Genomic DNA, 55890 nt, shown 5'->3' with positions numbered 1-55890 from the left:
ACAACTTTGGGATGAGATGAGTATCCGATATGGGTTCCGTCAAAGTTCGCGAAGAGCTTTAAGGCTCGGTAGCTCAGTCGGTAGAGCAGAGGACTGAAAATCCTCGTGTCGGCGGTTCGATTCCGTCCCGAGCCACCATGTACGTTTATAACTTTATATGCCGGTGTAGCTCAATTGGTAGAGCAACTGACTTGTAATCAGTAGGTTGGGGGTTCAAGTCCTCTCGCCGGCACCATTCTGGAGGATTAGTGAAGTGGCTAAACACGGCAGACTGTAAATCTGCTCTCTTCGAGTTCGGTGGTTCGAATCCATCATCCTCCACCAGTTTTTAGGGGCATAGTTTAAAGGTAGAACAGCGGTCTCCAAAACCGTTAGTGTGGGTTCAATTCCTGCTGCCCCTGCCAATCGTATCACAGTGTTTCAATATGGCGGTCGTGGCGAAGTGGTTAACGCACCGGATTGTGGCTCCGGCACTCGGGGGTTCAATTCCCCTCGATCGCCCCATATTACAAAATCATATTGGGGATTAGCCAAGCGGTAAGGCAACGGACTTTGACTCCGTCATGCATAGGTTCGAATCCTATATCCCCAGCCATTGATTTTTATGTTTGCGGACGTGGCTCAGCGGTAGAGCATCGCCTTGCCAAGGCGAGGGTCGCGGGTTCGATTCCCGTCGTCCGCTCCATTTTTATTTCTGGCGCCATAGCCAAGTGGTAAGGCACAGCTCTGCAAAAGCTTTATCCCCAGTTCGAATCTGGGTGGCGCCTCCATAACAAAACTATGTGCCCTTAGCTCAGCTGGATAGAGCGTTTGACTACGAATCAAAAGGTCAGGAGTTCGAATCTCTTAGGGCACGCCATTAAGTAAGCCGGTGTGGCGGAATTGGCAGACGCGCGCGACTCAAAATCGTGAGGGAAACCGTGGGGGTTCGAGTCCCTTCACCGGCATCATCCAAAAGGAATGTAGACTATCAACGTCTGCATTCCTTTTTTTGTTGCATCTAGATCGATAGCTTAGTTCTGCGTGATTAATATTAGACTCCTTGCTTCATGCAACCTCTACTATAATTACCTTTTCACGGAGGCTATACAGCCTGGATACCGGAGGATTCATCCACACAGGTCAACCCATCGACTAATAGATCCAGTGCAGGGTTGGACGTAGGTCTGTAGGAGGCCCCGCCTTAGGTCTAGGTCTAAAAACCGTCCCCAGGCCGTTTTAGTGAAACTCGAAATTACCTAGAATAGAGTCATAAGGTTGAACAAATGAAACAACGATCAAACAACAGAAAGGCGGTGTATAAATGAGAAATTCAAAAGGAAATGGAATGAGTATCCTGTTGATTGGTTTAGGGATCTTGGTTCTCCTGGGAGTATTCGGTCCTCTGCTTGGATGGTTGTTCAGTCTTCTAATTCCAATACTGATGGTCGCGTTGGGATACTATGGGATCCGGAGAGGTAACACCTTGATGGGATGGGTTATTCTCGGTATCGGTGTGATCTGGTTGATGGGTAAACTGTCTTGGCTGATCGGTCCGATCCTTGGAGTTATCTTAATCATTTACGGGGTGTCCCGATTGAAGAATGGCAGACCCCGTTATTGATAAAAACCACTACATTAAATAACATGCATGAACAACAGATCATGATAGATGAGGAGGGCTAAGCCAATATGAGTGTTTTCCGGCGGATAAGAGACATAACCGTAGCAACATTGAATGAAAAGCTCGAGCAGAGCCAGGATCCGGTTCGATTGATCGACCAGTTCCTACATTCAACCAGACAGGACATTGCAGAGGCTGAGAAGCTGCAGCAGCAATGCCAAGTACATTCCAGACAGCTGAAGCAGCAGGTGGATCAAGCGGAAACCATGCGATATAAACGCGAAGAGCAGGCGCTGCTTGCATTGAAGGCCGGCGAAGAACATCTTGCCAAGCTGGCATTGCAGGAGAAGCTGATCTATGAGGAAAAGATCGAGCAGTATCAAGGCCTGTTATCCTCAAGCCTGGAGTCGCTAAAAGAAATCGAGGAGCAGCTCGGCGAGCTGCGGATGGAATATCAGACGGTATACAGCAAACGTCAATATTATGTTGCCCGAGTGGAAACCCTTCGTCTTCAGCAGAAAATGAATGAACGTACGGGCTCCTACGGCGGCGGCCATGACGTACCGAAGATGTTTAATCGCCTCGAAGACCGTATCAGCGACTGGGAACTCGAAGCCAGAAGTCTTCGCGATTTACGCCGCATGGGGCAGGAATACATGGAACAGGCTGGTGAATCGGTCTCCACTGTATTAGAAAAAGAACTTGCCCGCCTGAAGCAAAAGCTGAATAACAGCGGAAAGGAGTAACCATGACTAGATTGTACCGTTCCACCCGAGACAAGATGTTCACAGGGTTGATCGGCGGTATATCCGATCACTTCGGAGTCGAATCTACCCTACTTAGAGTCATATTTGTAGTCAGTATCTTTTTCACAGGCGGTACAACGCTGTTGATCTATCTGATTGCATCCCTTGTAGTACCTAAGGAGCCGTATTATCACGATCCGTACGGTCCACAGGGAAGACATGGTGGCGGATACCGTTACAACGATCATCCGGGCCCTGGACCAGGCTACAACAGCTATAACGATGCTTATGGACGTCAAGGCTATCCTAATGAGCATGGAAATTTTGGTCCCAAATATGACCGTCCCAATGGCACAAGAAACAACGCGCCAGCGGATTCCGACCTGGATGCGATGATGAAGGATATTGAGAGAAAAGCCATGCAAAAAGAAATCGAAGAATTAAAGAAAAAACTTTCGAACTATGAGAAGGGAGATAAATAACATGGGAGTATTTAAAAGAATTAAGGATATGACGAAAGCATCGGTGAATGAACTGCTGGATAAAGTAGAGGATCCGATCGTAATGTTGAACCAGTACCTGCGCGACATGGAGGCAGAAATTCATGAAGCAGAGGTAACGGTTGCGAAGCAAATGGCTAACGAGCGTCGTATGAAGCAGCGCGTTGATGAGGCTGTGAAGATGGCGGCACAGCGTGAAGCTCAAGCTGAATTGGCTCTGAAAAATGGTCAAGAAGAAGTGGCTCGCAAGCTGCTTGAAGAAAAAATCTATTTCGATCAAAAAGAAACCGAGTACGTGGAATTGCACCTGCAATCCGAGGCTCAAGCGAAAGAGCTTGTAGCTCAGCTGCATGAAATGAAAGACGAGTTCTACAAAATGCGCAACAAGCGTAATGAGCTCGTAGCCCGTGCTCAAATGGCTAAAGCGAAGAAACAAATGTCTCAAGTGAGCAGCCTGCACACGATCGAAAGCGGCAGTGCTTCGATGGGCTTCCACCGCATGGAGGAAAAAATCATGCAAATGGAAGCAGAAGCGGATGTGCTTCGCGCCCCATACCGTCCTAACAACGCAGTATACACAAGCCCAGTGGATGCTGAAAAGCAATTGAAGGTGGATGAGCAGCTGCAAGCTTTGAAAAACAAAATGGGGAATTCTTCGAAGTCCGAGTAATTCCTCTAGCAAGTCAGCAAAATAAGATTAAACCGTATTCGAACACCATGTTCATATGATATGCTATACGAATGAGATTGTCGTATAGTACAGGCAAAGCCATACAGTGGGGAACGTCTCACTGATATGGCTTTTCCGAGCTTATATCTTGGTCATCAAGGAGGTGCGACATGGACAGAAACCGCTGGATAGCAGTTGGTTTAATCAGCTTGGGTATTATTATGCTTTTCGGCCGATGGCTTGGTTTCTTCACCATTGTCGCCCTGATACTCATGTTCGCCGGTGTCCTTCAGGTCAGACAAGGCCATTTGAAGAAGGGATACATTCTGCTCGGAGTAGGTGCCGTACTGCTGCTGCTGGAGCATCTCATGTTGATTATCGGCGTCAGCTTGATATCACTGGGTATTTTTTATGGCAAGTCGAAGCGAGCCCATACGACGACAAAGTACATTCAGAAGCAGAACTTTATGTCCAACTTTGATTGGGACCGGGCTCCGTGGGTGATGCGCAGTCTGAGTGTGTGGCATGTGCTTGGAGAGGCGGATGTGGATCTGTCCCTTGCGCTTCCGGAGGAACGCCAAACGGTTCTTATGTTCCACGGAATTCTGGGGGATATTGATCTGATGATCCCGGACTATTATGGGGTGGAGATCGAAGCATCGATCCTGTTTGGCTCGATTCATATGGATGACCGGAAGGAAACCGGCATATTAAACCGCGTGCGGTATCAATCACCCAATTATGAGACCAGTGAATATAAAGTGAAATTTATTGTTTCTTATTTAGGCGGAGATTTGAATATAAGAATGACATAATCAACGTATGTTTTGTGTAAACCATTCAGGAGGGTTGCCCCGTGGAAACGGATAAGAAAGCAAATATGATTACCCGAAGTATGCGTGAGGGGACCCTTCTGGGATTGGTTGTCATGCTCGTTGTCCTATATTTATTATATACATATGGTTATCTTCAACCGTTTGAGACGTGGAAGAACCGGATCGAAGCCGGCATTACCATCGTATTGCTGCCGATTGGGCTGGGAGCGATCTATGGCTTCTTCCAGGGATACCGGGTAAAACGACGGGTCGATCTTGTGAGGGAAACGCTGGTGAACTGGGAAAAAGGCAGCCTTACGGACGTCATGCCAGACATCGGCGAAGACGAAGTGGGCCGGCTTGGAGAACAGCTGGTGAAGATCAGCAAACGCTGGGAGGATCAGGTGTCTTCCTTGCAGCGGTTATCTACAAACAATGCCCAGCTTGCCGAGCAGGCCAGGGTAACAGCAATTGTGGAAGAGAGGCAGCGTCTGGCGCGCGAGCTCCATGATGCGGTTTCTCAGCAGCTGTTTGCCATCTCGATGACGGCAACCGCCGTGGGCAGGACGCTGGATAAGGATTTTGACAAAGCGCAGCGCCAGGTGGCTCTGATCGAGGAAATGTCGGCTGTGGCCCAGTCCGAGATGAGGGCGCTTCTTCTTCATCTGCGGCCGGTTTATCTCGAAGGAAAGGCACTTGAGCAGGGGCTGCGTGAACTGATTAAGGAATTGCGAATCAAAGTACCTATGGAAATTACGTTTGAAATGGACGATGACATACATTTGCTTAAAGGGATCGAAAATCATCTGTTCCGGATTATCCAGGAGGCCATGTCGAACACCCTCAGACATTCGAAAGCGGAGAAAATGGATATCCGTATTCACCGCAGGCAGAACACCGTTCGGGTGATGCTGCGGGACGATGGGATCGGATTTGAATTGGATGACAAGAAACAGACTTCCTACGGTCTATCGACAATGCAGGAACGGGTGACGGAGATCGGGGGCTCGGTACAATTCATAACAGCACCGGGTAAAGGGACTCGAATTGAGATCGTTGTGCCACTCATAAATGATGAACGCAAACGGGGGGATGTAGATGGAAACGCCGATTAAAGTGCTGCTGGTGGATGATCATGAGATGGTCCGGATCGGTTTAGCGGCTGTGCTTGGTACAGAGGACGGCATCGAGGTGGTTGGTGAAGCGGGCAGCGGCGAGGAAGGGATTCGCTTAGCGCAGGAATATCATCCTGATGTGGTGCTGATGGACTTGGTGATGGACGGGATGGATGGAATCGAGACGACGCGCCAATTGATGAATCAGTTTCCGAATCTTAAGGTCATTGTACTGACCAGCTATCTGGACGATGAGAAGATGTATCCGGTTATTGAAGCAGGTGCGTTCAGTTATTTATTGAAGACATCCCGTGCTTCTGAAGTAGCTGATGCTATACGTGCAGCCGCACGCGGGCAGTCGGTGCTGGAGTCGCAGGTTGCCTCCAAGATGATGAATCGATTCCGGCATCCGCAAAATGAAGCTCCGGCGCATAACGACCTTACGGACCGGGAAATGGAAGTGCTGCGACTGGTGGCGCAGGGCAAGTCGAATCAGGATATTGCCGATGATTTGATTATAGGCATCAAAACCGTGAAGTTTCATGTAACGAATATTTTGGGCAAGCTGGGGGTAGAGGATCGAACCCAGGCTGCCATCTACGCTTATAAAAATGGGCTGGCTGAGTAAGGAATGCCGGCTCTTTTTTATGCGATGATCGTGACATAAACAGATCCAAGATGCTGAGATGTTGAGCGTGGTGCAAAAGCAGATCCATGATGCGATGTGTGAGTTATAAATATATCCATGTTACAATGAGAGGCAGGCTTAAAGACTCCCGGATCGGGAGCTTTTTTTATTTATGGACGGGGAAGCAAGAATGTTTATATACAGCCCGATGAAGGCTCTTTTTAACAAGCGAGGTATAAATCCGCGGTAACGAGGCCATCCTTTTTACTAGATTGATAGATTCGAACGGGGAGGCGTGACTGACCATGCGGAAGATGCGTTTACAGATCGTTGTGATGATATTGTTGCTGTGCGGGGCAGCAGGCATGATGGCGGGTTTTGCGGGAACAACGGAAAGCAAACGAAACGAATCGGTTCCGCACGCGATAGAAGCGTCAACATCAGTCTCAAATGGAACGGGAGAAAAAGGTGTCGATGAAACAGCTGGAGCCGGGGTAGCTGCAGATAGCGATCTAACGCTTCTGGCAGCGCTTGGGCAAGAGCATATGGAAGCTTCGGCCATTCTCACGGTAAAAATTCAAGGTGAAATGATAAATTCCATACCAAAGGATCAAGCTAAGACAGCAGCTGAGCAGTTGGCTCGTACCATGGGGCTCTCCGGGATTACGACGTCCCCGCTTCAGGGAAATGAAGTGTTCCAAGCAGAAGGCGTGCTCTCCGGTGTATCCGTCCATCTGGATTGGGCCCTCACGAAGGCGGGCCATAGTTATGTCAGAGCTATGCTTGTCGGAGAAGCGGCTGGGGAGACCCGGGAAATGATCGCCCTACAGCAGCAGATTCAAGAGATGATGAAGCAAGCAGGCATACCGAACACATGGAATGCGTCCATTCAAGGGTATGCATCGGAAACCGCAAGCGTTGATGGGACGATGGCTCAGGTAGAAGAGACTGTAGCCCAAAAATTCTCGCTTCGCTCCGTTGAGGATTATGCTGATGACAAAACACGAAGCCGTTCATATGAGGCTCCTTCACTGCATGCTTCTGTGATGAGTGGGGACACGCCGATTCATATGCAGATCGCAGTGCATGAAGATTCGATGAAGAAAAGTAGTAGAATAACGATCGGATTTCCCGTCATTACAATAGAATATTGAAAATGATTTCTGAAACTCCGATGAAAAAATGCGGAATGAGATAGCATACTTGAAATGAATATGCTAAAATGTCATCACATCGAGTTAAGTGCCGATGCATAAAAATACACTATAATTCATAGAAAGAATGAGGAGCCATGGCTGAAAATCAAAATCTAGATACAATGAAGACACCGGGAGCTGTATTTTTCATCTTTGGAGCGACTGGTGATTTGGCAAGACGTAAGTTGTTTCCGGCGATCTATAGTCTTTATCGTGAAGGAAAACTGGATGAGGATTTTGCGGTAATCGGCGTGGCGCGGCGTCCGCGCACCCAGGAAGAGTTTCGGGAGGACGTGTATCGTTCAATTCAGGAGTTCTGCCGATATAGTTCGGAACAGGATAGTGAATGGAATGCATTTGCACAGCATTTTGAATATAAATCTTTAGATATTAACAATATTGACGGTTTCCGTGAGCTTCGTGAACAAACGGAGCAATTGGAAACGAAATTTAATATACCGGGTAACCGCTTATTTTATCTGGCGCTTGCACCGGAATTGTTCGGCAGCGTATCGTTTAACCTGATGAAGGGCGGTATGCTCGACGGAGAAGGCTGGAACCGTCTTGTGATCGAGAAGCCGTTCGGTTACGATCTGGAGTCGGCTGCCAAGCTGAACGAAGAGATCCGTAAAGTGTTCAAGGAAGAAGAGATCTACCGGATTGACCATTATCTTGGTAAAGAAATGGTACAGAATATCGAGGTTATGCGTTTTGCGAATGCTTTTTTTGAGCCGCTTTGGAACAACAAGCATATCGCCAACATCCAAATTACGCTTGGTGAAACGGTTGGTGTCGAGGAGCGCGGCGGATACTATGATCATGCCGGGGCTCTAAGGGATATGGGTCAAAACCATATGCTGCAGCTGCTGACCATGATTGCGATGGAGCCGCCTAGCCGATTGCTCGCAGAGGATATCCGCGACGAGAAGGTGAAGGTGCTTCGTTCCTTGCGTCCGTATGCCACACATGAAGAAGTGAAGAACAACGTGGTTCGCGGTCAGTATACGAACGGTTCGGCGGGCGGTAAAGATCTGCCGGCATACCGTAAAGAGGACAAAGTGAATCCGGAATCCAATACGGAAACCTATTTTGCGGCCAGAGTATTCGTGGATAACTTCCGCTGGGCGGGCGTACCGTTCTATATCCGCACGGGCAAACGCCTGCCGGTTAAGACAACCGAGGTGGTTGTCGAATTCAAACGGATGCCAACCAACGTATACTTGGGCCAAAAGCATTCCCTGGAGCCTAACCTGCTCGTCATTCGCGTCAATCCGATGGAAGGCATTTACGTGAAGATAAATGCGAAAAAGCCGGGATCCGAATCCGAGATCGCTCCTGTAGCGATGGACTTCTGCCAAAGCTGCATCGTGGGCATTAACTCTCCTGAAGCGTATGAGCGTCTATTGCATGACGCGGCTCGTGGAGACTCCACTTACTTTACGCGCTGGGACGAAGTGGCTTCGGCATGGTCCTTCGTGGATCGTATCGCCAGCGCATGGAGAGAGAACCAGGGCGAGCTGGAATCGTATCCTGCGGGCTCGTGGGGACCTGTCAGGGCAGATGAGCTGCTGAAGGAAGACGGATTCCACTGGTGGCCGGTTAACGGTCAGCTCGAGGATAATGTGGTGTGGTTGAAAAACTAAGATCATTTTCTAAAATTTACGTGTTAAAAATCATCCTCATGCGCAGGGCGCATGGGGATGATTTGCGTATGAATTGTGGTACAATGATATACATGACTTTAGTTACGAAGGGATAAGTGAAATGGCAAAGCTAATAGATGAACTGCAGCAGGAAGTGGATAAGCGCCGCACGTTTGCGATTATTTCCCACCCTGACGCCGGTAAAACAACACTGACCGAGAAGCTGCTCTTGTTCGGGGGCGCCATTCGTCTGGCTGGATCGGTTAAAGCTCGTAAAGCGAGCAAGCATGCAACGAGTGACTGGATGGAGATCGAGAAGCAGCGGGGGATCTCGGTTACCTCGTCTGTTATGCAATTTGATTATTTAGGGCATCGGATTAATATATTGGATACGCCGGGTCACCAAGACTTCAGTGAGGATACCTATCGTACGCTGACGGCCGCTGACAGCGCCGTCATGTTGATTGACGTAGCCAAAGGGGTCGAGGCTCAGACGATTAAATTATTCCAGGTGTGTGCGAAGCGGGGTATTCCGATCTTTACCTTTATCAACAAACTCGACCGCGAAGGGCGCAGCCCGTTTGATCTGATGGAGGAGCTTGAGCAGGTTCTCGGCATCCGCTCCGTACCGATGAATTGGCCGATCGGCTCCGGGCGTGACCTGTGCGGCGTGTACGACCGGGTTAAGAATCAGGTGGAATTGTTCCAAGGCGACGACCATTCCACGATTCAGGTTCAGAAGGTCGAAGGCTATGAGGATCCGATCATTCGCGAGATGGCAGGTGATTACCTGCATGATCAGTTATGTCAAGACCTCGAGCTGCTGGATGTTGCCGGAGACCCATTCGATCTGGAGAAAGTCATGCAGGGTCAGTTAACACCTGTATTCTTCGGAAGTGCGATTAACAATTTCGGCGTCCAGACTTTCCTGGAAAACTTTCTTCAGCTTGCGCCGAAGCCCGAGCCGCGACGCAGCACGGACGGTGTGGTGGAGCCAACCGATGAGAAGTTCTCCGGATACGTATTTAAGATTCAAGCCAATATGAATCCGGCTCACCGGGATCGTATTGCTTTCCTGCGGATCGTATCGGGCAAGTTCGAACGCGGTATGAGCGTGAAGCATGTTCGGGTAGGCAAGGAAATCAAGCTGGCGCAGCCGCAGCAGTTTTTGGCGCAGGATCGAGATATTGTACAGGAGGCATACCCTGGTGATATTATCGGTCTGTTTGACCCGGGCATTTTCCGGATCGGGGACTCGCTTAGTCAGGGACGTGAAGTTGTATTCGATGAGCTTCCAACGTTCTCACCGGAAATCTTCGCCAAAGTAACGGTGAAGAATGCGCTGAAGCATAAGCAATATCAGAAAGGGATTGATCAGCTGACGGAAGAGGGTACCATTCAGGTATTCCGCACCGTGAGTTTCGACGAGACCATTCTCGGGGTTGTCGGACAGCTCCAGTTCGAGGTCTTCGAGTACCGGATGAAGGGGGAATACGGCGTTGATGTCCAGCTTCAACGGATGCCGTATCAGTTCGCTCGCTGGATCGTGGATGACAATATTGATCCGTCCAAGTTCCGGATTAACTCAACGCTGGTCAAAGACAAGAAGGATAACTATGTTGTCTTGTTCGAAAATGAGTATGCAATGAGGACCGCTATCGACAAGAATCCAACCGCCCAGTTTCTTGAGACCGCTCCGTAAGTGATGATATAAATATGCAGCAAAAAGGAACAATCCCCCAGCTTTCACTGCTTAGGGGATTGTTTCTTTTTGTTGACCATGGGATTATCCTTGAAGGTTGCCGGGCGTAACGGTTTTCAGATGATCATGGAGGGAAGAGACAAGGCTGTTCTGCTGGGTAGCATCCATGTCTTTCCACATCATTTCAAACATTACACCGAGTCCCGGCAGGGCAGCTTCAGGCCCGTCAACGGAACCCTCGATCATGGAGCGCAGCTCTTCTTCGTCCTGATTGTGGACTTTATGAATGACGGCCTGCCTTAGATCTAACAATATGGACATGGACATGTTCCTCCTTGTTATGAAAGGGTCATTGTGTAATGTGCCCGTTCCGGGGCAGTTACATTCAAGTATTCGGGACAGTATGATATACTATTATCATTATAATTATGGATGACCTAGGCTCGTGGGGGGATATATAAATGGCTAAGAAGCAGTACGCAGTAATCGGTATGGGGCGTTTTGGCACGAGTGTTGCTAAGGAATTGAGCAGCATGGGATTTGATGTATTAGCCGTAGACGCGAGCGAACAGCGCATTCAGGAAATCGCGAGTATGGTCACGCATGCGGTATCGGCGGATTCGACCGATGAAGATGCGCTTCGGGCGCTGGGCATACGGAATTTTGATGTGGTTGTCGTGGCGATTGGGGAGGATATTCAATCCAGCATTTTGACTACGCTGATCTTGAAGGATCTTGGCGTACCGGCCATTATCGTGAAAGCGAAGAATGAGCTGCACGGAAAAGTGCTGAACAAAATCGGTGCGGACAAGGTGATTTTCCCTGAACGGGATATGGGGCTGCGGGTTGCCCATCATCTGGTGTCACCGAATATTTTAGATTATATCGATTTGTCGGACGACTACAGCATTATGGAGATGCTTGCTACAGGAGATCTGGTCGGTCACAATCTGATAGAGCTGGATATTCGGGCACGATTCGGCTGCAATGTCATGGCGATTCGAAGAGATGCGGATATGAACATTTCTCCAAGTCCGGATGACCGGATTGAGGAAGGCGATATTCTCATTATTGTGGGGCACAAGAATAACTTAACGAAGATGGAGCTTGCTTATCCGAAGTAAGCTGTCCGCAAGTGGGTATGCTGGGTTGAGTGGGACTCGGTTTTATATATAAGTAAAGAACGGATGGATTAACCATGGAGATACTATCGCCGCAGAATGCCAGAGTGAAGGGCTGGGCACAGCTTCAGGAGAAAAAACATCGAGACAAGCAGAACAAGTATGTGGTGGAAGGTATTCATCTCGTGCAGGAAGCACTGTCATCCGGGGCGGACATCGAGTGCGTCGCTTATGATGTCGAGAAGGGCATTCCCCAAGAACTTCGCCATATATCGGATACAGGACAAGGTGCCGAATGGATCGGTGTATCCCATGCCGTCATCTCGAAGGTCAGCGATACGCTGTCACCGCAGCAGGTGTTTGCCGTGGTCCGCAAAGAAGCGCGTCAATGGCAGGACCTGATCCTGCGCGAGAACGGTTTGGTTGTTGTTCTGGACGGTCTTCAGGACCCGGGGAATGTGGGAACCATCATACGAAGCGCAGATGCCGTAGGAGCTGCTGGCGTGGTTCTGGGACGCGGCTGCGCGGATTTGTACAACCCCAAGACGCTGCGCTCTACCATGGGATCCCTGTTTCATCTACCGGTGCTGGAGGGCGATCTGCTGAGCATTTTGCCGGAAGCCAGGGAACGTGGAGCCAGATTGGTGACAACCATGCTGGAAGGGAAACGTTCCTGCTTCGAGTATGATTTCAAAGGGACAAGCTGGATCGTGATTGGTAGCGAAGGGCGGGGGGTCTCACCTGAGGTCGCGGAACTCGTGGACGATGCGATCCGTATTCCCATGCCGGGGAAAGCCGAATCGTTGAACGCGGCCATGGCAGCGTCGGTATTGATGTACGAGGCTTTACGGCAAAGAGAGTACGCCGGCCAATAAAGACAGGACGGCTCGACAAGGCCGGAAGTGATTAGAAAGCAATGGCTAATCATATCCGGCTTTTTTTATTTTTGATAAGGTTGGTAACAATAATAGGTATGTTCGAAAGGAGTAAATCCCAATGTACGAGCAAAAAACCAAAGAAACCGATCACAGCGTGGTGGAGTTTATAGAGCAAGTGGATTCGCCGAAAAAACGGGAGGATGCTTATCGTTTGTTGGAGGTTTTTGAGGAGACGAGCGGTTTTCCGGCTAAGATGTGGGGACCCAGCATCATCGGCTTCGGCTCCTACCATTACCGCTACGCTACCGGGCACGAAGGAGATGCGCCGTTTGTGGGTTTCTCGCCGCGCAAAGCGAAAATCAGCCTGTATTTTGCGCCGGGCGATGAGAAGCGGGAGGAGCTATTGACGAGTTTCGGTAAACATACGGCCGGGAAGGGCTGCGTGTACATTAATAAAGTGGCGGACATTGATGTGGAAGTCCTTAAGCAGCTGATTCGAGAATCGATCGCCTTCTTGAACAAGACCTACCCGGCTCAGCCCTAGCGAGTTTAAGTCATGAGATGCTGACAAGATGCATGGATTGCCTGAATGCCTGGTTTGGATGAAAGCTGGACCTTAGGATGTGCTGAATTGATAAAAAAGGTGAATATTGGTATTTGACATAAAACCATTTGGTGTCCTATAATGCTTGAAGGGAAACCAAATGGTTTCATAATTTTAAACATAAGCGAGGGATTAATCAAATATGGACAACGTATCAAACGGCAAGCTGCCGGATATTCGTCATACGCTTGTGCTGAAAGCGCCCATCGAGAAGGTGTGGAAAGCCGTGGCTACGGCTGAAGGGATTTCGGCTTGGTTCATGCCCAACAATTTTGAACCGGTGGAAGGCTTTGAGTTTCAATTGAATGCAGGTCCTTTCGGAAATTCACCATGCAAGGTCACGCTTATTGACGAGCCTAACCGTTTGTCTTTTAACTGGGGCAAGGATTGGAATGTTACGTTCGAACTGGTACAGCAGGGAGATCATACGGAATTCACGCTCATTCACGGCGGATGGACAGCGGATCAAGTGACCGAGTTCGGGGAAGCTCACGATATCGTACGAGGCCGTATGGACAACGGCTGGGCAGGCATTGTTCAGAAGCTTGCGGGATACGTCGAGGCCTAATCCATGTCGCAGCCTGCTCCGAAGCATGATGTTTATCAAGCGATCGCGGATCCGACACGCCGTAAGCTCCTAGGCTTGTTAAGTGATAAGGAAATGCCGGTTAAAGAAATTACAGGGCACTTCTCCATGACTCGAACCGCCGTTTCCAAGCATCTCCGAATTCTGGAGGAAGCGGGACTTGTGCAGGACCGCAAGGTTGGACGCGAAACCCGCTATCGGCTGGATGTTGAGCCGCTTAAGGAATTAAAGGATTGGCTCGCTTATTTCGACCGCTTCTGGGAGAATAAACTATCGATGCTGAAGTATTATGTGGAAGATCAAGAAGACAATCCAAAGAACGACAAATAGATTCTTGATGCAGTCTTTCTTGAAAATGAGAATCTATAAGGGAGAAGAGTGAGGATTACCCATCCTTGCTCTTCTTTTTTGCTGTTTGTCCGCATACCCTCTATACAGGAGAGCTTGCCATGGTAAAGATGCTCCTCGGGGCGTAAATAGGGGGGACCAAGCATGAGACGAAAGAGATGGGGAAGCAGACGTTTATCCTTTCCGTCCCTGTCATGGCCCAAACCAAGGAGAGCTTATAGACCACCGCGGAGAGGTTTTCGGCCCGTACCACAGCATCGGGGGCGTCCTCAGGCTGCCAAACGGCGCAGCGTGAAAAAATGGTGGCTGATCGGCGCTCTGCTCCTTGTGTTTGGGATCGTTGAGTTTTTTATGTATATTGAGCAGAATCTGCGGCCGCCGATCATGCATTTAGCCCAAATCAGGGTAAAACAGATTGCCACTGAAGCCATTAATAAAGCCATCACCTCTCAGGTGACGCAGGGTAAGGATTTTGATAATCTGGTCAATTGGAAAACGGATAGCTCCGGCAAAGTGACGGGATTCATGCTGAATTATGCCGAGCATTTGAAAATCACATCCCATACGACGCAGGTCGTGCAGAGCACGCTAGACGAAATCCATAAGCGCAAAGAGCAAATTCCGCTGGGACAGGTGTTAAAAAGCCCGATCATCGCGTCATTCGGTCCACAAATTCCATTGAAGATCGAACCGCAAGGAGCGGTAAAGGTTCAACTGGATACCAGACAGCAGGGTGCGGGCATCAATATGATTTTGGTTGAGGTATTCGTCCACATTGTAACGGAGGTAGCGGTTGTTGTTCCTTTTGACATGGAGCCGCAGATTGTGGAAACCGATATTCCCATCTCTTATCTGCTCGTGGTCGGCGATGTGCCGATGTATTATTATGACGGTCAAGGAAAGGCCGTCGGGGAGAACAAGGCAAGCGCGCCAAGCATAGCGATACCGCCGCCCGTTACGAATGAGAACAGCCATAATTCGGAGCAGGAAGTCCCGCCTGCAACAACGCCGGACCTTCCTGCAGACGGAACAACGACACCTCTGGAACCTTCACCTGGCGGAGCTGACTTATCCGGGCAAACGGGGGGAAACAACACTGGCGGCTAAGCGCTGTTTAATTTCAATTTTGGCACTATCATATGGAAGCCGCACCATGATTCAGTTGCTAATTATGTATGACCTTAACGGAGAAAACGCGCCCCCTGGGTTGAACTTAGGAGCGCGTTTTTTTCTTCGAGCGTTTTTCTTCCATTTCCCAGTGCTTCAGCAGCGGGTAAGGATCGAAAGCCCATTCGTTCAATCCGGTATCCCGGTAGATGCCGTAATGGAGGTGTGGAGGGAATTTGCCCTGGGTTCCCGGCTTGCCGTAACCGGAGCTGCCAACCCAGCCTAGGGTTTGACCCGGCGTAACGACGTCCCCGAGGGAGATCCCTTTGTCAAAGCCTTGCAGATGGGCGTAATAGTGGTAATGATTGTTCAAATCACGGATGCCGATGCGCCACCCGCCATATTTATTCCATCCTTTGATTTCGACAACACCGTAACACGTACTCCGGACAGGGACACCATAATTGGCAAATAAGTCCGTTCCTTCATGAACCCTTCTTCCTCCCCAATTGCGTCCCATGCCAAAGGTGCTTCGGTATGAATAGTTGCTTTTGACCGGGAGAGGAAATGCATGGTCGAACAAGTCCAGCTTCCCAAAGGTCTCGTACAATTTGGCGTATTGCATGACGCGCTGAACCGCCCGCGTGTTCTGGTAGTATGACCAGAGCCCGATGCTGAAATCATCAGCAGCATGTCCGTAGGGGGAAAGTCTCGCTGCAACGGTATATAGCAGGTCGGTATCATTATTCCGATCTGCCTTGCCATCCCCATCACCATCCAGCCCGATGCCGGAAAACACGCTGATCGACGTCGGATTTACATCTTCCTGATTGGGATTTAACGCGCCGGCCCATCTTGTGGAGGGGATAAAGATTCCGAGCGTCCGGTCCGGATGTTTGCGATCCTTGGGGTGGACTCTAGTCAGTGTCCGTTCATACTGGTCAATGGCAGCCAGGCGATACCAAGGAATTTGGGTAACGGTGGAAATCTCATCGTATAACGACTTCCGGTCTTCAAATATGGCTTTAGCATCCGTTGTTTTCACCGTATCGTCTGCCGTGCTGGTCGCAACAGAGGCGGATGCGGACACAGGCCCGCACATGCAGCAGGCCGCTGTCAAGGCAGCCAGAGCTGCAGCAGTGCAGCGAATCATGATGCCGCTTGCGCTCAATGGTTGAAAAATCCTCAATGTGTCCTTCTCCTCCTTTTGGATTGTCATAATTAAGGACGGACAGTTATGCCTACACTGTAGGGTGAATCGAAACAAGGATTTTTATCCATGCCGCAACTAGATCAATCTCATATCGATGCGAAACAAGTAATATGATGGTTTTCATGATATAATATGGGACAGCAAACGATGGGGTATGTCTTGAGTTACATCAATAAATTCGAAAGAAGGTTTTTTCTTTGTCTAAAACCAAACAGCCAAAACCTGACTGGATTCGAATCAAGCTGACTACTGGCGATAATTATAAAGAAATCAAAAGCATGATGCGATCCAAGACACTACACACGGTGTGTGAAGAGGCTCGCTGTCCGAATATTTATGAATGCTGGGCTAACCGTACGGCAACCTTCATGATCCTGGGTGATATTTGTACCCGCGCCTGCCGATTCTGCGCTGTCAATACGGGACTTCCAACGGAACTGGATCTTCAGGAGCCGGAACGCGTAGCGGAAGCGGCGGAACAGATGAACCTGCGTCACTGCGTAGTAACAAGCGTAGCACGGGATGATCTGAAAGATGGCGGGGCCTACATATTCGCTGAAACGGTTAAAGCCATTCGCAGACGTCTGCCGTTATGCTCGGTGGAAGTGTTGATTCCGGATTTTATGGGGAGCGAAGAAGCGCTTAAGATCGTAATGGATGTGAAGCCGGACATTCTGAACCATAACATTGAGACGGTGGAGCGAATGTCGGATCGGGTACGCGCCAAAGCCAAGTACACCCGTTCGTTGCAATTGCTGAAGAATGCCAAGGAGATGCAGCCTGATATTCCAACCAAATCCAGCATTATGCTGGGTGTCGGCGAACAATGGCTTGAGATTCTGGAAGCGATGGACGACTTGCGTTCGGTGGGTTGCGATATCATGACGATCGGCCAATATTTGCAGCCTTCGCCGAAGCATCTGAATGTGGAAAAATACTATACGCCGGAAGAGTTTGCGATTCTAAAGGAAGAGGGAATGAAGCGCGGATTCAGCCACGTGGAGTCCGGTCCTCTGGTGCGCAGCTCCTACCATGCACACGAGCAAGTGAAATCTGCAGAGCGCAACAAGGAAGAGACCGTGCAGTCTTAACCTTTGGAAAGGCAGGGGAAGCTTTCAATGATCGTTATCGGAAACAAAAGTTATGAAGTGTTAAAGGACCATCGAAACGGCTGGAATCTGGAAGCTTTCCGGGAGCGGTACAGCGAGGTGCTGGACCGTTATGACTACATCGTGGGAGACTGGGGTTACAATCAGCTCCGGCTTAAAGGTTTCTATCGTGATAATCATCCTAAAGCTGCCAAGGATTCTACCTTCTCCAGCATGTCCGATTACATTAACGAATACTGCAATTTTGGCTGTGCTCACTTTGTGCTTCAGAAAACGAAGGAGCAGAAGGATAGCAAAGAGCACGCCAATTCCAAAGAACCTGTGGAGATTCGTGAAACACCCCCCAAGGAAACCAAGGGTGAGGGGGAAGTGAAGGGAAGCAAGGAGACCCCGCAGGAGGGTCCTAAACCGGGCAAGGAGCACAAGGACCAACGCGAGCGGCGTGAAGCCAAGGAATCCAGACGCGAGCCGCGTGATCCTAAGGAATCCAAGGAGAAGGAAGCAAAGCCTTCCAAGGAGCCTAATCCCCCGGCTGAACAGCCACAATAAAAAAGAACGGTCACCAGTAAGCCAGGTGGCCGTTCTTCTTTTTTTAGCCAAGAAATGCATCACGGACACGATTCCAGAACGGGAACGGTCGATAGCGTGCAAAACTGACCTGCTGTTCCGCTACTTGACAGCGGACGGATACGAGGTCGTCAATCGAGATATTCACATGATCGATAGTAAGCAGCAGACGCTGTTCTTTACGCGAGAATATATCACAGTGATGATGCTTGGGCAGAAGCAGCGGTGAGCCCAGCGTACGGAAAATCCGATTGTTAATCGAGGCGATTTCCGCGATCTGCAGAGCATCGATGGAAGGATGCACCATCGCTCCGCCGACACTTTTGTTATAGGCCGTGCTTCCGGACGGCGTAGACACGCAGATCCCGTCTCCTCGGAACATTTCAAAGGTTACATCGTTGATGTCAATCTGCGCGACAACGGTACCGTCAACGCCTTTAAGCGTAAATTCGTTTAAGGCAATGTAAGAGGACGTTCCTGATTTTTTATGAATTTCCAGTTGAACCAGGGGGTACTTGACGAGGCGCGGCTTCACGTTGCCGTGTTCGCCTTCTCCGCTCATATGATCAATTAGCTCTGTCAGTTCATCGGCCTTCCAATCAGCATAGAATCCCAAGTGGCCCGTGTGGACACCGACAAAAGCGAGGTCAGGAATACGGTCAATAAAAGTATGGAAAGCATGCAGCATCGTACCGTCTCCGCCGATCGAGACCACAATCTCCGGAGATTCTGCATCCAGCACAAACCCCCGCTGTTCCGCCAGCTTGTGAAACTGCTGGGTCAGCTCGACAGACAATGGGTCACCGCGGTCCAGAACATAATATCTCAAGTTGATAAGCTCCTTTGTAAGGTTATATAAAGATGATAATCAATCTTGGAGAAGAACACAATGTTCACCTTGGGAATTTGCGGATTTTCTGCTGCAGTCCTCGAATGATCTGAATAAACAACGCAACCGCAATCAGGAAACCGAGCAGGATGCAGAAAGCCGCCATAATATGGGTATACCCGTTTAGGGCGGAATCCGAAACAGCCGGCAGCGCCATGGTCGGTATCGAAGATCCCATGACACTTCTCCACAGCAGCAATACAGCGATCGCGGCAATCACACCATGGATCAGTCTTGCAATGACAAAAGGGAAATATCTGAGGTTGGTAGAGTTCAGGATGCTGATGATCTGGGCATGAACGGACAAACCGCCCCATGACAATATAAAGGCAGCCGCGGCCGCTTTGTATGGCAATGGAATTGCAGCTCCCGCTTCCCCGGCATATCGAGCACCGAGTGTGACCTCAAACAATCCGCCTACGATGGCAGTGGATAAAGATTCAGGCATCCCAACTAGAGATAACAGCAAACTGATAACCTCGGTTAGCGCAGGCATAACGCCGGCGCGGGTCCAAAGTTCAAGAAACACGGAGAAGAAAACCACGAGCCCGCCGACAACGATAATAAGCTGAAGCGATGACTGTATCGCTTGTCTTAACAAGGTGCCGAGATCCCGGCCATCCTGCTCGCGCGCAGCATGCATGGCGTGCAGGGCGGACCTGAGCCTGCTTGTCTTAGCCTGGGACAGGCGAAGTGAGTCGGTTGTTGTTTTGGATTCATGTCTGCCATGAAATCTCATAATCAACCCCACAAGGAAACCTCCGCCATAATGGGACAAGGCAAGGATCAAACCGATCTTGGGGTCATGAAAGAAGCCGATGGAGACCGCTCCAATTAAAAATATAGGGTCAGAAGAGGTGGTGAAAGCAACAAGCCGCTCACCTTCCTCCCGGTTTACCATTTTTTGTTCCCAAAGCTTGGCGGTTAATTTGGCACCGACCGGGTATCCTGAAACATATCCCATTGCTGCAACGAATCCTCCTGCGCCCGGAATACGAAACAACGGTCTCATTAAAGGATCCAGGAGGGTGCCAATCAGGTGCACCACGCCAAACCCCAGCAGCACCTCTGAAATAACAAAAAACGGGAACAGGGAAGGGAACAGCACGTCCCACCATATCGACAGGCCACGGAGTGCCGATTGAAGCGCCGCTTCAGGAAATAAAGCCATTAGAACAATCACGCTGAGCAGTGCCGTCACGAGCATGAGCCAGCCCATTTTTTTCATGGTCATAATAAGGAATACGCCCCCTGGCATCGATGTGAATGATAGAAATATAGGTCCGTTGTTAAAAATCTATGCAGGTTATAGGACAAACAGTATAAAAAACATGAGAAAGCGGTTACATTTGTGCTTTATTTTCGGGGATATTGTGCTATAATAAAAAACATCAAAGCACATCTTTCGTATTATGTTTGGATGGAGTGATGATCATGAGCATAGTCGCAGGTATCCTAGTATGCGCCTTCGTTTATGTTATACGTGCTTCTCTCGTCCAGAGTGAAGAGGACTGGCGCAGTTATTAATAAGTTCTAAAAGGTGCTAACCATTGCTTAGCGCCTTTTTTTGTTGTTTTTTGCTATAATGGATAGGTACATCCAATCAAAAGCGAATCATAAAAACAGATGGGAGATTAGCGGATATGAATCCGAACTTAAGCATCTATGATAACCTCGGGGGTGCCGAGGGTGTACGTTCGCTCGTCGAAGCGTTTTATCCGAGAGTGCAGCAAAACGAGCTCCTTTCCCCATTGTTTCCGGAAGATATTATGCCGGTGATGGAGAAGCAATATATGTTCTTGAGCCAGTTTTTTGGAGGGCCTGCCTTGTTCTCGGAAGCATTCGGACATCCGATGATGCGGGCCAGGCACATGAAATTCCCGATTACGGATCGTCATGCCGAAGAATGGCTTGGCTGCATGGCAGGAGCCCTAATCGAAATTGGCGTGGAGGATGAATTACGTGATTTTGTGCTGCAGCGTCTGTCCGGCCCCGCCCACCATTTCGTGAATACTCCTTAGTGCCATAGACCTACATCTAAACAGGAATTAGAGGCGAATGAAGGGATGGCGAATGGCGTGAAATTGGAACCCTTGTATTCCATCAAGGTGGTTTGTGCGCACTGTGAGCATGAATATGTAACATCCAGGGTGAGACCCAGCTTTAAAAAGGCATACCGTACAGATACGGATTTTTGCGCTTATTATAAATCGGAGAATCCCGATTTTTACGTAGTGCGGATCTGTCCTGAATGCGGTTTTGCCTCCACGGAAAACTCGACCCTGAAATTGAACGAACGGCAGAAGTCGCTCTTTTACGAGCAAGTCGGATGCCGCTGGGAGAAGAGGGAAATGGGCGGGTCCCGCAATCTGGAGGATGCTCTGGAGTCGTACAAGCTGGCTCTCCTCTGCGCGCAAGTGATCGGGGAGCGGGATCGCATTGTGGCCAGCCTGCTGCATCATATCGCTTGGCTGTACCGATATCAGGGTAACGAGGATCAAGAGAAGCGGTTTTTGAGTTATAGCCTGGAATCCTATATCCGAGTGTTTGAGCTGGAAGGGGTTGGGGCGAATGATGCTAGGTTGCTGTATCTGATCGGGGAGATCCATCGCAGGCTGGGACAGTTTCAGGAGGCGGTTCAATGGTTCTCCAGAGTGGTCCAGGATGACAAGATTATGGATGCCGCGATGATACGCGCATCCAGAGAGCAATGGAAGCTCATATCCGAGCAGATACGGGAGCAGAAGAACGCGGCACTCCAGGCGGAGTCCTAAAGCAAACAGCCCGCTGAAGGGTGGGTCAGCAGGCTGTTGGATATGCACGTATAGGCGAAACTCATGCTATACGTTGAAGTCAGCGTAATCGCTGATCCGTGAGCAAGTAGTCGATGTCGCTGTCCAGCACGGTTACTTTGTTGTGGCAGCAGGGGAAGATCAGCAGCTTCTTTTTCCCTTCCCTTACGCTTATCAGCTCTTTGGGTTTCATCGGCAGCAATACATTGTCGGTTCCGCAGAATGGGCAGCTGTGTACATACACGTCGTTTCCAACGACATCATAAGGCCAAGTATTGGAAAAAGGAATCATGAGTTCTCCGATGATGGGGACTCATCGTCTTTTTTTGTTGCAGTCGCTTCCTCATTCTTGGCAAGCTCGGCAATTTTCTGCATTAATATATGCTGAGGCATATGCATCAGCTGTTCCAGCGGAACGCCCAACTGCTTGGACAATGTAACCGCCGTCTCCGGTGATATTTGCAAAGGTCTCATGGCTTCTAGCTCCTCCAGCAGTAAATTGGTTGTAGCAGTGATAACATAAATTGAGTTATATATAGTTATACACTTTTCCCTAAGTCCACACAAATGATATTCCGCTTGAATTCATATTTTATTTAGAAAGGTGATGAATGATCGATGGCACTTCAACAAACTTGGGATTTGGAATCGATATTTCCCGGAGGCTCTTCCTCACCGCAGCTCGTGAGCTTTCTTGAGGCTCTTGAGCAGGATGTACATAATCTTCAGCAAGCCGTTAAAGCATTAACCGTTCCGGAAACCATGGAGGGCGCATCCAGCCTTGAACGCTTCCTTGAGCAGTTCCAGAGTGCCTATGCCCGTATCCGCGAAGTCTCTGCATTCGTGGGCTGCCTGACCGCGCAGAATGTGAATGACAAGAAGGCGGTTCAATTATCCGGACGGGTAACTTCGTTGTCCGCGACCCTGCAATCGGTTAAGAACCAATTCGATAACGTTCTTCGTGGTATGAATGACGAGCTCTGGACCGCTTGGACCGGTACGGATAAGGTGTCCGAGCTTGATTTCGTATTGAACGAAAGCCGTAATCTTGCGAAAGATAAGATGAGTCCTGAGTTAGAGAGTTTGGCTCTGTCGCTTGGCGTAGACGGTTATCATGGATGGGGAGAGTTCTACGATACCATCGTTAAGAAAATCCAAATTCCATATGAGGAAGACGGTAAAACGGTCATGCTGTCCGCAGGACAGGCGTTCAATAAAATGCATGATCCTCGCCGGGAAGTACGTCAATCCATGTTTGAGAAGTGGGAGCAGGCATGGGGAGACTCCGCCGATTACTGTGCGGATACTCTTAACCATTTATCCGGCTACCGCCTGAAGCTGTACGAGAACCGCGGCTGGGATGATGTCTTGAAGGAGCCGCTTGCGATTGGCCGGATGAGCCGCGAGACCTTGGATACCATGTGGGCCGTCATCCAGGACACGAAGTCGGTGCTTGTGGAGTACCTAAACCGCAAAGCGAAGCTGCTCGGTCTGGAAGGCTTGTCTTGGACGGATGTAGATGCCCCGCTGCGCACTTCCGCAACCAAAATCTCATATGACGATGCCGCGGTTAACATTGTGGAGCAATTCCGTAAGTTTAGCCCGAGATTGGCGGATTTCTCGCAAATGGCGTTTGACAAGAGCTGGATTGAGGTCGAGGATCGTCCCGGCAAGCGACCTGGCGGTTTCTGTACTTCCTTCCCGGCCAGCGGCCAGACCCGGATCTTCATGACGTTTGGCGGAACGGCTTCGAACGTTTCGACTCTTGCGCATGAGCTGGGCCATGCCTACCATCAGCATCTGATGGGCGGAATTCCGGTGCTTAACCAGAAGTATGCGATGAATGTTGCCGAGACGGCATCTACTTTTGCCGAAATGATTGTTTTTGATGCGATGGTGAAGGGCGCAGGCAGCGAAGAAGAAAAGCTGGCTCTGCTGGAAGAGAAAATTCAGAACAGCGTAGCCTTCTTTATGAATATTCATGCACGTTTCTTGTTCGAAACCCGCTTCTATGACAAACGGAAGAGCGGTCTGCTCAGCAGCGAGGAAATTTCGGAATTGATGGTGGAGGCGCAAAAGGAAGCCTACTGTGATGCTCTGACAACGTACCATCCGCATTTCTGGGCATCCAAGCTTCATTTCTATATTACGGGCACGCCGTTCTACAATTTCCCGTACACCTTCGGTTATATGTTCAGTACGGGCCTCTACGTTCGGGCATTGGAAGAAGGTCCGACCTTTGCGGATAAATATGATGCCCTGCTTCGCGACACCGGCATAATGTCCGTGGAGAATCTGGCGAAGAAACATCTGAATGTGGATCTGACCCAGCGCGATTTCTGGCAAAGTGCGGCTGATTCCTGCGTATCCGATATTAGACAATTCTTGCAAATGACAGAACATATGGCGTGAATTGTTGATTTTCATCGGAAATACAGATAAAAGAATTTGCTAGAGGACTTTTGCCTCCCAATACATGCAAATTCCAACCTATGAAGAAGCCCCTTGGGGCTTCTTTTTTTGTCGTAAAAGATTGAAAGTTGACGCAAAAAAGGAGCCGAAAACTAAATTATTTGTGCAATTTTAGTAATAAATACCCAAATGTGTTGAATATTGTTGATCCATTGATTCCTTTACCCTATAATGAGTCATAAGCCCTAATAATAGGGAGGATTTACTAATAAAGGAGGGAGAAGAGATGGTAAAACTAGATCAATTATCACTGGCTAGACAATTGGACATCGTGTTTAAAGAGCTGGAAGAAGAGTTGGGAGGTCTAAGTTCAGGGACAGTATTTGTACAAATACGAAACAATGTAATTGGTAAATTTGGCATACGGCATAATCCATTGGCTGGGCGTAACGGGGTCATAGCTCCACTTGAGGAGGGGCTAAGTGAAGCTCAACAATTCTCTTTTCGTACGATGGCGCTTGAAAGTCTGAAGCATAAACGCCACTGGACACACGGCGAAATCAGTTATGAATTTATGGTACGACAGGGCATTGTCGTCGTAGATGCTGTACTTGAATCCAACTATAACATGGCCAACTTGATGATTCGGTACCCTCGTAATACATATGCCGAAGCTGCTTCGGAATCCTGAAATCATTTATCATATAGAACATATAACGAAAGAGGCGATCTTTGGGGAGAAGATCGCCTCTTTCTAATTACGGCTGGAGGGAAGAGATGCGAATTACAGGTTCGAACGACCCGATAATTGCTGCTCAGCCAATTGTACCAGACGTTTGGTGATGTAACCTCCCAATGAACCTGTTTCACGGGAAGTATAGTTACCCATGTAACCGTCTTGAGGAAGCGTCACACCCAGTTCCTGAGCAGCTTCTACTTTCAATTGTTGAAGAGCTGCAGTTGCTTGAGGTACGACAAGATTGTTAGAAGAACGACCTTGAGCCATGTCATGTCACCTCCTTTGATGTTGTATGTGGATATTATGACTGAATCCTAGGAATCTCATTCGTGCTTGAGGCAGATCATTCGTTGGTAAAATTATCCGAATCACTAAAACGGCCATTTATCTTAGACAAACAAGAGCAGCCCTTTGAAATCAAAGGGCTGCTCTTGTTGAAACATTAAGTATATAAAGATTATAGGGTTCGCATGGAATGGCTGAATTACCCTTACTCCGCCTCTGGTGGCGTTTTTTGGATGCTGATCTGGGTATTCAGGTCCACGGTCTGTCCCGGTTCCAGATGAATCAGTCCGGTTTCTTCGTTCGGCAGATTCAAATTTGGTGCGTTCGGAAGCCAGGTATATGGCTCGATGCAGAGGAATTCCTCCGCGACGCCTTTTGTATAAAGCACCCAGTGCTTGAAAAAGGCACGGTCTGCCGAATAATGAATTTGATAACCGTCATCCCGTTGAAGCATGGCTTCGGCTGGTTTGCCCTCTGGGATTTTCAATATCGTGTCAAGGTCGGCTTCCTTCAGGTTTAGTCCGGAATTCAGATGTTCCAGATGGCCAAGCGGTGAAAGATCTCCGGTTGGAATCAGTTCATTATTCAAGGTGTAAATGCCCTCTACAGGCAGATCCAGCGTCCAGCGCTGCGGTTCACCATCGAGCAGGAACCACGTATGGTAACCCATGCCGAACGGGACAGGGCTGGAACCCAGATTCGTTACACGAAGACTCTGCGAGAAGCGGGTCTCCTGAAGGCGGAAGGTCATTTCCAGCTTCAGCGGTACTGGGAATTGGGCAATCCATTTCGGATCATCCGATGATATGAACTCTGTCGAAACGGCGCACCCATCATCCTCTTCCTCTATGTCGCTGACACACCAAGCCTGTGATCGGTGGAGACCGTGAATATGATTGTCGTTCGCGGTATTTTGATCAAATTGATACGATGTTCCGCCGTACTCAAAATGGCCTTTGGAAATTCGGCCTGGCGGAATGAGCATCGGGATGCCGAAGTGGTATGGCTTCTGAAGATAGAAGGCAAGCTCACTTTCATCTGGTTTTCGGAGGATTTCGCGTGAATTTTCAAGGTCTTTGATTCCAATGACATTGTTACCAAGACGAGGAAGGAGAGTCACTTCAAGACGGCCGCTGTTTAAAATATAGGTGTCGTAACCATTCCACTGGCCTTTGGTCACTTGATTCATATCGATGCTCCTTTACTAACGAAAATCATGGTCTGGACGATTAACCACATCATAACAGATTTTTGCGGAAAGGGTAAAAGAAATGCTTCAAAACATTGGGCGACTTGATTCTAAAATGGAATTGACAAGGCAGAGCAAGAGTTTTATCATTGCATGTAATAGTGATCCAAAAATGATTGAAACACGATGACAAGGACAAGTAAGCAGGTGCGGCCCATCCTTCAGAAAGCCGGTGGTTGATGTGAACCGGTGGATCCGCTTTGCTGAATGGACCTTTGAGTGCTAGGCTGAACAGGGATTATACTGTTATTCCTTAATATGCCGGCCGGGTATTCTCCGTTACAAGAATGGAAGGCTGCAGTTTAAGTATTAGAGTTACTGCAGCGAATAAGGGTGGCACCACGGTCTCACGTCCCTTGCGGATGTGAGGCCTTTTTGCGTTCATATATGTTCCCCTGAGCGGGGCAGACTTTGGATTAAAATATTTAAATAAATGGAGGGCAAGTCATGAAAACTGTATTATCGGGAATTCAGCCGAGCGGCAATTTGACGCTGGGCAACTACATCGGAGCCATTAAAAATTTTGTTAAGCTCCAAGACGAGCATGATTGTTACTTTATGGTTGTCGATCTGCATGCCATTACGGTACCCCAGGAGCCAAGCTCGCTCCGAGATCGCTCCGAATCGGTGGCGGCACTGTACGTAGCAGCCGGTATCGACCCGAATCGTGCCAATATCTTCTTGCAGTCCCATGTTCCTCAGCATGCCGAGCTCGGATGGATTATGACAACGATGGTAAATATGGGCGAATTGGAACGGATGACGCAATTCAAGGACAAATCGGAAGGTAAAGATTCCGTAGGAGCCGGTTTGTTTGTCTATCCAGCGCTCATGGCTGCAGATATATTGCTGTATAATGCCAATCTGGTACCGGTAGGAGATGATCAGAAGCAGCATTTGGAAATCACGCGCGATTTAGCTGCACGGTTCAATCATCGGTTCGGTTCCTATTTCAATATTCCGGAACCGTTCATTCCGGAAGTAGGCGCACGAATTATGTCGCTGGATGATGCTTCTAAAAAGATGAGCAAGAGTAATCCGGTTGAGGGCAGTTATATTGCGATGCTGGATACGCCGGACCAAATCCGCAAAAAAATCAGCCGGGCTACAACCGACTCCGGAGCCGAAGTGGTCTATGACCCGTCCGCTAAACCAGAGGTTAGCAATCTGATGAGCATCTACTCGGAGTGCGCTGGGGTGTCCTTGCAGGAAGTACAGGCGCGTTTTGAAGGAAAGATGTACGGGGCATTCAAAAAGGAGCTTGGCGAAGTTGTAGTAGCCGCTCTGGAACCACTTCAAAACAGATACTACGAAATTCGCCAAACCGGTGAAATTCATGACATTCTGGCCAAGGGAGCAGAGCAGGCACAGAAGACTGCAGCTCAAATACTGGATGGCGTCAAGGACAAAATGGGCTTTCTGGCTCCTAAATAAGCAGGGTTCTTCCTAAGAAGGCCTGCGTTTGGATTTGATAATGAATCCCCAGCCTATGTTGAGAATGGAGAGTAGAGCCAGACCGACAGCCAGAAATCCGTTGTAGCTGATGGATATGGCGGAAGCGGTCAGCAGGACGATCGAAGAGACCGCAAACCATAGGGATAAGCCTTTACTCATATGAAAAAAACCTCCAAAGATAAAAATTAAAAAAATACGTATAACGTTGCAAGAAGGAGCCATAATAAGTTTGCAAGCTTGCACTGGAATAACAGACATTCAGTGAAGGGAGATATTTAATATGGCACGCCGCAGCAACAATTTGGTTGTACCTCAAGCTACTGCAGCATTACAACGTTTGAAACTCGAGGCTGCTCAAGAACTAGGCGTAACGATTCCTCAGGACGGTTACTATGGTAACTATACTTCCCGTGAAACAGGATCCCTGGGTGGATACATTACAAAACGTTTGGTACAGCAAGCAGAACAGGCTCTTTCGGGGTCTGGCCGCACGCTGTAATCTCTTTTTCATAACGTGAGTATGGAAGCCCGGAGCGCTATGATTGCGCTCCGGGCTTTGTATTCATATTAAGGATTCGACACCCACCTTTGCTACATAGACAAATTGTGCCTTAAACAACGGCATAACGTCAAGATTATATCGCTTCCAAATGTCACTGAATTGTCATATAGATGGAACGAATTCCGAATGATTGCTAAACACTTTTTACTAATGATATGATAAACTTTATAGCGGAGGCAGTACTTCCTCCATAACGACAGATACAAGGAGGAACGTTTACACGTGGATAATCACTTGAGATACCAGGCTCCTTCAGAATCCGCAGCACTTGCCTCGGCAGCGCCTGCACCTCCCGATAAGGCGGGGACTTGGAAAGATTTTATCACGGTGACGAAACCCGGAATCATCCGGTCAAATTTGATAGCGGCTTTTGCCGGATTTTGGCTAGCATCGCGTTGGGATATCCAATTTGGATTGATGATTATGACACTTCTCGGAACCGTGCTTGTTATGGCTTCGTCCTGTGTTTTTAATAACTATTTCGACAGAGAGCTCGATATGAAGATGGAGCGTACACGGAATCGTTCACTTCCAACCGGACGGCTGACACCTAAGGTTGTTCTTTGGTATGCCATCATTCTTGGAATCGTTGGACTAGCCATGTTATTCCTGTTCTCAGGGGTATTGGCAGGTATATTCGGAGCGATCGGAATGTTCGTATACGTTGTGGTATACACATTATGGTTAAAGCGGTCATCAACATGGAGCACATCGGTAGGCGCTATTTCCGGAGCGATGCCTCCGGTGATCGGCTATGTGGCCGTAACAGGAAGCGTAGATATGGCAGCGGTTTTGCTGTTCGCTCTACTGTTTCTCTGGCAGCCCCCGCATTTCTGGGCGCTGGGCATTCGCCGCGTTGAAGAGTACCGCGCAGCAGGCTTCCCGTTGTTGCCGGTCGTAAAAGGAATTAAACGCACAAAGTATCAGATGATTCCTTACCTGGTACTTCTTATACCGATCCCCATCCTGATGTACACGTATGGGTATGCCGGTATATTCTTTCTGGTTATCGGACTCCTTCTGGCGATTTGGTGGCTCTACGCCGCACTCCAAGGTTTCCGTGCCAAGGACGATGAAGCTTGGTCCAAAAAAGTATTTATTATCTCCATCAACTACTTGACCTTGAGCCTGATCGTTCTCATACTCAATACCACCTTTTAATAGGTGGAAGGGCTTTAATGCTGCACTAAACCTGACAAGAACAGGGATTGCCTGAGACGAAGGGAGAACGGGGAAGGTCATGAATGCATTCAAACGTTACAAATGGACTTGGGTACTACTCGCTGTATGCGTAATAGCAGCTATTTACCTGGTGTACAACTCGCTAGGATTCGGAAAAGAAAAGTTTCCTATCGTTCGTGAGGTTGCCGCTTACTCCATGGAGAATGTGGATGGAAAGACGATCACATCGGACGATACCAAAGGCAAGGTAAAGCTCATGTACTTCTATTTCACCAGCTGCCCGGATGTATGCCCGATTACGACATTGGTTCTTTCGCAAATACAGGAAGACTTGAAGAAAGAGGGCCTCTTCGGAAAAGAGGTTAACTTCGTGTCCATCTCCTTTGACCCGGAAACCGATACGAAAGAGAAGATTAAGGAGTTTGGGGACCGCTTCTATGCTGATTATAACGGCTGGTACTTCCTTCGCGGAGATCAGGAGGAAACGCGGAAGCTGATGCAGGATTCTTTCAAAATCCCGCTGCTCGGCAATAACTCGACGAATTTTACGCATGGCAATTCCATTGCATTGGTTGACCGGAATAACAATATTCGGAAGACCTATAATGCAGCAGACCCGGCCCAAGTGAAGACCGAGGATATTGTGAAGGACATTAGGACCTTAATTAAGGAATAACTTATAGGTAAAACCAAAAGGCGCGCTCTATCGTTAAAGATGGAGGACGCCTTTTTTTATTTAAATAGGGATTTCGGATGTATATACGTTGTGAATGAGATCTTGACAAATTAGACAAGGTTCATCAGAACTCAGCAGGAAGCGGGTAAATGATGAACTCTTCCAGCCCGGCCTTCTCTAACTGGGCAATCAGGTATTCGTCAGGCGTTCCTTCAACCCCGGCGTATCCCCGGCGTGTATAAATGTGTTCGGCATCAGGAAAGACGTCGCGCAGGGCACCGCGAATTTTTTTGCCGGAGCTGTCGTTATCCATAAAAAGATACACCTCTTGATCCTTCACCTGTTTATGAAGGCTTTCCAGCTTGGCGGTGTTTAACGTTCCGAATGTGCACAGGATGGTTATATCCGATGTCAGCAATCGGCGTAGTCGGCTCCGGTCGTTCTTGCCCTCTACAATGAGGAATATCGGCATCTTTTTCACCTCTGTCATGATACGGAGATCCTTGGCGGCATTCCCCGGGAAATGATAACCTGCCGTCGAATGATGGTTGTGTCGAATGGTGTATGTATAGTGTAACTTGTTTTTTATCGATCATGCAAAGCAGGCAAAATAAAACGGCCATCCACTGGATGGCCGTAACAAGGTTAACCCATGTATTCTAGTAGAAACAGCTCAGGATGATGACGAGCAGAATATACAATACAAGAACCATCCCTACAGAATTTCCATGGCCTCCTGTATGACAATGTTTATGATGATGAACATGACTCATGATTACTTCACCCCTTGGTTAGATGTCCGTGGTCATTTGCCACACTGTATCTTATGTGGATTTACCCATATGGATTGTGTATTGGCCCATTCGCATCTTTTTGGGCGCTGGCTCAAGCCCGGTACAGCTTCATTAAACGGTTGAGATTGGGGTTTCTGGTGAGATGGCTGTTAAAGGTGCTTCACGATTGCGTTTGGGGAGCAGCAGGAGCACGGTCATCAGCATCAGAAACGCGATAAAATAAGGGGACACCACCGTTCGGAGCTGTCCAGCCGCAATAGGACCTACAAAGGAACCCAGCGACATGGCGATGGATTGCAATGAGAATACTTTCCCGAGTCTGCCTCCGCCGCTTAGCTCAATGAAGAGTGAAGATAATGCCGGAAACAGCAATCCTTTAGCAAGCCCCAGTGCAAACAGGATAATCATAATCGGTACCTGATGAGCTGCAGCGAGGGCGTAGAAGCAAATAGCCAGCCCCAGTACGCCGACGGCCACTCTGATATGGGGCGCATAACGATTGAGAAACAGCATGCTTAATGTGACCAATGCTCCAAGACTAATGACGGAGAATAGAAGTCCGGTGGACATAATGCTGGCCAGCCCGCTTTCCCGCAGCGGTATTTCAAAGAACAGGATTCCTTGAGAGCATGCGATAGCAAACGGGATCAAATATAAGCGCAAACTAAAAGGAAGCCGCGCCGGTGTCCCATTGTTGATCGGCACAGCCTGCCCCTTATCTTTAGCGGTGGCTGACAGAGGCTTCGGGAGACTGAGAAACGCCATCAAGCCGGTAAAAATCAAAAGCCAGCCCAGACTCTGGAATGTACCGGAAAATCCTGCTTTGGCTACAATGAAAGCTCCGGCGGCCGGGGACAAGACAGAGGCAAGGGTGTGGACCACGCCATGACCGGACATATATTTGCCTTGCGTAACTGGATCCCGGGAGAGTGACGCAAGCAGTGCCAGACAGGCAGGTGACAAAAAGGCCAAGACGAAACCGCTGATCGAGCGGAGCACGAGCAGCTGCCAGGGCAATTGGACATGAGCCTGGAGGAGCAGAATAACACCAGCAGCGGTTAAGCTGAAAATAATGTAGCGTCTGCTGCCGTGCCGATCGATCAGATTGCCTGCAAGCAGATTGCCAGGCAGATGGGTTAAAGCATAAATGCCCATCATCCAGCCGATGAACGTGGGGGCTGCGCCAAGGGAGATGGCAAAGGGCGTCAGTACAGGATACTGAGCATGCAAATCAAAAAACGCCAGAAACAAAAACATATAGAGCCATAAAGCGGTTTTCAATATGGCACCCTCCTATCCGGCAAAAGTTGATATGTTACTACTACTTGTACGTTCGAAAGGGCAAGCTTATACCTTTTTGTGAAAAGACCCGGTTGGCTGACAGCTTTGCGGGGTATCATGTATAATTAATAAGACGGCCCTGAACCGCCGTTTTTGAAACGATGAACGGGAGTGAATTGAATTGGATACTCAGGTCTGGATTGAATTTCTCAAACAAAACTGGCTGGTCATTGCCATCGCCTTAATTGTCTTGTTTATTGTGCTGAATGTGGTGAGAACCGTTATTAAGTGGGCGCTTGCCGTACTCATCATCGTGGGATTGCTGGTGTACAGCGGAATTTCCCTCGATAAAATCGGCGAGGTTGTAACCACGGTGAAGGAAGAAACGGTGGATACGATAAAAAAAGAAGCGCTGAACATGATGATGAAAGAAGCGAAGGAAGCGAAATATACTTCGAATGGGGACGGTACCTACTCCATTAAAGCTCCCAATCTGGAGCTGAAAGGAAGTTCTGGTTCCGAAGAGGTTGAAGTGACGTTCCGCGGTGTTTCGGTAGGAAAGTGGGATATCAACGATACGATTCAGAGCTTTATCGATGATGCCAAGAGCAATACGACCTCGAAATAAAAAGATGAGACGCAATCGGAAGCGATGTACGAGGGCAGCAGCTTTATAGTACTGCAGCTCGCTACATCGGTTGACAAGACATCATGGGGAGAGGAGGGGATACCGTTGATGTCGGCATGGAAGGATAGTGTGCTGAGTGGGAACGGAATCACCATCTTGCTGCTGCTGATTGTGGCTTTTTCACTATTGCAGGGATGGAGTCGCGGAGCCTCCCGGTCAGCCGGGAAGCTTGTTTTTTTTCTGGGGGATGCGGTGCTGCGCCTGGTCGGGCTTGCGATCTCCGTTCCTTTTACATTATGGTTATCGCCAAAAGCAGGCGATTGGCTGGGCACGGTCTCCACTTTACCGAATCGAGAGCTGCGCTTCTGGGAACAGGTTTATTATACAGCCGTAAAATCGCTGGCGGATTTCCCGCTGCTGCGGTTTGCGGTGCTGTTTATGTTAAGTTACGCCCTTATCGTATTTATGCTGCGTCTGCTCGTTTCCCTGATCATGGGAGGCAGGCTGGGACTTTTCGGAACGAGAAAAGATACCTCGGCATCACTGCTGAGCCGGCTAACAGGTGCTGGAATTGGTGTCATCATGGGAGCTGCGCGGAGCATTATTGTCATTGCGATCTTATTCATCTACGTCAGTCTGAATCCCGATCACGGCTTTAGCCGGTATGTTGAGGCTTCACCGGTTTATCAGCAGGGAGCGAGGGCTGTAATAGAGCCTTTGTCGGGTTCTCTCGTCCGCGAGAAGCTGCCAGTGTTTACCCAATCGGTTCAGGAAGAATTGAATGGGATCATTCAGCGGAAGTATGAGGTCATCGACCACAAGATTCCCGAGGGCATTGAGCAGACGGCAGCCCATGTCGCGAAGGGCGCGTCAACCGATGAAGAGAAAGCGCGAAAGCTCTATGATTGGGTTGGCAGCCGGATCGCATATGATCACGACAAAGTGACGCTGTATGAAGAGCAGCGGATATGGAAAGAGCAGACACCACAGGATACGTACGATACAAAGTTAGGCGTGTGCATTGATTATGCCCGGCTGTATGCCATGATGGCCCGGTCCCAGGATCTGAAAGTCCGGGTCGTAACCGGCAGGGGATATAATGGACAAGGCGGTTATGGTCCGCATGCCTGGAATGAGGTCTACTTGAGTGAAGAGAAGCGGTGGATACCCCTGGACCCGACCTGGGCACAGAGCGGCAATTGGTTTAACCCGCCGCGCTTCAACGAGACGCATATTAAAGAGCAAGTGTTTTGATCGGTGTATGGATATGGAGAAGGGCGGACTTTTGAGCAAGGGAAGTCCGCCCTTGCCTATCAGGAGGGCCCTTCCAGATGAAGTGGGGGGGCGTTTATGTTAATATGGGTTTATGTGATTGTGGATAAAGGGGAGAAGCATACGTGAAAGGGTTTAGGCCGGATAAGCGCAAACAAGAAGAACAAGATGCCGGCAGTCAGTTTAACTTGCGGGTTAATCTATTTTTTTTCAGCACTTTTATCATATTCTGTGTCATTATTATACGTCTTGCTATACTGCAGTTTGTTGAAGGGCCTGAGCTAAAAGAGCTCGAAACCGGTGGGCAGGTTAAAAATTTCCCGCTTCAGCCGATCCGGGGCAGCATCATCGATGCTTCCGGAACGCCGCTTGCATACTCGACACCCTCCCAAGCATTGTATTTAACGCTGTTAAAGGATTACAGTTCATCCGAACGAGGGAAGAAGAATCGTCCGGAGATCGAAAAGCTGGCCGAGGAAATGGTCAAGGTCTTCGAACAGTATGGTGATCCAAAAGCCGAAAAGTTGACGGTAGATGATGTGATCAAAGCGATGGACCTGGAATTTAACAAGCAGCCGGGTTATGAGCCGAGACGCATTAAGGCAGATCTCTCGACCAAAGAAGTGGCTTACTTTATGGAGCATAAGAATGAGTATCCTGGGGTCGAGGTCGTGGAAGAGAGCCAGCGCCAATACAACCCGGACAAAATTGCCGTTCAAACGATTGGTTATTTGAAAGAGTTCCGCGGCATTAAGACACTGGATAAATATAAGGAGATCGATGAGCAGAACAAGAAGCAAAAGGATCCGGGACTCATCTACACGGAGCAGGAGAAGGTCGGCGTAGACGGACTCGAAATGATGTTCCAGGATGAGCTGCGCGGCAAGAACGGATACATCGGCATTCCGATTAATCCGCAGAACATGGCGGACGGGGTGCCGACCATGATCGCCCCGGAGAAGGGTTACAATATTCATACGACGATCCATAAGGATATTCAGAAGGTTACACAGCAGGCGATCATCGATCAGTTGAAATGGCTTCATACTAATACGGTTTCCGGTAAAACACATCCGAATGCGCAAACGGGTTATGCCGTAGCGATGGAAGTGGATACCGGGAACATTGTCGCCATGGCCAGTATGCCGGATTATGACCCGAATGTGTGGGAGAATGGAACCGATGATTGGGAAACCGTCATGAAGTATTACGGCAACGGAACGATCTCTCCATACAGTTCCGGTCGATCCGGCAACAATCTGGAATCGGTTGTGCTGCTCGGCTCCACCATGAAACCTTTGACGGTATTGATTGGACTTAATGAAAAATTGTTCGGACCGAACGATTATTATTATGATGGCGGTGCAGCATTTTTCGGTAAAGATAATACGAGAGTTCGGAACTCAGGCGGTAAAGCCTATGGATCTTTGAATGCCCGACAAGCGATCGAGCATTCCTCCAACGCCTTTATGGTTGACTGGATCGGGGAACGACTGTATAACAAATACGGCTCCGAATCCGTTAGAATATGGGATGAATACATGAGGGAATTCGGGCTTGGGGTATCTACCGAATCCGGCCTGCCGAAGGAGCATAAAGGAATCATCGAGTATACCAATATCGAGCAGGCGGGAAGTTATCTGGCTGCCATGGCATACGCTTCATTCGGACAGTCCGGTAAATATACGACGCTCCAATTGGCACAGTATGCCAGCACGCTTGCCAATCGGGGAGAACGCATTCGGCCTCAGCTTGCGAGCAAGATTGTGGATCAGGACGGCAATGTGATCAAGGAATTCAAACGCGAGGTATTGAATAAAGCGGAATTCCCGCAGCAGTACTGGAATGAAGTCATTGCAGGGATGAATACGCAGGGACTTCGAGCTTTTGAAGATTTTAAATATGATTTTGCACGGAAGACAGGAACATCCGAGCAGGATATTTATAAAAACGGTACTCGGATCCGGGTGGAAAACGGGGTGTTCATCGCCTTTGCACCACGGCAAAATCCGAAGCTGGCTGTCGCTGTCGTCATACCGGAAGCAGGCTTCGGTTCCCAGAGTGCCGCGCCGGTTGCCCGCAAAATTTTCGATGCGTATGACGAAATTTACGGACTCGACGGTACGCCTCACCCTAAAAAAACCGAGGGTGGAAATGAGGATGGCAGTTCCAACGAATAATAGGAAACAGTAAAACGGCAGCCAATAGCCCTGCAGGGTTGGCTGCCGTTTTTTATCCGTTACACATGGGAGTCCGGGGCCTTGTCTGCCACCAGATTCAGGACAACGTTAAACTCCAGCAGCGCTTTGAGTCCGCAGAGGACCATGGTGTATCCTCCCATGGAATCCATAGCTCTCTGCACCATTTCATCCGCACTGCCTGTAAATCCGGAGTGGGTAATGGCAACGAAGGTCTCATGACCGCCGCGTGACGTGAATGTCCACTCGGTTTTGGTTTGGTCCGAAGACTCGATCGCGATGCGGCGGTTCACTTCAATATGTTGAACGTACACGTCATCATGTACCCCATACATCTCCCAATCCCAGCGGATATGACGGCCTTCCTCAAGCTTGCCGCTGCTTTTGGTAAACCAGAACTTGGTTGTGATCTCAGGGTCGATGAAAGCCTCGAATACTTGGGCTACCGGTCTTCGAATCAGCATTTCTGCCGTTACGACGGGGTTCTCATTGAGTTTGGTCATATGATTTTTATGACTCCTTTCGGGGTTGTCTTAGTAAGTATCGTAGCATAAAGGAAATCATATTCTTTCTTTTACATTGCTCATTCATTTCAAGGGTCGTGTGATTTGTTCGAGCTCTTGGGGAATCCTACTTGATCCTAGGCTTTTCCTCAGTTTTGGCCCGTCTGGGGGCTGCTATTCATGAGGGATGTTTTGGCGACCTGCCTTTTGTGGTAAAATGTCGTTATGTTTGCTTGTGATTCGTAAGGGGGTTAATACCATGAAACATAAATATCGATTGTTGGCACTGGATATGGACGGTACGCTGCTGCGGGACGATCATGAGGTGTCCGAGGAAACCGTGAAGTGGATCAAAGAGGCGGTACGGCACGGCATTCATGTCTGCCTCTCGACAGGCCGGCCGTTTCAGGATGCTTATCCGTATGCCAAGCAGCTTGAACTGACGACACCGATGGTAACGGTGAACGGCGGGGAGGTATGGCGCGCGCCATATGAATTGCACCGCCGGGCGCTGCTCGACAGCAAGCTTGTGGAGCAAATGCATGCACTTGCCATTGAAACCGGATCATGGTTCTGGGCGTATTCAGTAGAAAGATTGTATAACTCTGAGAACTGGATCGGCGATGTCGCGAATCAGGAGTGGCTGAAGTTCGGTTACACCACGAATGATCATGAGGTACGCCACAACATTCTGATGCGCCTGCAGGATATGGGTGGACTGGAGATCACGAACTCCTCGCCGGATAACCTGGAAATCAATCCGCTCGGCGTTAACAAAGCGACCGGAATCGGACAGGTGTGCGAGCTGCTCGGAATCAGCATGTCTGAGGTCGTAGCCGTAGGGGACAGCTTGAACGACCTGGCTGTGATTCAGCAGGCCGGACTCGGCGTGGCCATGGGCAATGCCCAGCAGACGGTAAAGGATGAAGCGGACCTTGTGGTTTCCAGCAACAATGAGGACGGTATCGTTGAAGTCATCAGGGATCATATTTTGATCGAAGGGTGAGATGTTGATGGACGTATTGGGCTGGATTATCGTCATCGCTCTGTTTATCATTGGGATGGCCGGGGCGATTTACCCTATTCTGCCGGGGGTTATCGCCATTTACCTGGCGCTGTTTGTTTACGGCTGGTTCTTTACATTCGAGCATTACAATACATGGTTCTGGATTATTCAGACGATCATTCTGGTGGTGCTGTTCATTGCCGATTATGCGGTTAACGCCTGGGGAGTTAAGAAGCTTGGCGGTTCCAAAGCCTCGATATGGGGCAGCACCATCGGACTGATTATCGGACCGTTCGTTATACCCGCTTTTGGATTGATTATCGGACCGTTCCTCGGGGCGTTTCTGGGTGAAATGCTGGCAGGCTCGGGACCGAGCAAATCCATGAAGGTTGGTTTCGGATCGGTCATTGGATTGTTCAGCAGCATTGTGGTGAAGGTTATTTTACAGCTCGCGATGATTGTTATTTTCTTCATTTGGATTTTCTAATAGACGCTTAGGAATCGCTGTAAGAGGCGCTTTGGAGGAGAAAGAAGGGTAGGGTTTTGTCAAAGAAAGAGTCATTTATTAAAGGCACCATCATCTTGGCCGCTGCTGCGCTGGTAGCCCGGGTGCTGGGCCTTGCTCAGCGGGTGCCCCTGGAGCATATGCTGAATGATATTGGGGATGCCTCATTTACGATCGCCAATAACGTATATTTAATGCTGTTAACGGTAGCAACGGCCGGCATTCCCAGCACGCTCAGTAAAATGGTATCCGAGCGTCATGCTTTGAACAAGCCTGCGGAGGCCCGGCGTGTCTATCATGCTGCACTTATTTTTGCCGGAGCAGCGGGTGTTGTCATGACGCTGCTGCTTTATTTCGGAGCTCCTTATTATGCGACCCATATTGCTAAGCAGCCGGAGGCAGCCGCGGCCATTCAGGCACTCGCCCCAGCGCTGCTGCTGTTCCCAGCCATCGCCATGATGCGGGGATACTTCCAAGGGCGCAATAATATGACGGCTGGCGGGATATCGCAGATTATCGAGCAGATTGCACGCGTTCTGACAGCGATCGGCCTGGCCTACATGCTGCTGCGGATGGGATACGACGATACCTGGATCGCGGCCGGTGCCTCCTTCGGGGGCGTACTCGGCAGTATCGGAGCATTTGCCGTCATGCTGTACTTCACGGTAAAACTTCGCCGAAGTGATCGTGAGCTCAAGATGCCGGCGGCGGACCGCTCCATTCCGCTTGGCGGGATATACCGGGATATATTCACGATGTCTATACCGATTGTGCTGTCTTCCCTGGCGGTTCCGGCTGTGAACTTCATTGACAGCTCCATCGTGAAGCCGCTGTTGATTGGGCAGGTTGGTCTGGGACAAGCCACCGCAGCCCTCGCGGTATTGGGAAACCGGGCGCAGAGCGTCGCGGGGATTCCGCCGATTCTAGCCATTGCCCTTAGCACCTCGCTCATTCCGATCATCTCTGCCGCTTTTGCGAAGAAAGATCAGGAGCATTTGGAACAACAAGTGACGCTGGCTATGCGTATTGCCATTTTGACAGGGATGCCGATGGTGATTGCGCTATGCGTGGCCTCCTATTCCATCAACGGTTTACTGTTTAGTTCCTTGGGCGGCAGCGGGATTATTGGATTTCTGACGTTCGGTACGATTTTCCAGATCACGATGATGACTACAAATTCCATTCTTCTTGGAATCGGCAAGGCCAAGCTCTCGATGATTCACGTGATGATCGGAGTTGTGGTCAAGCTTGCCGCCAGCTTCCTGCTTGCTCCGTTCTTTGGGATCTACGGTATCATTGGGAGCACGGCTCTTTGTTTCCTTGTCATTACGATACTGAATATAAGATCGATTAAAGCGATTGTATCCTTCTCCATCCTGGGCAAACGCTGGACGGGCTTCGTACTGACGGTGCTTGCCGCCGGTGGAATCGGATATGGCCTGAATCTGGCCGGTATTCAGATGGTTGATGTCATGCCGGCACGGTTGGCATTCCTGCTGACTTGCCTGGTTGTAGGCGTGGCCGTGGTCATTATATATCTTGTCCTGCTGGTGGTGTTTGGCGTATTGCGCCAATCGGAGCTGAGCAGTTACCCGCGTCTTTTGCAGAAGGTGTTCCGTCCGCTTATGAGACTGCAGCCTGCACGTATGCGGGAGCGGGGATAAAGACATAGACACTGAAGCGTTTTGAAAAAACGCACATCGGAAGCATAAGCTTCGGTGCTGAAAATCGACCTTTTTGAACACGCACTTATAATGTGAATAGAACGGAACGGAGACCATTCTTGCAGTATCGGGACGGTCTCTTTTCATTTTAATGCCGCCGCTCGAACTGATCAGACACATCATGGACGATGGAGGTTTTCTCCAGAGCGGCCCGATGGGCGTGGGTGATATCCGGCAGCAGCGGCCGTAACGGTTTGCGGATATGCCTGAACATCGCGCGGCCCTGATACCAGTCGTACCGGGGAATCGGCTCGGGAGTTTCATCCTCCCAGATCTCCTCAAGATGAGGGCTATACAGACGCTGGCCACCCGGGAGCCATTCCGATGTGATGAGGTCAAATCCCTCGTGGCCATGATTCATGGCTTGCTCAAGGGTCGGCGTAAATAAGGCCGGCCAATAGTCGGCGCGCGATCCCTGGTGCTTGGTGGACCGTGCGAATGCCAGTACGGCGCGGTATATCTCCTCATATCCAAATAATAAAGCATACAGCGAACGGCCTGCCTTGATCCGAATGGACAGGTCGTCAAACTTGGGTAGGGTAAGTCCGGCCAGCGGCCTGGCTGGGGAAAGGGGCTTTTGGGCAGGGCTTGCGCCCGACTCCGTTCGATGGACTTGGCCCAGCGGAAACACGATTTGATTCAACCGGGTCAGCTCATGCAACCGAAAGAAGGGATCCTGCAGAATATGCTGTCGGTAAAAAGGATGTCTCGCCACACGCCCCTCAATATAATTCTGTTCATTAATGATGAGACCCACCGTAAGCAGCGAACTGCCCTGATCCTGCCAGAACTGCTCCCAGAACGGTGTCATGAATGATGAAACATGAAAGTGGGGGAGCAAATGAAATAGGGGCTTGCCTTTTTTTCGACTGTGTATATAGAGAAGCAGCTGGGGGTAGGCGTCCTGGAAGATCAGCGCATTGCAGCGTTCCAAGAAACGATACAAATTGCTCTTGAATGTCGGATCCATGAGATCCGACATCAATCCGCCCTTCAGATCGCTCATATTCCACCCGGCATTACGTGAGACCATATGGGCCAGCAAGGCCCAATGCAGCTCAGGGTGTGACACATAACAGTCCAAATAGGCTTGCGTACGAGTCACATTGCTGCGATTGGCTTCGGCTGCGGCCTCTTGAATATGATGAATCAGCTCCTGCTCATCTTGAGATAGCTGAACATCTGCACCTGGCTCATGAATCCGAATGTCGCTATACCCTTGAATAGAAGGGAACGGAAACGGGGAAACGCTCTGCTGCAGATAGGGATGAGAGGAGAGAATGTTCTTGAGCTGCCTGCGAATCGTTCTAACGGCTGTGGGATCCCATTGCAATTCATGTCTGCTTGTCCGGAGTTTTAAGGAGAATCTCCACGATGCGATCATCCCCAACCATGATTCTGTCAGGGCTTGCGGAAGGGTTGCCGTCCATGACCGTACGTCCTTGCTCAGGTTTTTTTTATCTTTGACTCCGTTCGAGTGCATTCGGGGTCACCTGCACTTTCTAATGGTTAATCCCAGCCTGTGAACATCATAATGTCAGTATGCTCTAAAATTTGACTTCCACTCAACATTTTGATTCACTAAGGGTGAAGGAATTCGACGTAAAGGGGAGATAATCAATGGAAAAAATCACTTCAGAAACAGAATTTCAGGTTGCAATCCAGTCTCCGCGACTGACTGTTGCCGTATTTAAAGCAGACTGGTGCGGCGATTGCAAGTTTATCGATCCATTCATGCCGGAGGTTGAGACGAAGTTCTCAAACCAATTGACTCTGGTAGAGGTTGACGTCGATGCTGTGGGTGACGTGAGTCAGCAGCAAAATATTTTGGGGATCCCCAGCTTTGTTGCATATTCCGATGGACGTGAGCTGGTTCGCTACGTTAACAAACTCCGCAAATCGCGCGAGGAGATTGAAGATTTCCTGCAGCGTGCCGTGGACGTATACAGTACGATTCATAAGTAAGAGTGACCATAGCACCGCCGCCTTGATCTATAACTGGCGGCGGTGTTGTTTTACATATCGGATAGAGGTAGGGCTACGAAGTCAAGTACCTGCATCATGAAGGTTTTTCTCATTTTTGAACATTTTGTCACAATCGCTCAAGTGACCGTAGCCGTAGAATCAGGTATAATGAAATGTGGACTGTGTACGATGCGATCCTGTAAAGGTTTAAATAGTGAATATGAGCAGCAGGTGAGATAAGTGAATGATAAACAATTAAAATGGCTGAGCTACATAACATGCTTAATTATGTTCTGCGCGACGTTCGGGGGCATGGTTGTGACAAAGACGGGCTCGGGACTCGGTTGTGGTCAGGAATGGCCGCTGTGCAATGGTAAATTTGTTCCCGCTTACACGGTATCCTCCATGATTGAGTATTCCCACCGGGCTGTCAGCGGAATGGCGGGTTTGGCGGCGCTGGCTTCGCTGATTGCGTTCTGGAAGTACAAGCGGGATCGCCGGGATTTGATGGCTTATGTTATCGGGACCTCGGTATTCGTCGTGGTGCAGGCGATCATGGGGGCGCTAGCGGTGGTTAAGCCTCAATCGGCTGCGATTATGGCGCTGCATTTTGGCTTCTCGCTAATTGCTTTTGCGAGCTCCGTCATGCTGGCCCTGGGTATGCGGCGGGTAGAACAGGCGAAGGGGCCCGTAGACTTGGAGCGTCTGCCTCGGGTAAGCAAGGGTTTCCGTAATCTAGTCTGGGGCACAACCCTGTATAGCTATATCGTCGTTTACATTGGTGCATTCGTTAGCCACACCGATTCCCGGGAAGGCTGCTCCGGCTGGCCGCTGTGTAACGGGGAAGTGATCCCGGAGCTGAGCGGTGGAGTCGGCATCGCTTTTATGCACCGGGTGGCAGCGCTTCTGCTGCTGATCGTGGTGGCGGTGATGGGGCATTTTGCATATTGGCGCAACCGCGACAACCGGGAGATACAGATGCTGGGCATCTCGGCAACCGTGCTCTGTCTGCTGCAGGTGTTTAGCGGCGCCCTCATTATGGCAACGATGCATAACGAGGAGGTTTACGTATTCTCCGCACTGGGACATACACTGCTGATCTCGGCCTTATTCGGCGTACTCTGTTATTTAAGTGTCCGGGTATGGCAGCTTAGCAAGCCGCTTGAAGCTGAAATGCGGCCGGGTCATAACATGCCTCGTGAAAAGATCGTATAAGTAAAGAAGCAAAAACCATGAAACAAAGAGATCGAATGTAAGGCAACATATGTAAGCAAAGTCCCCGAGCCAGCGTTCGAGGGCTTTGTTGTATAGAGAGGGAATTGATATACCAACCGTCCAACCGTCCGTTCAACCTGTCCGATTTCAGGGAGAGGCACGAAGCGGTACTGGAAACGTTTGATTCGGCAGCGGATTTGTTTATATTTATTAAGATTGACGAAGCCGATATCCCGGGGATATCTCAAGTCGCTCCATTCTGTGGGGGTTGTCTGGTCGTTTCGTGGGCATTCTATGAGAACGATCCTCTGGTCATTGACACACGAATGAAACCGGGATACCCGGATGAGTTATTCCCGCGTGAGGATATCGTGAAGACGGTTAAACGCGGTGGAATCACTATTTTGACAAATAGCGGTCCAAGAAGAACCAAGATTAATTTGATGACGCGAGGGGGTACCGCCATGCTTCGAATGTTACTTGGGGAACAGCCCCGGCACAATAACGGACTGCTTGAGGAAGCCATCGAATCGATGGTCAAGACAACTCGGCTGCTGCAGAAGGAAATGGAGAAAGATCAGGATCCGACGCATGACTTTCGTAAGCTTGAGATTTGGACCCGGGGGTTGATCGTTTCCCTGGATGAGCTGGAACAGAGCTGGAATGCGGCAAGGCATTTCAGTCAATCGGTCAAATCGGGTTACATCGATGACATGTCGATTCAGGAGCAAGGGGAATATCAACGATATGTGTATTTTTACAAAAACGGCTTCATACGCGTATTCTCGATCCTTGACAAGCTGGGGACGGTGTTGAACGATTTGTACGATCTTCATACCTCCAAGGTGAAGGCACATTTCTCTTATTTTACGGTCCTGCGGCAGTTTAAATTCCTGAAGGCCCACGGAGAGCTGGCCAAAGAGCTGGAAGCGATCAAGGAACGTTACAAAACACCGCTGAACACACTTCGGAAACGGCGCAACGCTGAAATCCATTACATGAACTCCGAGATGCAGGATGATTTATGGCAGCGTCATCAAGGGCTGTCGGACAAGATTGAGCTGGAGGATATCGATCAGCACCTGGACGATCTCAAACAGGGTGTCGATATGGTATGCCGGAGTCTAGCGGCTTCTTATAAATATACGAACGAACTGTGGGGGAAAAATGGAGTCAGGGCTTAGGCACAAAATCGCCATGAAATTCCTTTTGACAAAAACCTGAAAAGAATCTATACTAACTATTGCATTCATTAAATGTTATTAAATCAGATCAAATTAATCGGAAAAATTTCATATCGATGTTTTCTTATCGAGAGAGGCGGAGGGACAGGCCCGATGAAGCCCGGCAACCGACTCCAGCGTGTAATTGCTTAACGCAGTGACGCTTGGAGTGACATGGTGCTAATTCCTTCAAAGCTACAGGATACCCCTTGGCTTTGACAGATGAGAAAAGGCGTTGACTTTTACGTAAAGAGGGCCCTTTTTGATTCTACAAAAAGAGGCTCTTTTCTTTTGGGTAAATAGATATGAAGCTACGGAAAAAGGAGGATTATCGGATTGATTGAGCTCAAGCAATTGACGAAGCAGTACGGAAAAGCCGGAACCTTAACCACTGCGTTGTCCGAATTGGATTTGTCGATTGAAAAAGGAGAAATTTTCGGAGTGATCGGACACTCCGGTGCAGGTAAAAGTACATTGATCCGTTGTATCAATTTGTTGGAGCGTCCCACCTCGGGCGAGGTGTGGGTGAATGGTAAGAACTTAACGTCGCTTGGCAAGAAGCAGCTTCAGACGGAACGCCGCAAAATCGGCATGATTTTTCAGCACTTTAACCTGTTATCTTCCGCGACGGTGTACGATAACATTGCGTTTCCGCTGCGTCTGATCAAGACGCCGAAGGCTGAAATGGAACGCAAGGTATCCGAACTGTTGGCTTTGGTCGGCTTGGAGGCGCATCGGGACAAATACCCGTCCCAGCTATCAGGCGGTCAGAAGCAGCGGGTCGGCATAGCCAGAGCGCTCGCAAGCGATCCCGAAGTGCTGCTGTGTGACGAGGCCACTTCAGCGCTAGACCCGCAGACGACCGATTCGATCCTGCGCCTGCTGCTGGACATTAATAAAAAGTTTCATTTGACGATCGTGCTGATTACCCATGAGATGCATGTGATTCAGAGCATATGCGACCGGGTCGCCGTCATTCATCAGGGTGGCATTGTGGAGCAAGGGCCGGTAACGGAAGTGTTCCTGAAGCCGAAGCATGAAGTGACCCAGGAATTTATCCGCCAGGAGATGGACAGCGGCGAAGCGCTGCGGCTGGCCATTCAGGGCCAGGCGAACGGACCTTCAAAGGCGGTGCAGATTACGTTTCTTGGATCGAAAACGTACGAATCGATTCTGTCCCATACCGTCCATGAGACGGGCGTGAATTTTGCAATTCTGCAGGGCACGATCTCCACGATCAAAGAAACGCCGTATGGCCAGCTCATCGTTCGTTTCGAAGGGGAAGAGCGTGCCATCGAAGATACGATCCGGAAGCTGCTGGAACAAGGATTAGACGTGGAGGTGATTCATTAATGTTCGGGCTTGATTTTACCCAGATCGACTGGAAAGAGATATGGACGGCAACATTGGATACCCTTCGGATGCTGGGGGCTTCGGCATTGTTCAGTTTCATCATCGGACTGCCGGTTGGCGTGCTGCTCTACATGGCTGCAAGATCTACATCCGGTTTGGTGCGCTTCGGTTACACGATCCTGTCGTTCATTGTGAACATCCTGCGTTCGGTTCCATTCATTATTCTGATCGTTGCGATGATCCCGATTACGAAGTCGCTCGTAGGTGTTTCGTATGGCGTGCTGGGAACCATTCCGCCGCTCGTGATCGGCGCTGCGCCATTCTTCGCCAGGCTCGTAGAAACGGCTTTGAATGAAGTGGATAAAGGCGTGATTGAGGCGGCTCATGCCATGGGCTCCTCGACAAGCCAAATCGTATGGAGGGTTCTCCTCCCGGAGGCACGTCCGGGCCTACTGGCGGGGATGACCATCACGATTGTAACCCTGGTATCTTATACCGCGATGTCCGGTCAAGTCGGGGGCGGCGGATTAGGGGATTTGGCCATCAAGTATGGCTATTACCGTTATGAGACCGAGATCATGATTCTGGCCGTTGTGTTGATGATCGTGCTGGTACAGCTGCTGCAAATGGCAGGAGATCGCCTAGTGCGGCATTTTACAAGAAAATAACGGGATTGATGAGGCTTCAAGGAAGACAACATATAAATAATATATTTTTCGGAGGGAGAGTTTTAGAATGAAAAAATGGACATTAGCATTGATCAGCTTGACCCTGGTTACGGTGCTGGCTGCATGCGGAAGCAAGCCTGCGGATAACGCATCCGAGCCAGGGGGAACAACGGGAGGCGGCGGTCAAGAGACCGTAACCTTGAAAGTAGGGGCTTCGCCATCACCGCATGCCAAGATTCTCGAGCATATCAAACCTGCGCTTGAAAAAGAGGGCGTAAACCTGGAAATCGTAGAATTCACGGATTATGTGCTGCCGAATACGCAAGTGGATTCCAAAGAAATCGACGCGAATTTCTTCCAGCACAAGCCTTACCTGGATAACCAAATCAAAGAGCGCAAGCTGGACCTGGAGTCCGTGATTGCCGTTCACGTGGAGCCGCTGGGTGCGTACTCCAAAACCATTACATCTGTGGATGACCTGAAGGATGGAGCGGTTGTAGCCATTCCGAATGATCCTTCTAATGCTGGCCGTGCATTGACGCTGCTGTCCAAGAACGGCGTAATTAAGCTGAATGATGAAACCAAGCTTGAAGCTACCGCCAAGGATATCGTGGAAAATCCGAAGAACCTGGAGTTCAAGGAAGTTGAAGCCGCCATGCTGCCTCGTATGCTGGATGAGCTGGATCTGGCTGTCATCAACACGAACTACGCGCTTGAAGCGGGACTGGACCCAACAAAGGATGCGCTCTTTATCGAAGACAAGGAGAACCCTTATGCCAACCTGCTGGTAGCCCGTCCGGACAACAAGGATTCCGACGCTATTCAAAAATTGGCGAAGGCGCTGACTTCCGAGGACGTGAAGACCTTTATTGAAGAAGAGTACAAAGGTGCTGTCATCCCGGCATTCTAATTCGAGTTCCAAAGCTCGATCATGCTGAATATAAATTCTTCGTATTTTAAGAGAGGGCATTATCCAAAGAGACTTATCGGTCTTGACGGATATGCCCTTTCTTTTTTTGTCTCTACGCCCATCTCTGCCGGGTTGCAAGTTGTTAGGCCTTATCAAATCTTTTATACTGAAGGAAGGATATCCATCTGAGGAGGGAAAGCCTTGAAGGGAAAAGTGGCGCTGATTACAGGCAGTGCGACAGGTTTGGGAAAAATGACGGCTTTGTCATTAGCCCGGCAGGGATGTCATTTGGCTATAAATTATGTAAACAGCAAGGATGAAGCGGAGGCGCTTTCCCGTGAGATTGAGGGGTTTGGCGTGAAATCCATTGCAATTAAAGCCGATATCGCCAGCGAACGTGAGCTGTATTCATTGGTCGATCAGACGGAGGAGCGGCTGGGCGGCATCGATATTCTTGTTAATAATGCGGGACCGTTCATTCGGGAGCGTCGTCTGTTCTCAGAGTACAGCCGCGACGAAATCGTACATATGGTGAATGGCAATTTAACCGGCGTCATGCTGCTGGACCACCGCGTTCTGCCAGCCATGCGGGAGAAAAAGTGGGGACGCATCATCCACTTCGGTTTCGGACATGCCGGAGAAGCCCGCGCGTGGCCTCAACGTTCAGCCTACGCGGCTGCCAAGGTGGGCCTGGTTTCCTTTACGAAGACGCTTGCGGTGGAAGAAGCACCGTATGGAATCACCGTGAATATGATATGTCCGGGGGACATCCGCGGAGCAAATAAAGAGAAGACCATCGATGAAGTGTCAGGCATTCAAGATGGGCTGACCCCGCGCGGACGATCGGGAAGCGGGGAAGACGTTGCGAGAGTGATCGAATACTTATGCCTGGATAAGTCGGATTTCATTACCGGCAATATTATGGATATATCCGGCGGACTGGACCCGATCCGCCCGTTGATTAAACCGGAATAACATATCATTCTTTAAATAGCTCCACAAAGTGGAGCCTATGCTTCCGATGCTTATTCCAAATACTTTGAGGGGACCCCAAAACATATAAATGCGATTAAAGAATTGCTTACGCTTCGCTGAAAACTTATACATTCTTTAATCTCAAAAAAAAGAGTCTTGATTCCACGAGGGAACCAAGACTCTTTATAGTTAAAGAAGATTTAGAATACTTGAACTACTTCTTGAATGCCTTCTACTTCTTCAACCAGGGCGCGTTCAATCCCTGCCTTCAGAGTAATGGTGGAGCTAGGGCAGCTGCCGCATGCACCCATCAATTTCAGCTTAACGATGCCGTCTTCAACGTCAACCAGTTCCACGTCACCGCCGTCGCGCTGCAGGAACGGACGAAGTTTATCAAGCACTTCAGCCACTTCATCATATACAGTGGTTTGCGTGTTTTCACTCATCTTGTTCAACTCCTTTCCTCCCTATATTATAGTACATAAACCGGCAAAATAAAATGCCAATCTTAAGGCAGGTCTTATAACAATGTCCATTATCATTGAGTTTTGCACAAGCAATTCCTATTTCGGCACGGATAAAGTTCTGCAGACGCTTGAAGCCGAGTACGATTGTCAAGTGATCGAATACGGCTGTCTGACCAGCTGCGGCCAGTGCTACCTGATGCCCTTCGCTTATGTGGATGGCGAATGGGTCGAGGCCCCTACGGCTGAAGAGCTGCTTGACGTTGTCAAAGCTAGGCTCGAAAGCTTTCAGGACAGCGAAGAGGAAAGCTGACGCTGGATACCTGGCATATTCCGTAAGGAGCAACAAAGCGTCTGCAACCTGCTGGGAGCTAGTAGTGACGCTTGGATTTCCAGAGAACACCGCTCTTCAATATCCTTGGTACCCGGCCCAGCACCGAAGTGCTGCCCATGAGTCCAAAGCCTGCATGTTTGCCGAGGGAGCCGAGGGTTCCCTTGAGCTTCAGCGGAGATACCTTTGGCGTATCCTCACGCCATATAGCTTTCATGACATGTCCCACTTGCTCGGCTTGAGCCCCGGCCGCTTGCGCGCTCGGGACGAACGGGAGGCTGGCGCAGTCGCCGATCACATATACTTCCGGATGGGACGGAACCTGATACCACTCGTTCAGCAGAATGCGTCCGCTGCGGTCTTTTGGCAGATCGAGATCCTGTACGACCTTTACGGGCTGAATGCCCGCCGTCCATACAGCCAAGTCGGTTGCGATAGGCACATCCAGATTGTACACGGCGTCCTTCTCGACTCGGGATACGGAAACACCGCTGTGGATATCCACATGGTGTTCCTCAAACCAGCGATGAATATAAGCAGACAAACGGTTAGGAAAAGAAGAAAGTACCCGCTGTCCCCGGTCCAAGATGGCGATATTAAGGTCAGGCCGGCTTTCACGAAGATCGGCAGCGAGTTCGATGCCGCTTAAGCCTCCGCCAATGATATGAACATGACCATAAGGTCTGAGGTTGTTCAGGTGCAAATAGGTTTCCCGGGATGCAGAGAAAGATTGCAGGCTGAACGTGAATTCTTCAGCGCCCGGTACGCCATGATAACGGTCCGTACATCCCAGAGCAATGGCGAGTTGATCGTATTCCACGGGATCGTTGTTCGTCAGGTTAACAAGCCTCTTCTCCAGATCAATGGATGTGACTTCACCATATACAATTTGGAGGCGGTCATACACCGGGAATTTAACACGAACGGCGGTATCGGCCACGGTGCCTGCTGCCAGCGCGTAATATTCGGTTTTGAGTCCTTGGTACGGCATGCGGTCGATGAGCACGACCTCCACGTCCGGAGGAAGATAGCTGCTGAATAATTCTTGAATTAGGGCAAGACCACCATAGCCTCCGCCGAGAATGACGAGCTTTTTCATAAATTTCTTCCTTTCTCAAGAGATAAGAAGGTGAGCGCCGATTCGCAAGAAAAACGCCGCTGGAAGCGGCTTAGGTTACCCACGCTATATTATCTCTTTAACCTGTTTTCCGTTTTTTGGAACGTCTCTCGTTTGCTTAAATCCCTGCTGATAAGACTTATTCGTAAACCTTGATCTCGTTGTAGAAGGTATCGCGTTCAACCGGAATCCGGCCTGCGCCTTGAATGAGCCAGACGAGCTCTTTGCGTGTCAGCCCTTCCGGTGTTAAAGCTCCTGCAGCATGGCTGATACGTTCTTTCAGGATCGTACCATGGACGTCGGAAGCGCCGAAGCTGAGAGCAACTTGAGTCAATTGCGGCCCGATATTAATGAAGTACGCTTTGATGTGGTCGATATTATCGAGCATCAGACGGCTGATGGCAATGGTTTTCAAATCTTCGTAGGCCGAGTTGCGGCGCATGATGCCTGCATTCTTATTCTTCGGCTGCATGGACAGCGGAATGAATACCATGAATCCATTGGTTTCATCCTGAAGTTCCCGAATTTGCAGCATATGGCGGATCCGGTCCTCATGGCTTTCGATCGATCCGTACAGCATGGTGGTGTGCGTCTTCATACCAAGCTTATGTGCGGTACGGTGAACGTCGAGGTATTGATCCACGTTGGCTTTGTCCACCTTCATCTTCTGACGATATTGGTCAGACAGAATTTCGGCGCCGCCGCCTGTTAAGGATTGGAGACCTGCTTTTTGCAGTTCTTGGAGTACTTCCTTTGTGCTAAGGCCGCTAATCCGAGTGAAGAATTCAATCTCCGCCGCAGTATAGGCTTTCAGAGTTACTTCCGGGAATCGCTCGCTCAATGCCTTCAGGGAATCTACATAGTACTGGAACGGCACATGGTTATTATGTCCGCCAACGATGTGAAATTCACGAATGCCGGGATGAATATGCTGTTCGACATACTCGATCATCTCAGCGCCGGACAGGGTATAGGAGCCTTCCTCACCTTGATCTTTCCGGAAATTGCAAAAAGCGCAGTGGGATTCGCATACATTCGTGAAATAGAGACTCATGTTCTCAATGAAGTAAACTTTTTTCCCGTTCTTGCGCAAATTGGCTTCATTAGCCAGCTGCCCGAGGGTCAGCAGGTCATCGGTTTGATACAAATACACACCGTCTTCAAGATTCAGGCGTTCGCCGCTTTGGACTTTCGCAACGATCTCGGCCATTCTCTGATCGGTAAATGGTGTCACAATTGTGGACATGTTCAATCCTCCTGTTCACACTTGACCTGCATAGAAGATCCAGCAGAAAAAGCGATCATAAAGTGAATCACTCCCGTAAGGGAACGGTCCGTTTATAGTGGTATAACAACAAACACAAACTTCAATAATGGGCTGAATAATTAAATAAGTTTGTGAAAAAATATACAACTGTGGACCAGCCATAACCTTTGCCGCTTTTTAACCGGGGTATGTGACAATTATCCAACAGTTGCCGCCCATGTTCCTTCCCTATTATAAACCTGACCCTTCAGGGTAGCAACACAAATAGAGGAATTGAAAATAGGTTATTGATTACATATCAAAAGCCATCATAACAACCTTGAGCGAATTCGCGAAGAGGAGTATACTTAAAGAGTGAACGAAAAGGAGGGTGACCTATGATTACAATCAGCGACTCAGCTGCAGAACGTTTAAAAGAAATGCTTGCTGAACAGGAAACGCCCAATATGTTCCTTCGACTGGGTGTCACTGCCGGCGGTTGCAGTGGTTTTTCATATGCAATGGGCTTTGACGATAATGAAACGGAAGCTGACGTATATATGGATCTGCAGGATATGAAGGTCGTTGTCGAGAAGGACGATCTGAAATACCTGAACGGCCTGGAAATCGATTTTGAGGAATCCGGCATGACCGGCGGCTTCACCATCCACAATCCGAACGCGACCGTAACTTGCGGCTGCGGTTCGTCATTCCGTACGGCAACGGATGCGGGCAAACCGAACGAAGAGCCTTGCTAATTGGCGTAACCACGCGGTTTTTAATCCGTTGATCTGAACGGAAGCCGTCACGGAAGCCAATGCGCGAACGGACGTTTGGAATTGCGGATAACGGGTCAAAATTGAACGTTATCAATCCCGAATCTTGTACATTAACAATCCTAAAAATGGTGTTTGTGGATTGTGGATCACGACCTCTATTGCGTAGATTTACGCTATGGAGGTCTTTTTTTATGTCATTAAAGAAACGCGAGAGACGTGTACCAAACGGAGCCCGGACGCTGACCGATTACGCCAAACACTACGGGCGGTTAGCGTTTGAGGGTTACAATAAACGAAGACCCCACTAGCACGTTCCTAGTAGGGTATGATTTTTACTTCTCATTAGCATCTGAGGCTATGAACCAAACTCCTAATTCTTTTGATCCCTTAATTGTATATTTGATACCATTTCTTTTAGTCGACTGGTTGATTTGTGAAATGTCAACGCCTTCCGAGAGCAAACCGAGATCTTGAAGCACCCCAGCGCGCTCCTCTGTTGTTAAATCTGGGTTAGTAGAAGCGATCAACAATCCAATGGTTACCAATATATCTGTGCCTGACTGGGCAGTCCCATCCCCAGCACCTACCATCGTCACTTCCCGCACACTTCCATCTGATTTATTAATACTCCCTTGAAGGTAAACATAGTCGCTAATTTTATAAGTAAAGACATCTTGTACCGCGCCATCTTGAACCTTCAATTTTCCAAGTGTCATGTCTATCAAGTTTAGATTCTTGGCTGTAGAATTAAACGCTTTACGGAAACCTTCAACATCCATTCCAATATCGCCTCGTTTTGAGCTTTGCTCAGCTTTCTCTTTGGATTCGGTCTTTTTAGGTGCAGGTACCTTTTTCAGCTCCTCGAAATCTTCACCGCCAAGTGATATGTAAAGTCTTTTTGCTTCTTTGAGGTTTTCCCTTTCAACAGCCGTAACCAATTCATTGAATTTTTCTTTATCTGGTCCAGTTATTTTTTCTGCTTGCTGTTTAAGAACTCCGTTAGCTGATTCAAGTCTTTCCTTGGACATTGTACCTTTTACGGTAAGTTCAATATAAGTCCTTGCTTCACTTAGTAGTATATCTTTATAACTTGCCTGCCATTCTTCATCGGTAGGCTCTGCAATATCCTTCTTTTCTTGGTTATTATCGATGCGTCAACAGTTTTTTTCTCTGAAGCAGTCTCATTTTTTACTACTGGGTTAGTCTTTTCTTCAGACTCATCCATCGAACTGCCTAACGCACCCATTACAATAACGGCTATAATCACCCAAAACCACCATTTTTTATAAACCGGCTTCTTCAACATGATTCCCCCAATTATGTGATAATATGACAAAGATAGTCTATCAGAACTAGGTAATATTTGCTATAGAGGAAATATGCGATTTAGCGGATACTGGCGCTGTTAACAAAAGATCCCGCGAATTGGGATATTGTCTATACAAAAGCTCTGCTATACTGGTATTCACAGAATGGTTATCCTGCGTATAGTACTGGCGGATCTGCAACTTGGGCTGTTAAAAATACTCCACTCGAAACTAATTGGTATGTTGATCTTGAACAATCATGGAGAAATGATAGGCAAGATGGCACTGCAGTAGGACAAGCAGCGTATGGGAGTTTTCATAATTATGATTTTGGTGACCATAATAAAGGAACATGGGTTACTCATAATGTCTATGTTTGGGGAGAAAACAATGCTGGGTTTGACTATGATGCGATTCAGGACATAACTGGTGAAGGCGAACTATTGTTGTGGAGTACAATCGAAATATATTAAGTGAAATTGACCGACTACCTACTATGGGTAGTCGGTTTCTTAAAGTTCATTAAGATGAAGCTAACAGATAACAAGACGATTATAATCCATGTATATCTATATACTCCATTTCCCCCAGAGAAATAAAGAACTACCGGTAACAACCAAACTATAGAAATTAGCATGAGTCCTCTTCTACGTACTATGGCCGAAAAAACTGCCAAACAACCAGGGATAAATAACATAAAGAGTAAGATCGTAATAGTACCCCAATTCAACATTTCGGTAGGGTTGAAAAAACAAACGATAATATAAATCACAACGCTACACAATCCTCCGAAAACTCCTAGCAACTTATCAATAAACATTATCTTCCTCCTCTCTTGAGGTAAAGGAACCTTCTTCCATTCTAATTGATATGTTTTTACAGGTCAGTATAAATTTATGATTTTTAATTTTCACTATTGTACACTATACCTTTGCTTCGGCAAAGAAATACGTGTCCTGTATTTCTGATCCGATCCTTAGTTCGTGTGATTATATCGACTTATGATTATTAGGTTTCCCCTCGTTGTATGAATGAATCAACACTTCAAAGCACAATTTTCTCTTTGACCGAAACATCGCATGAAAAACAGGGAATCCTGCTCATGAGAAATAAGGTGATCGCACGGTTACTCATATTCTTGGTATTAGTAGGATGCGCGGGAGAGAAGAATCTCTTCCATATTGAAGGGACCGTTGAAGAGATAAATCTAAAGGAAGCATGTATTTATGTAGATGGCTTTTGGTTACCGGTAAAAAATGCTGAAACTTATCATGTCGGTGATGTGGTCTTCGCAGAAGTTGAGAGTAAAGCAGAAGGAGACCAATATGACCCCGAGAAAATCACGGTCAATAAAATAAAAATTAGAGAACCATCCAATAAATAAACACGATGGTTAGGCTTCCTTTCCCAAGAACCCCAAAAAAGCAGCCAACTCCGTGTAAAGGGGAGGCTGCTTTTTTGGGGTTCTACCTATCCGTTCAAACCGGAAAGAAGAAGGTATCGTTCAGCATCAGCACAATCATGCCGGCGGCCACAAGCGAAAATACGATGCAGCCCGCTCCGAGCCCTCTGCGCTTATCCTTGATGAACTTGAAGCCCATGACAAAGATAAGAACGGTGATGGCTGCTAGGGCAACCGACATGCCGACAATGGCAATCCAGTACAATATTTCAAACAATGCTGCCAAGGTGACAAAGCCTCCTTTATAGGTATCCATGGTGATGGTTTTATTACGGACAAAGCTCTGTTCTTACTATACGATAGATCCCATCATTTGCAAAGGGAGGCTGCCGTGAGGCCGCAAGAACCCCAATTATTAGGCATACCGTCACGGACAATCATCCAAGACAAAGTGCGGATAGGGGAATAGGATAACGTATGTCATGAATAAAAGGAGGCGAAAGCAGCATGGCGGGAAGACAACTGGCCAGCAAGTGGCTGAAGACGGAAGCGCTGCTGACCGATCCGCAGGTTGCTCCCTACATTCCGGCTACCCAGCCGTATGGAGGGGATACCCTGGTCTCAATGCTGGC

62 protein-coding genes, 10 tRNA genes, 1 riboswitch and 1 other annotated feature (1 of these 74 running past the window's edge) are annotated in these 55890 nt (G+C 48.9%); of the genes, 53 read left to right on the top strand and 19 right to left on the bottom strand.

Features of this window, described 5'->3' with window-relative positions:
- Positions 1-62: 62 nt before the first annotated feature.
- From PLA01S_RS18915 to PLA01S_RS18820, 20 genes are all read left to right on the top strand, one after another.
- A tRNA-Phe gene (locus PLA01S_RS18915) sits at positions 63-138 on the top strand.
- 21 nt (positions 139-159) lie between these two features.
- A tRNA-Thr gene (locus PLA01S_RS18910) sits at positions 160-235 on the top strand.
- Between the two features lie 4 nt (positions 236-239).
- Positions 240-324, top strand: a tRNA-Tyr gene (locus PLA01S_RS18905).
- Positions 325-330: 6 nt separating this feature from the next.
- A tRNA-Trp gene (locus PLA01S_RS18900) sits at positions 331-404 on the top strand.
- A gap of 24 nt (positions 405-428) precedes the next feature.
- Positions 429-504, top strand: a tRNA-His gene (locus PLA01S_RS18895).
- A 16-nt stretch (positions 505-520) separates the two neighbouring features.
- A tRNA-Gln gene (locus tag PLA01S_RS18890) sits at positions 521-595 on the top strand.
- 15 nt (positions 596-610) lie between these two features.
- Positions 611-685 (top strand) — tRNA-Gly (locus PLA01S_RS18885).
- Between the two features lie 11 nt (positions 686-696).
- Positions 697-770, top strand: a tRNA-Cys gene (locus PLA01S_RS18880).
- Between the two features lie 12 nt (positions 771-782).
- Positions 783-859 (top strand) — tRNA-Arg (locus PLA01S_RS18875).
- A gap of 8 nt (positions 860-867) precedes the next feature.
- Positions 868-947 (top strand) — tRNA-Leu (locus tag PLA01S_RS18870).
- A gap of 356 nt (positions 948-1303) precedes the next feature.
- Entirely contained in the window at positions 1304-1603 is a 300-nt protein-coding gene (locus tag PLA01S_RS18865; RefSeq protein WP_127593521.1) for a hypothetical protein, read from the top strand.
- A gap of 68 nt (positions 1604-1671) precedes the next feature.
- A complete protein-coding gene (locus PLA01S_RS18860; protein ID WP_100539270.1) occupies positions 1672-2349 on the top strand; it encodes a PspA/IM30 family protein in 678 nt (225 codons plus the stop codon).
- A 2-nt stretch (positions 2350-2351) separates the two neighbouring features.
- The gene (locus PLA01S_RS18855; RefSeq protein ID WP_100539269.1) at positions 2352-2831 is read left to right on the top strand and encodes a PspC domain-containing protein; all 480 of its coding nucleotides are present in this window, start codon (positions 2352-2354) and stop codon (positions 2829-2831) included.
- Between the two features lies 1 nt (position 2832).
- Positions 2833-3519, top strand: a complete 687-nt coding sequence (locus tag PLA01S_RS18850) for a PspA/IM30 family protein (RefSeq protein WP_100539268.1) — start codon at positions 2833-2835, stop codon at positions 3517-3519.
- Between the two features lie 170 nt (positions 3520-3689).
- Positions 3690-4334 carry a cell wall-active antibiotics response protein LiaF gene (gene liaF, locus PLA01S_RS18845; protein WP_127593520.1) on the top strand — a complete coding sequence of 215 codons (645 nt, stop codon included), beginning with the start codon at positions 3690-3692 and terminating at the stop codon, positions 4332-4334.
- A gap of 41 nt (positions 4335-4375) precedes the next feature.
- Positions 4376-5449, top strand: coding sequence for a sensor histidine kinase (locus PLA01S_RS18840; RefSeq protein ID WP_127593519.1), 1074 nt, complete (start codon positions 4376-4378; stop codon positions 5447-5449).
- Positions 5433-6077: a response regulator gene (locus PLA01S_RS18835; RefSeq protein WP_006212655.1), complete on the top strand. Its 645-nt coding sequence runs from the start codon at positions 5433-5435 to the stop codon at positions 6075-6077. Before PLA01S_RS18840 ends, PLA01S_RS18835 begins: the two co-directional genes overlap by 17 nt.
- A gap of 305 nt (positions 6078-6382) precedes the next feature.
- Positions 6383-7231 (top strand): YwmB family TATA-box binding protein, encoded by an 849-nt coding sequence (locus tag PLA01S_RS18830; RefSeq protein ID WP_127593518.1) that lies wholly within the window; start codon positions 6383-6385, stop codon positions 7229-7231.
- Positions 7232-7368: 137 nt separating this feature from the next.
- Positions 7369-8916 (top strand): glucose-6-phosphate dehydrogenase, encoded by a 1548-nt coding sequence (gene zwf, locus PLA01S_RS18825; protein ID WP_127593517.1) that lies wholly within the window; start codon positions 7369-7371, stop codon positions 8914-8916.
- 121 nt (positions 8917-9037) lie between these two features.
- A complete protein-coding gene (locus PLA01S_RS18820; RefSeq protein ID WP_100539263.1) occupies positions 9038-10618 on the top strand; it encodes a peptide chain release factor 3 in 1581 nt (526 codons plus the stop codon).
- An 84-nt stretch (positions 10619-10702) separates the two neighbouring features.
- On the opposite strand, the gene sspI is transcribed toward PLA01S_RS18820, so the two are convergent.
- A complete protein-coding gene (sspI, locus tag PLA01S_RS18815; protein WP_071222357.1) occupies positions 10703-10939 on the bottom strand; it encodes a small acid-soluble spore protein SspI in 237 nt (78 codons plus the stop codon).
- A 140-nt stretch (positions 10940-11079) separates the two neighbouring features.
- On the opposite strand from sspI, the gene PLA01S_RS18810 reads away from it, so the two are divergent.
- The 6 genes from PLA01S_RS18810 (at position 11080) to yunB (ending at position 15262) form a co-directional block, all read left to right on the top strand.
- Positions 11080-11742 carry a potassium channel family protein gene (locus PLA01S_RS18810; RefSeq protein ID WP_071222358.1) on the top strand — a complete coding sequence of 221 codons (663 nt, stop codon included), beginning with the start codon at positions 11080-11082 and terminating at the stop codon, positions 11740-11742.
- A 74-nt stretch (positions 11743-11816) separates the two neighbouring features.
- Positions 11817-12614, top strand: coding sequence for a TrmH family RNA methyltransferase (locus PLA01S_RS18805; RefSeq protein ID WP_127593516.1), 798 nt, complete (start codon positions 11817-11819; stop codon positions 12612-12614).
- A 121-nt stretch (positions 12615-12735) separates the two neighbouring features.
- A complete protein-coding gene (locus tag PLA01S_RS18800; protein WP_127593515.1) occupies positions 12736-13161 on the top strand; it encodes a DUF1801 domain-containing protein in 426 nt (141 codons plus the stop codon).
- 202 nt (positions 13162-13363) lie between these two features.
- Positions 13364-13789 (top strand): SRPBCC family protein, encoded by a 426-nt coding sequence (locus PLA01S_RS18795; protein ID WP_100539259.1) that lies wholly within the window; start codon positions 13364-13366, stop codon positions 13787-13789.
- A 3-nt stretch (positions 13790-13792) separates the two neighbouring features.
- Positions 13793-14137, top strand: coding sequence for an ArsR/SmtB family transcription factor (locus tag PLA01S_RS18790; protein WP_100539258.1), 345 nt, complete (start codon positions 13793-13795; stop codon positions 14135-14137).
- 162 nt (positions 14138-14299) lie between these two features.
- Complete coding sequence (gene yunB, locus PLA01S_RS18785; RefSeq protein WP_127593514.1) at positions 14300-15262, top strand: sporulation protein YunB; 963 nt, start codon at positions 14300-14302, stop codon at positions 15260-15262.
- Between the two features lie 106 nt (positions 15263-15368).
- Here the strand turns inward: yunB and PLA01S_RS18780 are convergent, their stop codons facing one another.
- Entirely contained in the window at positions 15369-16415 is a 1047-nt protein-coding gene (locus tag PLA01S_RS18780; protein ID WP_371860430.1) for a M23 family metallopeptidase, read from the bottom strand.
- A 257-nt stretch (positions 16416-16672) separates the two neighbouring features.
- On the opposite strand from PLA01S_RS18780, the gene lipA reads away from it, so the two are divergent.
- Both lipA and PLA01S_RS18770 read left to right on the top strand, forming a co-directional pair.
- The gene (gene lipA / locus PLA01S_RS18775) at positions 16673-17566 is read left to right on the top strand and encodes a lipoyl synthase (RefSeq protein WP_127593512.1); all 894 of its coding nucleotides are present in this window, start codon (positions 16673-16675) and stop codon (positions 17564-17566) included.
- Positions 17567-17593: 27 nt separating this feature from the next.
- Entirely contained in the window at positions 17594-18133 is a 540-nt protein-coding gene (locus PLA01S_RS18770) for a YutD family protein (RefSeq protein WP_127593511.1), read from the top strand.
- A gap of 43 nt (positions 18134-18176) precedes the next feature.
- Here the strand turns inward: PLA01S_RS18770 and PLA01S_RS18765 are convergent, their stop codons facing one another.
- The gene (locus tag PLA01S_RS18765) at positions 18177-18980 is read right to left on the bottom strand and encodes an NAD kinase (RefSeq protein WP_009591431.1); all 804 of its coding nucleotides are present in this window, start codon (positions 18978-18980) and stop codon (positions 18177-18179) included.
- A 64-nt stretch (positions 18981-19044) separates the two neighbouring features.
- Positions 19045-20274 carry a dipicolinic acid transporter SpoVV gene (gene spoVV / locus PLA01S_RS18760; RefSeq protein WP_127593510.1) on the bottom strand — a complete coding sequence of 410 codons (1230 nt, stop codon included), beginning with the start codon at positions 20272-20274 and terminating at the stop codon, positions 19045-19047.
- 409 nt (positions 20275-20683) lie between these two features.
- On the opposite strand from spoVV, the gene PLA01S_RS18755 reads away from it, so the two are divergent.
- Both PLA01S_RS18755 and PLA01S_RS18750 read left to right on the top strand, forming a co-directional pair.
- A complete protein-coding gene (locus PLA01S_RS18755; RefSeq protein ID WP_071222368.1) occupies positions 20684-21061 on the top strand; it encodes a globin domain-containing protein in 378 nt (125 codons plus the stop codon).
- 57 nt (positions 21062-21118) lie between these two features.
- Entirely contained in the window at positions 21119-21814 is a 696-nt protein-coding gene (locus PLA01S_RS18750; protein WP_243390836.1) for a DUF2225 domain-containing protein, read from the top strand.
- A 79-nt stretch (positions 21815-21893) separates the two neighbouring features.
- Here PLA01S_RS18750 and PLA01S_RS18745 read toward each other — a convergent pair whose 3' ends face one another.
- Together PLA01S_RS18745 and PLA01S_RS18740 are read right to left on the bottom strand one after the other, a co-directional pair.
- Positions 21894-22124, bottom strand: a complete 231-nt coding sequence (locus PLA01S_RS18745; protein ID WP_071222370.1) for a hypothetical protein — start codon at positions 22122-22124, stop codon at positions 21894-21896.
- Positions 22121-22306 carry a YycC family protein gene (locus PLA01S_RS18740; RefSeq protein ID WP_100539252.1) on the bottom strand — a complete coding sequence of 62 codons (186 nt, stop codon included), beginning with the start codon at positions 22304-22306 and terminating at the stop codon, positions 22121-22123. The genes PLA01S_RS18745 and PLA01S_RS18740 overlap by 4 nt, the downstream gene beginning before the upstream one ends.
- 144 nt (positions 22307-22450) lie before the next feature.
- Here PLA01S_RS18740 and PLA01S_RS18735 point away from each other — a divergent pair, with 144 nt between their 5' ends.
- The gene (locus PLA01S_RS18735) at positions 22451-24244 is read left to right on the top strand and encodes a M3 family oligoendopeptidase (protein WP_127593509.1); all 1794 of its coding nucleotides are present in this window, start codon (positions 22451-22453) and stop codon (positions 24242-24244) included.
- Positions 24245-24530: 286 nt separating this feature from the next.
- Entirely contained in the window at positions 24531-24935 is a 405-nt protein-coding gene (locus PLA01S_RS18730) for an O-methyltransferase (RefSeq protein ID WP_071222373.1), read from the top strand.
- A 93-nt stretch (positions 24936-25028) separates the two neighbouring features.
- Here PLA01S_RS18730 and PLA01S_RS18725 read toward each other — a convergent pair whose 3' ends face one another.
- Both PLA01S_RS18725 and PLA01S_RS18720 read right to left on the bottom strand, forming a co-directional pair.
- Positions 25029-25250, bottom strand: a complete 222-nt coding sequence (locus tag PLA01S_RS18725; RefSeq protein WP_007131961.1) for an alpha/beta-type small acid-soluble spore protein — start codon at positions 25248-25250, stop codon at positions 25029-25031.
- A 223-nt stretch (positions 25251-25473) separates the two neighbouring features.
- Complete coding sequence (locus PLA01S_RS18720) at positions 25474-26457, bottom strand: aldose 1-epimerase (protein ID WP_127593508.1); 984 nt, start codon at positions 26455-26457, stop codon at positions 25474-25476.
- Positions 26458-26634: 177 nt separating this feature from the next.
- Positions 26635-26877 (top strand) — a binding site (T-box leader).
- An 87-nt stretch (positions 26878-26964) separates the two neighbouring features.
- On the opposite strand from PLA01S_RS18720, the gene trpS reads away from it, so the two are divergent.
- Entirely contained in the window at positions 26965-27951 is a 987-nt protein-coding gene (trpS, locus tag PLA01S_RS18715; RefSeq protein WP_100539248.1) for a tryptophan--tRNA ligase, read from the top strand.
- Between the two features lie 12 nt (positions 27952-27963).
- Here the strand turns inward: trpS and PLA01S_RS32050 are convergent, their stop codons facing one another.
- Positions 27964-28131 carry a hypothetical protein gene (locus tag PLA01S_RS32050; RefSeq protein ID WP_164817467.1) on the bottom strand — a complete coding sequence of 56 codons (168 nt, stop codon included), beginning with the start codon at positions 28129-28131 and terminating at the stop codon, positions 27964-27966.
- Positions 28132-28252: 121 nt separating this feature from the next.
- On the opposite strand from PLA01S_RS32050, the gene PLA01S_RS18710 reads away from it, so the two are divergent.
- From PLA01S_RS18710 to PLA01S_RS18700, 3 genes are all read left to right on the top strand, one after another.
- Positions 28253-28471, top strand: a complete 219-nt coding sequence (locus tag PLA01S_RS18710) for an alpha/beta-type small acid-soluble spore protein (RefSeq protein WP_015737431.1) — start codon at positions 28253-28255, stop codon at positions 28469-28471.
- Between the two features lie 285 nt (positions 28472-28756).
- Positions 28757-29695, top strand: a complete 939-nt coding sequence (cyoE, locus tag PLA01S_RS18705) for a heme o synthase (RefSeq protein WP_127593507.1) — start codon at positions 28757-28759, stop codon at positions 29693-29695.
- A gap of 79 nt (positions 29696-29774) precedes the next feature.
- Complete coding sequence (locus PLA01S_RS18700) at positions 29775-30392, top strand: SCO family protein (RefSeq protein ID WP_127593506.1); 618 nt, start codon at positions 29775-29777, stop codon at positions 30390-30392.
- Positions 30393-30516: 124 nt separating this feature from the next.
- On the opposite strand, the gene PLA01S_RS18695 is transcribed toward PLA01S_RS18700, so the two are convergent.
- Together PLA01S_RS18695 and PLA01S_RS18690 are read right to left on the bottom strand one after the other, a co-directional pair.
- Positions 30517-30864, bottom strand: coding sequence for a toprim domain-containing protein (locus PLA01S_RS18695; protein WP_127593529.1), 348 nt, complete (start codon positions 30862-30864; stop codon positions 30517-30519).
- Between the two features lie 433 nt (positions 30865-31297).
- The gene (locus PLA01S_RS18690) at positions 31298-32467 is read right to left on the bottom strand and encodes an MFS transporter (protein ID WP_127593505.1); all 1170 of its coding nucleotides are present in this window, start codon (positions 32465-32467) and stop codon (positions 31298-31300) included.
- Between the two features lie 181 nt (positions 32468-32648).
- On the opposite strand from PLA01S_RS18690, the gene PLA01S_RS18685 reads away from it, so the two are divergent.
- From PLA01S_RS18685 to PLA01S_RS18675, 3 genes are all read left to right on the top strand, one after another.
- A complete protein-coding gene (locus PLA01S_RS18685) occupies positions 32649-33095 on the top strand; it encodes a hypothetical protein (protein ID WP_127593504.1) in 447 nt (148 codons plus the stop codon).
- A 105-nt stretch (positions 33096-33200) separates the two neighbouring features.
- Positions 33201-34349, top strand: a complete 1149-nt coding sequence (locus PLA01S_RS18680; RefSeq protein ID WP_127593503.1) for a transglutaminase domain-containing protein — start codon at positions 33201-33203, stop codon at positions 34347-34349.
- 143 nt (positions 34350-34492) lie between these two features.
- Positions 34493-36547, top strand: a complete 2055-nt coding sequence (locus tag PLA01S_RS18675) for a peptidoglycan D,D-transpeptidase FtsI family protein (RefSeq protein ID WP_127593502.1) — start codon at positions 34493-34495, stop codon at positions 36545-36547.
- A 59-nt stretch (positions 36548-36606) separates the two neighbouring features.
- Here PLA01S_RS18675 and PLA01S_RS18670 read toward each other — a convergent pair whose 3' ends face one another.
- Positions 36607-37068 (bottom strand): SRPBCC family protein, encoded by a 462-nt coding sequence (locus PLA01S_RS18670; RefSeq protein WP_127593501.1) that lies wholly within the window; start codon positions 37066-37068, stop codon positions 36607-36609.
- Positions 37069-37327: 259 nt separating this feature from the next.
- Between PLA01S_RS18670 and PLA01S_RS18665 the strand changes: the two genes are divergently transcribed.
- From PLA01S_RS18665 to PLA01S_RS18655, 3 genes are read left to right on the top strand one after another with little or no spacing between them, the layout of a single operon-like run.
- Positions 37328-38074 carry a Cof-type HAD-IIB family hydrolase gene (locus PLA01S_RS18665; RefSeq protein WP_100539240.1) on the top strand — a complete coding sequence of 249 codons (747 nt, stop codon included), beginning with the start codon at positions 37328-37330 and terminating at the stop codon, positions 38072-38074.
- Between the two features lie 7 nt (positions 38075-38081).
- The gene (locus tag PLA01S_RS18660; RefSeq protein ID WP_127593500.1) at positions 38082-38561 is read left to right on the top strand and encodes a DUF456 domain-containing protein; all 480 of its coding nucleotides are present in this window, start codon (positions 38082-38084) and stop codon (positions 38559-38561) included.
- 56 nt (positions 38562-38617) lie between these two features.
- Positions 38618-40243, top strand: a complete 1626-nt coding sequence (locus PLA01S_RS18655) for a putative polysaccharide biosynthesis protein (RefSeq protein ID WP_127593499.1) — start codon at positions 38618-38620, stop codon at positions 40241-40243.
- A 148-nt stretch (positions 40244-40391) separates the two neighbouring features.
- Here PLA01S_RS18655 and PLA01S_RS18650 read toward each other — a convergent pair whose 3' ends face one another.
- Complete coding sequence (locus tag PLA01S_RS18650) at positions 40392-41786, bottom strand: DUF2515 family protein (RefSeq protein WP_164817466.1); 1395 nt, start codon at positions 41784-41786, stop codon at positions 40392-40394.
- 137 nt (positions 41787-41923) lie between these two features.
- On the opposite strand from PLA01S_RS18650, the gene PLA01S_RS18645 reads away from it, so the two are divergent.
- The 7 genes from PLA01S_RS18645 (at position 41924) to PLA01S_RS18610 (ending at position 48612) form a co-directional block, all read left to right on the top strand.
- Positions 41924-42268: a thioredoxin family protein gene (locus tag PLA01S_RS18645; RefSeq protein ID WP_127593498.1), complete on the top strand. Its 345-nt coding sequence runs from the start codon at positions 41924-41926 to the stop codon at positions 42266-42268.
- Between the two features lie 240 nt (positions 42269-42508).
- A complete protein-coding gene (locus tag PLA01S_RS18640) occupies positions 42509-43483 on the top strand; it encodes a COX15/CtaA family protein (RefSeq protein ID WP_127593497.1) in 975 nt (324 codons plus the stop codon).
- A 464-nt stretch (positions 43484-43947) separates the two neighbouring features.
- Complete coding sequence (locus tag PLA01S_RS18630; protein WP_127593496.1) at positions 43948-44667, top strand: Cthe_2314 family HEPN domain-containing protein; 720 nt, start codon at positions 43948-43950, stop codon at positions 44665-44667.
- Positions 44668-44788: 121 nt separating this feature from the next.
- Positions 44789-44935, top strand: a riboswitch (SAM riboswitch).
- Positions 44936-45042: 107 nt separating this feature from the next.
- Positions 45043-46059, top strand: coding sequence for a methionine ABC transporter ATP-binding protein (locus PLA01S_RS18625; protein ID WP_127593495.1), 1017 nt, complete (start codon positions 45043-45045; stop codon positions 46057-46059).
- Positions 46059-46727: a methionine ABC transporter permease gene (locus PLA01S_RS18620; protein ID WP_076324846.1), complete on the top strand. Its 669-nt coding sequence runs from the start codon at positions 46059-46061 to the stop codon at positions 46725-46727. Before PLA01S_RS18625 ends, PLA01S_RS18620 begins: the two co-directional genes overlap by 1 nt.
- Before the next feature lie 67 nt (positions 46728-46794).
- Positions 46795-47637, top strand: coding sequence for a MetQ/NlpA family ABC transporter substrate-binding protein (locus PLA01S_RS18615; RefSeq protein WP_127593494.1), 843 nt, complete (start codon positions 46795-46797; stop codon positions 47635-47637).
- Between the two features lie 201 nt (positions 47638-47838).
- Positions 47839-48612: an SDR family oxidoreductase gene (locus PLA01S_RS18610; RefSeq protein WP_127593493.1), complete on the top strand. Its 774-nt coding sequence runs from the start codon at positions 47839-47841 to the stop codon at positions 48610-48612.
- Positions 48613-48812: 200 nt separating this feature from the next.
- Here the strand turns inward: PLA01S_RS18610 and PLA01S_RS18605 are convergent, their stop codons facing one another.
- Positions 48813-49058 carry a NifU family protein gene (locus tag PLA01S_RS18605; protein ID WP_006212609.1) on the bottom strand — a complete coding sequence of 82 codons (246 nt, stop codon included), beginning with the start codon at positions 49056-49058 and terminating at the stop codon, positions 48813-48815.
- 82 nt (positions 49059-49140) lie between these two features.
- Here PLA01S_RS18605 and PLA01S_RS18600 point away from each other — a divergent pair, with 82 nt between their 5' ends.
- Positions 49141-49389: a YuzB family protein gene (locus PLA01S_RS18600; protein WP_100539232.1), complete on the top strand. Its 249-nt coding sequence runs from the start codon at positions 49141-49143 to the stop codon at positions 49387-49389.
- 58 nt (positions 49390-49447) lie between these two features.
- On the opposite strand, the gene PLA01S_RS18595 is transcribed toward PLA01S_RS18600, so the two are convergent.
- Positions 49448-50506, bottom strand: coding sequence for an NAD(P)/FAD-dependent oxidoreductase (locus PLA01S_RS18595; RefSeq protein ID WP_127593492.1), 1059 nt, complete (start codon positions 50504-50506; stop codon positions 49448-49450).
- A gap of 157 nt (positions 50507-50663) precedes the next feature.
- On the bottom strand, positions 50664-51770 hold the full coding sequence (gene mqnE, locus PLA01S_RS18590; RefSeq protein WP_100539230.1) for an aminofutalosine synthase MqnE: 1107 nt from the start codon (positions 51768-51770) through the stop codon (positions 50664-50666).
- A gap of 398 nt (positions 51771-52168) precedes the next feature.
- On the opposite strand from mqnE, the gene PLA01S_RS18585 reads away from it, so the two are divergent.
- A complete protein-coding gene (locus PLA01S_RS18585; RefSeq protein ID WP_076324840.1) occupies positions 52169-52528 on the top strand; it encodes a HesB/IscA family protein in 360 nt (119 codons plus the stop codon).
- 353 nt (positions 52529-52881) lie between these two features.
- Here PLA01S_RS18585 and PLA01S_RS18580 read toward each other — a convergent pair whose 3' ends face one another.
- Together PLA01S_RS18580 and PLA01S_RS18575 are read right to left on the bottom strand one after the other, a co-directional pair.
- Positions 52882-53577: a hypothetical protein gene (locus tag PLA01S_RS18580; protein WP_127593491.1), complete on the bottom strand. Its 696-nt coding sequence runs from the start codon at positions 53575-53577 to the stop codon at positions 52882-52884.
- A gap of 41 nt (positions 53578-53618) precedes the next feature.
- Positions 53619-53852, bottom strand: coding sequence for a hypothetical protein (locus PLA01S_RS18575; protein WP_164817465.1), 234 nt, complete (start codon positions 53850-53852; stop codon positions 53619-53621).
- 1031 nt (positions 53853-54883) lie between these two features.
- Here PLA01S_RS18575 and PLA01S_RS18570 point away from each other — a divergent pair.
- On the top strand, positions 54884-55240 hold the full coding sequence (locus tag PLA01S_RS18570; RefSeq protein WP_127593489.1) for a hypothetical protein: 357 nt from the start codon (positions 54884-54886) through the stop codon (positions 55238-55240).
- Between the two features lie 94 nt (positions 55241-55334).
- Here PLA01S_RS18570 and PLA01S_RS18565 read toward each other — a convergent pair whose 3' ends face one another.
- Complete coding sequence (locus PLA01S_RS18565) at positions 55335-55544, bottom strand: hypothetical protein (RefSeq protein ID WP_071222401.1); 210 nt, start codon at positions 55542-55544, stop codon at positions 55335-55337.
- 221 nt (positions 55545-55765) lie between these two features.
- Between PLA01S_RS18565 and PLA01S_RS18560 the strand changes: the two genes are divergently transcribed.
- Positions 55766-55890, top strand: the 5' end (the start) of a protein-coding gene (locus PLA01S_RS18560; protein WP_127593488.1) for a YheC/YheD family protein. It continues 538 nt past the right edge of the window; the window shows 125 of its 663 coding nt (coding positions 1-125); its start codon is at positions 55766-55768; the stop codon falls past the right edge of the window.

This window comes from Paenibacillus lautus NBRC 15380, from assembly GCF_004000945.1.
GTDB lineage: Bacteria > Bacillota > Bacilli > Paenibacillales > Paenibacillaceae > Paenibacillus_AQ > Paenibacillus_AQ lautus.
This window is presented reverse-complemented; position numbering and strand designations above follow the sequence as displayed.

Coding starts and splice junctions, on each gene's coding strand:
- PLA01S_RS18710 (WP_015737431.1), top strand. CDS start 28,253: ATGGCACGCCGCAGCAACAATTTGGTTGTACCTCAAGCTACTGCAGCA.
- PLA01S_RS18665 (WP_100539240.1), top strand. CDS start 37,328: ATGAAACATAAATATCGATTGTTGGCACTGGATATGGACGGTACGCTG.
- PLA01S_RS18585 (WP_076324840.1), top strand. CDS start 52,169: ATGATTACAATCAGCGACTCAGCTGCAGAACGTTTAAAAGAAATGCTT.
- yunB (WP_127593514.1), top strand. CDS start 14,300: ATGAGACGAAAGAGATGGGGAAGCAGACGTTTATCCTTTCCGTCCCTG.
- PLA01S_RS18780 (WP_371860430.1), bottom strand. CDS start 16,415: ATGATTCGCTGCACTGCTGCAGCTCTGGCTGCCTTGACAGCGGCCTGC.
- PLA01S_RS18660 (WP_127593500.1), top strand. CDS start 38,082: ATGGACGTATTGGGCTGGATTATCGTCATCGCTCTGTTTATCATTGGG.
- PLA01S_RS18600 (WP_100539232.1), top strand. CDS start 49,141: ATGTCCATTATCATTGAGTTTTGCACAAGCAATTCCTATTTCGGCACG.
- PLA01S_RS18650 (WP_164817466.1), bottom strand. CDS start 41,786: ATGCACTCGAACGGAGTCAAAGATAAAAAAAACCTGAGCAAGGACGTA.
- PLA01S_RS18605 (WP_006212609.1), bottom strand. CDS start 49,058: ATGAGTGAAAACACGCAAACCACTGTATATGATGAAGTGGCTGAAGTG.
- trpS (WP_100539248.1), top strand. CDS start 26,965: ATGAAAACTGTATTATCGGGAATTCAGCCGAGCGGCAATTTGACGCTG.
- PLA01S_RS18615 (WP_127593494.1), top strand. CDS start 46,795: ATGAAAAAATGGACATTAGCATTGATCAGCTTGACCCTGGTTACGGTG.
- PLA01S_RS18835 (WP_006212655.1), top strand. CDS start 5,433: ATGGAAACGCCGATTAAAGTGCTGCTGGTGGATGATCATGAGATGGTC.
- PLA01S_RS18865 (WP_127593521.1), top strand. CDS start 1,304: ATGAGAAATTCAAAAGGAAATGGAATGAGTATCCTGTTGATTGGTTTA.
- PLA01S_RS18820 (WP_100539263.1), top strand. CDS start 9,038: ATGGCAAAGCTAATAGATGAACTGCAGCAGGAAGTGGATAAGCGCCGC.
- PLA01S_RS18730 (WP_071222373.1), top strand. CDS start 24,531: ATGGTAAAACTAGATCAATTATCACTGGCTAGACAATTGGACATCGTG.
- PLA01S_RS18740 (WP_100539252.1), bottom strand. CDS start 22,306: ATGAGACCTTTGCAAATATCACCGGAGACGGCGGTTACATTGTCCAAG.
- zwf (WP_127593517.1), top strand. CDS start 7,369: ATGGCTGAAAATCAAAATCTAGATACAATGAAGACACCGGGAGCTGTA.
- sspI (WP_071222357.1), bottom strand. CDS start 10,939: ATGTCCATATTGTTAGATCTAAGGCAGGCCGTCATTCATAAAGTCCAC.
- PLA01S_RS18725 (WP_007131961.1), bottom strand. CDS start 25,250: ATGGCTCAAGGTCGTTCTTCTAACAATCTTGTCGTACCTCAAGCAACT.
- mqnE (WP_100539230.1), bottom strand. CDS start 51,770: ATGTCCACAATTGTGACACCATTTACCGATCAGAGAATGGCCGAGATC.
- spoVV (WP_127593510.1), bottom strand. CDS start 20,274: ATGACCATGAAAAAAATGGGCTGGCTCATGCTCGTGACGGCACTGCTC.
- PLA01S_RS18620 (WP_076324846.1), top strand. CDS start 46,059: ATGTTCGGGCTTGATTTTACCCAGATCGACTGGAAAGAGATATGGACG.
- PLA01S_RS18580 (WP_127593491.1), bottom strand. CDS start 53,577: ATGTCCAAGGAAAGACTTGAATCAGCTAACGGAGTTCTTAAACAGCAA.
- PLA01S_RS18735 (WP_127593509.1), top strand. CDS start 22,451: ATGGCACTTCAACAAACTTGGGATTTGGAATCGATATTTCCCGGAGGC.
- PLA01S_RS18630 (WP_127593496.1), top strand. CDS start 43,948: ATGCTTCGAATGTTACTTGGGGAACAGCCCCGGCACAATAACGGACTG.
- PLA01S_RS18570 (WP_127593489.1), top strand. CDS start 54,884: ATGAATGAATCAACACTTCAAAGCACAATTTTCTCTTTGACCGAAACA.
- liaF (WP_127593520.1), top strand. CDS start 3,690: ATGGACAGAAACCGCTGGATAGCAGTTGGTTTAATCAGCTTGGGTATT.
- PLA01S_RS18745 (WP_071222370.1), bottom strand. CDS start 22,124: ATGATTCCTTTTTCCAATACTTGGCCTTATGATGTCGTTGGAAACGAC.
- PLA01S_RS18670 (WP_127593501.1), bottom strand. CDS start 37,068: ATGACCAAACTCAATGAGAACCCCGTCGTAACGGCAGAAATGCTGATT.
- PLA01S_RS18720 (WP_127593508.1), bottom strand. CDS start 26,457: ATGAATCAAGTGACCAAAGGCCAGTGGAATGGTTACGACACCTATATT.
- PLA01S_RS18855 (WP_100539269.1), top strand. CDS start 2,352: ATGACTAGATTGTACCGTTCCACCCGAGACAAGATGTTCACAGGGTTG.
- PLA01S_RS18790 (WP_100539258.1), top strand. CDS start 13,793: ATGTCGCAGCCTGCTCCGAAGCATGATGTTTATCAAGCGATCGCGGAT.
- PLA01S_RS18795 (WP_100539259.1), top strand. CDS start 13,364: ATGGACAACGTATCAAACGGCAAGCTGCCGGATATTCGTCATACGCTT.
- PLA01S_RS18860 (WP_100539270.1), top strand. CDS start 1,672: ATGAGTGTTTTCCGGCGGATAAGAGACATAACCGTAGCAACATTGAAT.
- PLA01S_RS18645 (WP_127593498.1), top strand. CDS start 41,924: ATGGAAAAAATCACTTCAGAAACAGAATTTCAGGTTGCAATCCAGTCT.
- PLA01S_RS18805 (WP_127593516.1), top strand. CDS start 11,817: ATGGAGATACTATCGCCGCAGAATGCCAGAGTGAAGGGCTGGGCACAG.
- PLA01S_RS18695 (WP_127593529.1), bottom strand. CDS start 30,864: ATGCCGATATTCCTCATTGTAGAGGGCAAGAACGACCGGAGCCGACTA.
- PLA01S_RS18800 (WP_127593515.1), top strand. CDS start 12,736: ATGTACGAGCAAAAAACCAAAGAAACCGATCACAGCGTGGTGGAGTTT.
- PLA01S_RS32050 (WP_164817467.1), bottom strand. CDS start 28,131: ATGAGTAAAGGCTTATCCCTATGGTTTGCGGTCTCTTCGATCGTCCTG.
- PLA01S_RS18755 (WP_071222368.1), top strand. CDS start 20,684: ATGAATCCGAACTTAAGCATCTATGATAACCTCGGGGGTGCCGAGGGT.
- PLA01S_RS18700 (WP_127593506.1), top strand. CDS start 29,775: ATGAATGCATTCAAACGTTACAAATGGACTTGGGTACTACTCGCTGTA.
- PLA01S_RS18810 (WP_071222358.1), top strand. CDS start 11,080: ATGGCTAAGAAGCAGTACGCAGTAATCGGTATGGGGCGTTTTGGCACG.
- PLA01S_RS18850 (WP_100539268.1), top strand. CDS start 2,833: ATGGGAGTATTTAAAAGAATTAAGGATATGACGAAAGCATCGGTGAAT.
- PLA01S_RS18830 (WP_127593518.1), top strand. CDS start 6,383: ATGCGGAAGATGCGTTTACAGATCGTTGTGATGATATTGTTGCTGTGC.
- PLA01S_RS18595 (WP_127593492.1), bottom strand. CDS start 50,506: ATGAAAAAGCTCGTCATTCTCGGCGGAGGCTATGGTGGTCTTGCCCTA.
- PLA01S_RS18770 (WP_127593511.1), top strand. CDS start 17,594: ATGATCGTTATCGGAAACAAAAGTTATGAAGTGTTAAAGGACCATCGA.